Genomic DNA, 45,014 nt, shown 5'->3' on the forward strand with positions numbered 1-45,014 from the left:
ATCAAGGAGTCGCTCAATGGCGAGAAGAACAACTATCAGTTCTCTGCCCGAGCTGCCATCGACCGCTACGTGAGCCACGACATGCCTTTGGGATGGTTCCTGCCTAACGATGGATACGGAGCCGGTTATGGCCAGGAATCAACCCTCGACGGCAACATCGAGAACCTGAAGCAGTTTGGCGACTATGCCCGCAAGCACGGCGTGGAGATTGGTCTCTGGACCCAGTCAGACCTTCACCCTAAGGACAGCATCGAGGCACTGTTGCAGCGCGACATCGTGAAAGAGGTGGGCACCGCAGGAGTGAGAGTGCTCAAGACCGACGTGGCATGGGTGGGCGACGGCTACTCCTTCGGACTCAACGGCGTGAGCGACGTGGCGCAGATCTTGCCTTACTATGGTAACAACGCACGCCCATTCATCATCTCTCTCGATGGATGGGCAGGCACACAGCGATATGCATCCATCTGGTCGGGCGACCAGACGGGTGGCGACTGGGAATACATCCGTTTCCATATCCCTACCTTCATCGGCGCAGGTCTTTCCGGTCTCTCCAACATCACCTCCGACCTGGACGGTATCTTTGGCGGAAAGAACCCAATCATGAACATGCGTGAGTTTGAATGGAAGACCTTCACTGCGATGGGACTCAACATGGACGGCTGGGGCTCCAATGCCAAGTATCCGTTTATCCTCGGCGAACCATCAGCATCCGTCAACAGAACTTACCTCAAGCTGAAGTCAGAACTGATGCCATACATCTACACCGCAGCCCAGGAGGCTGTGACCGGCAAACCGTTGATGAGAGCGATGTTCCTCGACGACACGAACCCTTACACCCTGGGCAAGGCTACGGAATATCAGTTTATGTGCGGTCCTTACTTCCTCGTGGCTCCTATCTACAAGGAGACCAGGATGGACAAGCAGGGCAACGACATCCGTAACGGCATCTATCTGCCAGAGGGAGAATGGGTGGATTACTTCAACGGAAAGGTATACCAGGGCGGGAGAATCATCAACGAGTTTGATGCGCCTTACTGGAAAATGCCTGTGTTCGTGAAGAGAGGGGCTATCATTCCGATGGTGAACCCTAACAACAACGTTTCGCAGATAGACAACACCAACCGCATCTTCGAGCTTTATCCATACGGAGAGTCTGACTACAGTCTCTATGATGATGATGGCAAGACCGAGCTCTACCGCATCGGTGAGCACGCCACAACCCACATCCACTCCTCATTGGTTAAAGACCGCCTCACCGTCAATATCGACAAGACCGAGGGCAACTTTGCCGGACAGGAGAAGAACCAGTCTACAGAGATTCGCATCAACGTGAGCCAGGCTCCCAAGAAGCTGGTTGCCAAGATGGGTGGAAAGACTGTGAAACTGACAGAGGTGAGCACGATGGAGGCTCTCCGCTCCACAGAGAACACCTGGTTCTACGACAAGGCTCCACAGTTCAACCGCTTTGCCACCAAAGGCAGCGACTTCGAGAAAGTGGACATCACAAAGAACCCGATGGTATGCATCCATCTGGCAAAAACCGACGTGACTGCCAATGCCATCGAGCTTCGCATGGACGGCTACCAGTTCGACAACAGCGATGCCCTGCTCAAATCAGCCGGTGCACTGAACGCCCCTCAAGCTAGCCTGAAGGACGCAGAGGGCGCCAACAAGGCATTCACCATCACTGCAGCATGGGACAAGCAGGCAAACGCAGACTATTATGAAGTGAAGATTGACGGTATGCTCCACTCCACCATCCGCAGCACTGAATTCACCATCGAGAATCTGAAACCAGAAACCGAGTATGACATACAGGTGAGAGCGGTGAACAAGGACGGAGCATCAGAGTGGACCACCCTGAAGGGACGCACCATCAAGGACCCTCTCGATGAGGCTATCCGTGACATCACAGCCACCAACTCCACCCCAGACTGGGAAGGATTGGAGGTTGCCAAGATGTTCGACTTCAACGAGAAGAACTACTGGCACACCGACTACTACAAGAAGGAAGGCGTATTGCCATTCGACATGACGATGAACCTGCATGGCATCGCCAAGCTCGACAAGATTCAGTATCTGCCAAGCTCAGAGCGTGACAGTCACGGACAGATTTACAAGGGACGCATCGCAACAAGTTTCGATGGCAGCAACTGGACTGAGAACGGCACCTTCGAGTGGAGCAAGGATGGGGGTGTAAAGGAATACAAGTTCAAGGGTAAGCCAGAGGCACAGTATGTAAAGATGACCGTTGAGGAGACCAAAGGCGGACAGGCGTCAGGTACTGAGTTGTATGTATTCAAGACCCCAGGCAGCAAGATGAAGAAGCCGGGCGACATCAACAACGATAACCGCATCGATGAGAACGACTTCACTTCCTATCTCAACTATTGCGGTCTGCGCAAGGGCGACAAGGACTTCGAGGGCTATGTAAGCAATGGCGACATCAACCGCAACGGCTTGATTGATGCCTACGACATCTCGGTGGTTGCCACCCAGTTGAAGAGCGGTGTAAGCAGCAAGCAGGTAGCTCCTGTTGCAGGCTGCATTTCGCTCGTAGCCGACAAGAAGGCATACCAGGCAGGCGACGTCATCACCCTCACCGTGAAGGGCAAGGATCTCGTATCGCTCAATGCCCTGAGCTTTGCCTTGCCATACAATGCCACCGACTTCGAGTTCATCGGCATCGACGTCAAGGATATGGGCAAGATGGAGAACATCTCCAAGGACCGCCTCCACTCTGACGGCAGCAAGCTGATCTACCCTACCTTCGTCAACATCGGTGAACAGCCTGCGGTAGAAGGCACCCACGACCTCTTCACCATCAAGTTGAAGACCAGGAAGGCATGCAAGCCATCATTCAAGTTCAGCAACCTGATGATGGTAGATAAGTTCTTGCGAGTAAAGAGCGAGAAATAAAAAAGTATAGTATATCATAAAGAAAAACCGTCTGTGGACATCCGATTTGCCCACAGGCGGTTTTCTTTTTCAAAACAACCCCGATGACAACCCTTGTTGCAACCCTCTACCTATTGCAAAAACTGGAAAAATGTTGTATCTTTGCATCAGAAATAAAAAGAAAGAAAAACACAAAAGTATAAACAATTTTAATTGACATAGTTATGGAATACACAGAACAGGAAAACGAGAAGATGCAGAAGATGCTACTCTCACCCCACTTCGCCCTCGGGGAATTCACCAAATCGGGCACGGCCATCAAACATGGCGTTGATAACACACCACACGACATCATCGTGGTAGTGAGACTCACCACGCTCTGCGAGAAGATTCTGGAACCTCTTCGCCGACAGTTCGGAGCTATCCGCATCACCAGCGGTTACAGGTGCCACCTGCTCAATCTGCAGGTGGGAGGAGCTATAGGAAGTCAGCACGAACTGGGAGAGGCTGCAGACATCTTCGTCACCAACAGCGAGGTGCTGCTCAAGTACATGGAATTCATCCGGAAGAACTGCGACTTCGACCAGATGATTCTCGAACCGCGCGGACAACCACAGAAACGCTGGCTGCACGTAAGCTATACCATGCGACGGCCCAACCGGCATCAGACACTGAAATAACCAAACATTTCAAATCATCTAATACTATGAAAAAAGACACCATCAAGACCATCATCAAAATCGCCGCAGCTATCCTCACTGCCATCGCAACCTCACTGGGGTTGACCAACTGCATGAGCTAAGCCGACGACTGATATGGAAAACTGTAAAACAGCCCAGGGCTACCAAAAAGGACAAGTCCTGGGCTGAAAAAGAAAGAAAAACACATTTTTATTTTAACCTTTTAAATTTTTAATACTATGAGCGTAAAGTACAGAAAAGTAGTTAACAACCGCAAGAACTCCAAGACCAAAGGTAAGGTCTATGGACGAGCAGTAGTAGACGGTGTTATTGACACCAAGGAGATTGCTGGCAAGATCAGCAAGCGATGCACCCTGACCGAGCCAGACATCATCGCTGTAATCAATGCCCTGGAAACCGAGATCGGCTACGGTCTCGCCGACGGCAAGCGAGTAGTGCTCGACGGATTCGGCTCCTTCAAGGTAGGACTCACCACTACCCCAGCCGACAGCGCCAAGAAGTTCACCAGTGCCAACATCAAGGGCATGCACGTCATCTTCCTGCCTGCCACCGAGATGGAACAGGGCAAGCGCGTGAAGAACATGCTCCGCAACGTGAAGGCTGAGGAGATGACCGAGTACACGGGTCTCGACAACAGCAAGGGCACCGACCCAGGCAAGACTGACCCAGGCAGCACCGATCCGGGCAGCACTGACTCTGGCAACACTGACTCTGGCAAGACCGACTCTGGCAACACCGACTCAAGAGACGTAGGATTGTAAAAAGAATCCTACACCCAGAGAAGCTTGAAGGATTCCAGCGGGAATCATTCTAAAGCCCTGAAGAGGGAAAGCATTGATTACAAGATGCTTTTCCCGCCTTCAGGGCACTTCTTTTATCCAAAAAACGAACAGAAATATTCAAATTCTCTGTTAACTAGTTAAATAAAACGAAAAATATTTGGCATTTACACGTTTTCATCGTATCTTTGCCAACGGATTTATATATCAGTTATTGACAATAAAAGTTCTTACAGAATGAAAATAAAGGTTTTATCTCAATTTATAATTGCATCTTTTACGGCTGCCAGCATTCTCTCGCTGACATCATGCTTCAAGGATGAGCCTCTCAATGCCGAATGCGACATCGAACAGGCATATATCGCTACCAACGGAGAATGGGAAAACTTTTTCCTCAATGCCACAGATACACTCAAGAACGTGATGTCAACAGATCAGGAAATCAGCTTCCTCGTGAAACGTGGCACAGACCTCAGCCACTTCGCTCCGAAATTCAACCTTACCCCTGGCGCTACCCTATCGCCAGCCAACGGTTCGGAACAGGATTTCACCAACGGTCCGGTCATCTATACCGTTACATCGGAAGATGGCAACTGGAAACGCCAATATAAAGTGGGATTCACCTTCCCACCCGTCATCTACGAAGAGATGAAGTACGACTTCGAAAACTTCTTCCTCAACGAAAACAAGCCTATACACAGATATTATGTATGGAGCGACAAGAACGATGATGGTACGCTGGCCAACAACTGGGCCACCGGAAACCCGGGCTTCAACATGAGCAAGGGTTCGGCAAAACCGGATGAATACCCTACCGTGCCCGTGGAAGAAGGCTACGACGGCGCCTGCGTGAAACTCACCACCTGCGACACCGGAAGCTTCGGTTCGATGGCAAAGATGCCTATCGCTGCCGGCAACCTCTTTATCGGTAAGTTCGATGCCACACAGGCACTGAAGGATGCCATGAAGGCAACCCAGTTTGGCGTGCCGGTAAGTTTCAAGCCTACCAGATTCAGCGGCTACTACAAATACAAGCGTGGCGATGTGTTCACCAACCGCCAGAAGAAGGTGGTGGAAGGCAAGAAAGACTACGGTACCATCTATGCCGTGTTCTACGACAACCACGACGAGGAGGGCAACAGCGTCGTGCTCTATGGCGACAACGTGCAGACCAGTCCACAGGTAGTGGCAATCGCCATCTTGCCTGATATCGACGACACGCCAGAGTGGACCCACTTCGACATCGACTTCATCTACAAGAAGGAGGTGGATGTGCAGAAGCTGAAGAACATGGGCTACAGCATGGCCATCGTCAGTTCATCGAGCGTAGAAGGCGCCTCGTTCATGGGAGCCATCGGAAGCACCCTGTGGGTGGACAAGTTCCGCATCACCTGCGAAAAAGAATAAGAAGATTCTTACAAAGAAGATTCATTAAGAAGAGATTGAGAAGATTTAGAAAAAAGAAGACAAGACAATGAAAAAGCCATTCATCATATCAGCCGCAATCCTATGCCTCTGCTCTGCTGAGGCATGGGGACAGAATCTGGGAGAACTGCTCCACAAATTCACCTACCAGGCACGCATCGGCTACAACCTGGGTGGCACTGCCCCTATCGGCATGCCTGCCACCATCCGAACCCTCCACAGCTACACGCTGCAGCCTAACCTGCTGCTCGGCATCGACGCCCACTATCCCCTGGACAACAAGTGGGGACTGATGTTCGGCCTGCACTTCGAAGGCAAGGGCATGAAGATTGATGCGGGCGTAAAGAACTACCACATGACCATGGTGAAAGGTGGTGAGCAGCTGGATGGCGTGTTCACGGGCAACGTGATAACAAAGGTTGACCAGAGCCTCGCAACTATCCCAGTGCAAGCCACTTACGACATTACAGAGAAGATTCGCCTGAAGCTGGGTCCTTACTTCTCCTACGTCACCTCGCATAAGTTTGAGGGCAGCGCCTACGACGGTTATCTGCGCCAGGGCGACCCTACGGGACCCAAGGTAGAACTGGGACATGAGGACGGAGAGCGTGGCGAATACGACTTCTCGGACGATATGCGCAACTGGCAGTTTGGCATCGACGTAGGTGCCGACTGGAATTTCTCGAAGCGCTGGGGCGGCTACGTGGGCTTAACCTGGGGCTTATCAGAAGTATTCAAGAAGGACTTCCACGTGATAGAGCAGTCGATGTATCCCATCTACGGCACCATCGGACTGAGCTATCAGCTGAAATAGGAAATCTGCTCCAGAATATCTTATATATAATTATATATAATAATGTATAGGAGAGAAAAATCAATTATATCATAATAAAAGAAAGGAAAACTTATGAAGAAAATTTTTACTTTAGTAGCAGCAGCACTCTGCTCTATGTCGATGATGGCAAAGGACTACACCTGCCCTCTCGTGGTTAACATGGCGGGAATGGACATGCCTGTGGGCGACATCAAGGTGAACGTGGATGAGCAGAAAGACGGCAAATACACCATGAGCCTGCTCAACTTCAAGATGAACGATTTCATGCAGATTGGTAACATCGTTATCAAGGATGTAGAGGCTACCAAGTGTGGCAACGTCATCATGCTCAATGCAGCAAGGGATATCCAGATTACCAAGGGTGACGATGAGAACGTAGAATGGATGGGACCAGGTCTCGGCAACGTGAACATCCTCCTGAAGGGTGAACTGAAGGGCGACAATTTCAACGCCTACCTCAATATTCCATTGGCTGGCAACATGATTGTAAGCGTAAAACTCGGCAAGAATTGCAACGAAATGGGTCAGTTACCAAACGCCGGTTTCGAGAATTTCCACGAGGCATCCTATAGCAGTACCAAGAGCCAGGAGCCTAACGGATGGCACTCTTTCATGAGTTCCACGGGCAGCATGGCAGACGCGGTTTCAGCAGCTGTACATACCTATGCATCTTCTGAGGTGCGCGAGAACGCAGCAGAAGACAACAAGCAGTGTGTAAAGATTGTTTCTACTCCAGTGAAGGTGGGTCCAATTGTTGCAGCTTCTGCCAACGGTACCATCACCACCGGTCGTCTGAAGGCAGGCAACATGTCTCCATCAAGCAAGGACAACTGCTCATTCCTGGATTTCAGCTCTACAGATGTGGATGCCAACGGCGATCCATTCTATGCAGTGCTCAACAACAAGCCTGATGCCATGAAGGTTTGGGTGAAGTTCAAGGCTGGCGACGGCAACAAGAATCCTAAGGCTACCATCAGTGCCCTCTTGACCAACGGCAACATGGTTCAGGACCCAGAGGATGACAAGTATGCAGCCAACATCATCGGTCGTGCCAACAACTCTTCTATCGAGAGCAAAGACGAGTGGCAGGAGATTACCATCCCATTCACCTACGATAATAAGAATGAGATGCCTAAGGCAGCCCTGGTTACCATGTCAACCTGCGCTGTGCCAAGCGGCGGCAGCAAGAGCGAGACCAATCCAGACGTTTTGTATGTAGACGATGTAGAGATGGTTTACAATGCTGGCGTGAAGAAGGTTACCATGGATGGTGAGGACATCACTGGCAAGTTTAATGAAACAGGTGAGTTGGAGATTAAAGGCTACAATAAGGCATTGGATATCAACAACTTCCAGTTGGAGGCTATCGGTGCTGGTGCCTACGTTACCAAGAAGATTACAACCGATGGTTTTGATACCTACGTAACCTTCACCGTTACTTCTAACGACCTGAAGAATTGCGTAACCCGCACCATCACCCTCAAGAATTACACTACTGGCATCAAGAACGTTGAGACCCTCACCCTGCCAAACGGCGTGAAGGCTATCTACAACACGGCTGGTCAGCAGATTACAGACATGCAGAGTGGTCAGGTTTACATCGTGAAGTACACCAACGGTGAAACCAAGAAGATGATTAAGAAGTAAATGAAAAATCCCCAGCCATCAAATGAATGATAGCTGGGGATTTTTTTTGCTTTTTATAAGTTATTCTTCTTGTTTCCAAAAGCTGGATGGGTTCTTTCTCATATCCCAAATATCTACGAAATGAACTACATCCTTCTTTTCGAGATAATAATAAATCAACTTAAAATTATTCATGAAATTAGCACCTCGCAGCTGGTATGGAAAATCAGGAGCACTATTAAAAGGCGGCCTTCCTTCTGGAAAGAACTCCAAAAAGCTCTTGATCTTATCAATTTCCGTCATCCATCTACGAGCCGTTTTTCTACCATAAACCTCATAAGCTTCTTCAACATACTCATGAAGTTTCTGTTCGAAAAGAGGGTGAATGATTACTTTAGCCATGGGAAATCCTGATAAAGACGTTCTTTAAAATCATCGTATGGCTCCCACTTCGTTGGATCATCTGCAATGGTTTTACAATACTCAATGCTCTCTATCAAACTCTCCCAGGAGAAATGATTACCCAACTCCGGAATTTCATCTAAAACCTCTTTATGATTCTCGAAACCACTCATCGGCATAGGCACAGCATGCTCCATCACCGAAACACGATGAGTTGGCGCAGGCTCAGCTACCATATCCTCACCCTCATGCAAATCTATATGATATTTTTTTTCTTTCATAATAGTATGCTTTTAATTAACCCTGCAAATATACGAAGAAATATAATAATATGCAAGATTTTGAGGAATTATTTAATCATTCTTGAGGAATTTTCTATTTTCCAGGCACAAAAAAAAGATTGCATCAGCGGAAATACTTCCAACCAATGCAATCTTCAGTTTTCTCTAATCTAGAGGCTAAACACTCTCCCTACAGGGAAAACCCGGAAGAAAAGAGCCTAGCATCGGATTTACTTCACCTTTGCAACGATAGCCTTGAAAGCCTCTGGGTTGTTAACAGCGAGGTCAGCGAGAACCTTACGGTTGATCTCGATACCAGCCTTGTGAAGAGCACCCATCAACTGGCTGTAGCTCATACCATCGAGGCGAGCAGCAGCGTTGATACGCTGGATCCACAATGCGCGGAATGTGCGCTTCTTGTTACGACGATCGCGATAAGCGTAGGTAAGACCCTTCTCCCAAGTGTTCTTAGCTACTGTCCATACATTCTTGCGAGCTCCATAGTAACCCTTAGTGAGCTTCAAGATTTTTGTTCTTTTTGCTTTAGATGCAACGTGATTTACTGATCTTGGCATAATTTTTTTTCTTTAAAAGTTCGACTAAAAAGTTAATAATTAACGGAGGCAGAGCAAGTCGCGAACCTGCTTCAAGTTTGAACGGTCTACGAGAGTCTCACCAAGGAGATTTCTCTTCTGCTTCTTTGTCTTCTTAGTCAAGATGTGACTGTGAAAAGCGTGATGACGCTTAATCTTACCTGTACCGGTGAAACGGAATCTCTTCTTTGCGCCGGAATTAGTCTTTACTTTTGGCATTTTTACTTTTAATTTAAATTGTTATTTATTATAGCGATGGCAACGCATATACCAGGGCGTTACGCATCTTTTTTTTCTAATTACTCAGCCTCTTCTGCGAGCTTTTTGAGGGCTTCACCGCCCTTGGCATTGAGCAAGCCATTCTTCTCGGCATTGGCCTCGCGCTCTGCATCAGCAGCAGCCTTAGCTTCAGCCTCTCGCTTCTCACGGTCCATCTTCTGCTGGCTCTTCTTGGCAGTACCAGCCTTCTTAGGACTCATGTAGAGGAACATCTTCTTACCCTCGAGCTTAGGCATCTGCTCAACCTTTCCGTATTCCTCCAAATCATTGGCGAAACGGAGGAGGAGAACCTCACCCTGCTCCTTGAAGAGAATAGAACGACCACGGAAGAACACGTAGGCACGAACCTTGTTGCCCTCGCTGAGGAACTCGATAGCGTGCTTGAGCTTGAACTGATAGTCGTGCTCATCGGTCTGAGGTCCGAATCGGATTTCCTTGGTCTCCACCTTCACCTGCTTCTGCTTCATTTCCTTAGCATGCTTCTTCTGCTGGTAAAGGAACTTTGAATAGTCAACAATACGGCAAACTGGTGGCTGTGCATTAGGAGAGATTTCAACAAGATCAAGATCCTGCTGCTGTGCTAACTCTAACGCTTTACGTGTTGGCATCACTTCTGCTCCGCCCTCACTTACTATTCTCACTTCACGTACGCGTATCTGTTCGTTTACGCGGTACTGATTTTTCATTTTGTCATTTTTCATTAACTATTCGATATATTCTTTTTTGTCTTTTTGATTAAACGGCTGCAAAGTTACGATTTTTTCATGAAACCACCAAGGATTTCACGCAGATTTTTCAGTTTTAGCCTCATATTTTATTAAAAATCACGCAGTTTTCGTCTTTTGTCCCACAGATTTCACAGATTTACACAGATTTAATTCTTTGCTTCAATAATCTGTGTTAATCTGTGAAATCTGTGGGACTAAAAGAAAACAATCTGCGGGACTAAAGAAGATCAATCAACGGAAGTATATCCATTGACTTTACGGAAGATAGAACTTCGTATATCAGTGGTGGTAAAATTGACCAATATTCCAAGATGCTTCTTCGCCACACGCAAATACGTAAGCAATTGCTTATGAAAGACATCTTTCATTTCTGCCACAGACTTCAGTTCGATTATGACTTTATCTTCAACAAGAATATCCAGACGGAAATCAACAGGCAAAACCTTACCGTCATACATGACATCCAACTTAACCTGACTCTCAACCCTAAGTCCATCTTTACGCAACTGATAGCACAGAGCTGCTTCATAAACCGACTCTAGCAAACCTGGTCCCAATTCATTATAAACCTTATAAATGGCTCCAATGACCTTATAAGATATCTCATTTTCTGTCATAACCAAACGATTTTAAAATCCTCCATAAAAAAATCTCCCACAGACGTCACAATCGTTACAGATATTTGCAGAACAAAAAATCTGTGTAAATCTGTGAAATCTGTGGGACAGAACCCTCAACACAAAAAATCTGTGTAAATCTGTGAAATCTGTGGGAGATTCGAATATATCAATCTGTGGGATTACTCCTCAGCTGCCTTCAGCTGCTCTGCTACCTCAGCATTGATGCGCTGAGCAAACTCTTCCATGCTCATGGTAGCCTGCTCGCCACCACCCTGCTTACGCATAGAAACGAGGCCCTCGGCACTCTCCTTCTCACCAACGATGACCATGTAAGGCACACGCTTCAACTCGTTGTCGCGAATCTTGCGGCCAATCTTCTCGTTACGGTCATCAACCAAGGCACGAACACCCTGCTTGTCGAGGTACTGACGTACCTTCTGTGCATAGTCGTTGAACTTCTCTGAGATAGGGAGAATAGCAACCTGGTCTGGAGCCAACCACAATGGGAAGTGACCGGCTGTGTGCTCGATGAGAACGGCTGTGAAACGCTCCAATGAACCGAATGGTGCACGGTGGATCATCACAGGAGTCTTCTTTGAGTTATCCTCGGCTGTATATTCCAGCTTGAAGCGCTCAGGCAAGTTGTAATCCACCTGGATGGTACCCAACTGCCAGCGACGGCCGATGGCATCCTTTACCATGAAGTCGAGCTTAGGACCATAGAAGGCAGCCTCGCCAACCTCCTCACGTGTCTCAAGACCCTTCTCCTTGCAAGCCTCGCGGATAGCGTTCTCGCTCTCTGCCCAAATCTCCTCAGAACCGATATACTTCTCGGTATCCTTAGGATCATGGAGAGAAATCTGTGCCTCGTAGTTCTCGAAATCGAAAATCTTGAATACCTTCAGAATCACGTCGATTACATTCTCAAACTCAGACTTCACCTGATCTGAACGAACGAAGATGTGAGCATCATCCTGAGTAAAGGTACGAACACGAGTCAAACCATGGAGCTCACCGCTCTTCTCATAACGGAATACAGTACCGAACTCTGCAATACGCAAAGGAAGATCCTTGTAAGAACGAGGCTTACGAGCGTAGATCTCGCAGTGGTGAGGACAGTTCATTGGCTTGAGCATATACTCCTCATCCTCCTCAGGTGTCTGGATAGGCTGGAATGCATCCTTGCCATAGTGAGCATAGTGACCAGATGTTACATAGAGACTCTTGCCACCGATACCTGGACAGATAACCTCCTGATAGTTATAAGGCTTCAGGAGCGAACGGAGCAACTCCTGCAGGCGCAAACGAAGCTGTGTACCCTTTGGCAACCAGATAGGAAGACCCTTACCTACACGCTCAGAGAACATGAAGAGTTCCATCTCCTTACCAATCTTACGGTGGTCGCGCTTCTTAGCCTCTTCGAGAACAACGAGATACTCATCGAGCATCTTCTTCTTAGGGAAACTGATACCGTAGATACGGGTCATCTGCTCGCGCTTGGCATCACCGCGCCAGAATGCACCAGCCACACTTGTAATCTTCACTGCCTTGATAAGACCAGTGTTCATCAAGTGAGGACCACGGCAAAGGTCTGTGAAATTGCCCTGGGTATATGTGGTGATGGTACCATCCTCCAAGTCCTGCTCAATGTGCTCGCATTTGTAGGTCTGACCGTCAGCCTTAAACTCAGCGAGAGCATCAGCCTTAGCCACCTCCTTGCGAACCACAGGCTCGTTCTTCTTGGCAAGTTCCATCATCTTAGCCTCAATCTTGGCGAAATCATTCTCTGAGATCACCTGACCCTCGGCTGGCATCACATCGTAGAAGAAACCACTCTCTACGGCTGGACCGAAACCGAACTGAATGCCTGGATAAAGCTCCTGGAGAGCCTCAGCCAACAAGTGTGCAGATGTATGCCAGAATGTGTGCTTACCCTGCTCATCCTCAAACTTGTAGAGTTCTACATTAGCATCCTCATTGATAGGACGGTTCAACTCTACTGTCTCACCATTTACACCGCAAGATACAACGTTGCGAGCGAGAGCCGGTGAGATACTCTCGGCGATTTGTAAGCCAGTTACGCCCTGTTCATACTCACGAACAGATCCGTCTGGGAATGTGATTTTTACCATAACAACTTAGTATTTTTATTAAATCGCTTGCAAAAGTACTATTTCTTTTTGTAATGAGCGAATATTTTCGTATAAAAAATGTATTTTATTTCAAAAGATGCAGGATTATCGGCATTTTCCCCTTATACCTTATATTATATACAGGCATTTACATATCCTCCGCCAACAGTCTGGTTTCCTTACGAATCATAACATAATGTAAAAATGGTAGATATTTTCCGGGCATTTTCTTTGATATATCGAAAGTTTTCACTATATTTGCAACCGATTTAGTGACAAAATGTAAATATCAATCAAGAAAAATGGCAACACCAAAGATTCTCATTATCTATACAGGAGGTACCATCGGCATGGGAAAAGACCCTGTAACAGGCGTTCTGGAGCCACTCGACTTCAACCACCTCGTTTCATCCATGCCCGAATTCCAACTCATCCAGGCTGAAATCGACGTCAGGAAATTCGAACCGCCTATCGATTCCAGCGACATGGATCCGATGAGATGGGCGGAAATCGTAAGCATCATATCCAACAGCTATAACGACTACGACGGATTCGTCATCCTCCACGGTACCGATACCATGGCGTATACCTCTTCAGCGCTCAGTTTCATGCTCGAGAATCTTACCAAACCGGTGATTCTGACCGGTAGCCAGTTGCCCACCGGTGAACTGCGCACAGACGGCAAGGAGAACCTGATGACTGCCATCGAGATAGCATCGGCAAAGGACGAGAACGGCCATCCGATGGTGCCTGAGGTATGCATCTTCTTCAACGGAAAGCTGCTGCGCGGCAACCGTGCCATCAAGATCAATGCCGAAGGTTTCCACGCCTTCGAATCGTTCAACCACCCTCACCTCTGCGATGTGGGCATCAACTTCCAGTATCATCAGCACCACATTCTGACTCCAGACTACAGCAAGCCGATGGTTCCCCATCTGAAGCTAGACCCGAACGTAATCGTCTTCAGTCTCTTCCCAGGCATCCAGGACAATATCGTGCGCCACGTGATGGAATCGCCAGACCTCAGAGGTATCGTGATGCGTACCTTCGGTTCGGGCAATGCTCCTCATGCCCCTTGGATCATGCGACTGCTGGACGAGGCAGCCCACAGAGGCGTGAACATCGTGAACATCAGCCAGTGCCTGACGGGTAGCGTGGAGATGGAACGATACGGTGCCGGATTTCAGCTGAAGTCAGCCCACGTGATCAGCGGCCACGACTCAACCGTAGAGGCGATGGTTACGAAACTGATGTATCTGCAGGGCAGATACGAGGACAACCTGAAGGTAAGGGAGATGCTGCAGAAGTCGCTTGCCGGCGAAATCACGCTGCTATAAGACAGCTAAGATGCTGTTGTCTAGATATATGCAGAAAATATGCAGAATAGACTTAAAAAAGATTAAATTAGAGTAAATTAGTCGACACATCCTTGCTTTGCATTGATATTTTATATACCTTTGCAGTGTGAAAAGATGAAAGTCTAAGTGACCTATATTGAAAAAGTAGCGAAATGTTATACGCATTGAGCTAAATAGATAAAATAATTTAATCAACAAAACCTATTCATTATGCAGATCAACAAAGCGAAAAAGTATGGTGAGTTTGTAGAGATTACAGCTCCAGTAGAAAGAACAACTTCAGAAGAGTATCCAACTATCTTAGGTGGCGAGATTTGGTATAACTAGTATTCTTTCCCAAAGAAATGAAAAGAAAGCTCGAAGGTTTTATTAAAGTCTATCCCTTGCAGAACTCGTTCTCTCGCAGATAGATGAAAAACCGCTGAGATTTCTAGGCAATTTAAACTCAAAAAAGATGAAGGCTCAATCCCAGTCAATTCGGGGTTGAGCCTTTATTTTCCCACAGAGATATTATTCTAAAGGCCCACATATTGAATATTTTTAGTCCCACAGGTAAAATATAAAGTCCCACAGATTTCACAGATTTACACAGATTTTTTCTCGAACTGCAGAAATTAAATCTGTGTAAATCTGTGAAATCTGTGGGACTAAAAATATTCAATCCGTGGGTTAATGCTTGCCGCAGCAGCCACCCTCTTCGTGATGATGTTCGTGCTTGATGCCACCCTCTACAGCCTGATGCTGGTCGCGGAGCAGATCGTTGACGGTCTTCACTGGGTTGAATGTGTCCAGAGGAACCTCTACGAATACAGTATTCCAGTCGCTCATCGCACCATTCCAGAGACCAGGCAACTCCAAGGCCTTCAGGTCCTTACCATTCTTGCTCTTGCTGGAGATGAAACCGGTAGATGGATCTACGTACTTAGGAAGATCGAAGGCATTGCCCTGGTAATCCTTGGTAGCGCAGACGAGATCTACCGGGTTGAAATGAGTACCCTCGGTAAACATCTTCATATACTCCTCGTTGTTCTTGTCGATCTGTGAGCTCTCCAGAATCTGAAGACTTACAGTACCATCCTGGTTGTAGGTAAGGAATGGACCACCACCAGGCTCGCCTACGTTCTTAACGACACCGCAGACACGCATTGGGCGGTTCAACTTCTTGCGCAGATAGATAATCAGCTCAGCATCCTCCAACTCCTTGATATCAGACTTTCGGCAGCAGAGATCACGCTGAACGAAGCGGATGATCTCCTCCAGCTTCTCGTGATTGTACTGACCAGAATCCAATACCTTCAAGTAATCGAAAGTCTGCTTCTGCAGAGTAACCAATACACCAGCAATCACTTGCTTCCAGGTAACAGTCTCGCCCTTCAGACGATCAGGAACCACGTTGTCAATATTCTTGATGAATACTACATCAGCATCAATCTCATTGAGATTCTCGATGAGTGCGCCATGACCGCCCGGACGGAACAGCAATGATCCATCCTCGTTGCGGAATGGAGTATTATCAGGATTAGCAGCGATGGTATCGGTGCTAGGCTTCTGCTCAGAGAAAGAGATATTATACTTGATGCCGTAGCGCTGTGCATACTTGTCAGCCTTCTCAGCTACCATCTGCTTGAAGAGTTCAAGGTGGTCGTGAGAAACGGTGAAATGAACGTTTGCCTCGCCGTTGCTGCTAGCATAGAGTGCAGCCTCAACCAGGTGCTCCTCCATCGGAGTGCGAACCTCGTCCTCATACTCGTGGAACTGAAGCAATCCCTTAGGCAACTGTCCGTAGTTCAATCCCTCTGGCTTGAGGAGATTAGCTACGATAGCCTTATAATCACCCTTCTTGATAAGGCACATAATGCCCTTCTCGTTGTTGACGTGGCACTTGTCGCAGAGCGCCTTGCGGAAAGCAAACTTCTTGATATTCTCGAAGAATTGTTTTTCAAAGTCAGTAGTAGGAACATCGTATGGAGCATCAAGGAAAGCGAACATGTTCTTGAACATACGACTAGCAGCACCTGATGCAGGCACGAACTTCACAATCTTGTGCCCCTCAGCCTTATAGTCGTTCCAAGCCTTCTCGAAGTCTTCCACTTCCTGGGCTGTAGGAGCCATGATTCCCTTACCGATGGCAGCCGCACCCTCGAGCTTGAGGAATGGGAAGCCATTCTTGATTTGTTCCAACTGGTGTTCAATCTGCTGCTCGGAGATGCCGCGAGCAGCGATTTGGTTTAGATCTTGCTGATTCATAATACCATATTTATGTTAAATTTACACTATATGCGCTACAAAGATAATAGTTTTTTCTGATAATCAGAAATATTTCCACATTTTTTTGTACCTTTGCAATGAAAATTTAACGAAGTACGCGGTTTTTAACGCCGAAACGCCATTGTTTGTCAAATTTAAAATAGAATATTGCGACATGGTTAGTAAATTAGCAAAAGAGCACGACAGAAGTACGTTGCTATCAACGTATCTGTACGGAGTATCAAACTTATTCATTAGTGGAACCGGAATTGGAGGTTTTTCCCCCTTGGTTACCGGCGAAACTATTGGCATTTACAATATCCTCTTCTTAGTACTGGGCATTGCCTCAGCACTCTTCCTTGCCTATAGTGCTAACAGAGTGATGAAGTATAACGATAAAAAATAATAATTATGGAGTTAATAACAATATTTATGGGGCTGAGTGCCGTAATTAGCGCCAGCTTCGCCATCTGGCTTAACACAAAATCAGGTCAGAAGTGGATAGACAGTTTATAACATATAATATAAGTATTATGGAAGGATTTGCTTTAGTAATGTGTATAGGAGCTGTTATTGGTATGAGCTTAGCCATTTGGAGCTACACCAAATCTGGCAGAAAATGGATAGACAATTTATAATCCAAAACTATCGTAATGATGGATGGATTAATGTTTATTTTTTCGCTGGGGCTAATTATCAGCAGCAGTTTTGCCATCTGGCTCAACACAAAATCAGGTCAGAAATGGATAGATGAGCTATAGTTATATATTATGGAACTATATACTATATTTATGGGGCTAGGAGCCTTGATAGGAACCTGCTTCGCCATCTGGCTTAATACCAAGTCTGGTCAGAAATGGATAGACGAGTTATAAAACTCAATAATATATCATCAGCAGGAGGGAACGACAATGAATGAAACAACTTTTAAATTTACATCCGAAGAAAAAGAACAGACACTCCAGATACTGGAGCGCCTGAGAACCACTGTGGGCGACACGTTCAAACCGGGCGATGAGCAGCATCTGCGTGAAGACATACAGCATGCCTTCATCAACCACCAGATCAAGCGCAACGTCTTCGGAATGAATCCAATACTCGCTGCTCTGCAGACAGCAGAAATAGCAGTAAACGAGATAGGTCTGAAACGAGACGGCATCATCGCCATCCTGATGCAGACCAGCGTCATCGACGGCTATCAGACCATCGAAGACATCCAGAAGAAATACGGCGACAGCGTGGCGCATATCATCAGCGGCCTGCTCCGCATCCACGATCTCTACAAGCGCAACCCGATCATCGAGAGCGAGAACTTCCGCAACCTGCTCATCTCCTTCTCAGAAGACATGAGAGTGATCCTCATCATGATTGCCGACCGCGTGAACGTGATGCGACAGATTCGTGATACCGACCAGGAGGAGGCGAAGCACGAGGTGAGCGAGGAAGCCAGCTACCTCTATGCCCCACTCGCCCACAAGTTGGGTCTCTACAAGCTGAAGAGTGAGCTGGAAGACCTGAGTCTGAAGTATCTGGAGCACGATGCCTACTATATGATCAAGGAGAAACTGAACGCCACCAAGGCATCGCGCGATGCCTATATCGCCCGCTTCATCCAGCCTATCCAGGAGAAACTCGATGCTGCCGGATTGAAATATCACATGAAGGGAAGAACCAAGAGTATCCACTCCATCTGGCAGAAGATGAAGAAGCAGAAGTGCGCCTTCGAGGGTGTATACGACCTCTTCGCCATCCGAATCATCATCGACGCACCAAGAGAGAAGGAATATATGCAGTGCTGGCAGACATTCGCCCTGATTACAGATATGTATCAGCCGAACCCAAAGCGTATGCGCGACTGGCTCAGCGTGCCTAAGAGCAACGGATATGAGAGTCTGCACACCACCGTACTGGGGCCGGAGAAGAAATGGGTAGAAGTCCAGATAAGAACCGAAAGAATGGACGATATCGCCGAGCACGGACTGGCTGCACACTGGCGCTACAAGGGCATCAAGCAGGGAGAAGGCGGCATAGACGAATGGTTAGCCAACATCCGTGCCGCACTGGAAAGCAACGACGACCTGCAGCTGATGGACCAGTTTACCACCGACCTGAAGGAAGACGAGGTATACGTATTCACCCCTAAGGGCGACCTGCTGAACTTCCCTAAGGGTGCCACGGTACTCGACTTTGCCTACTACATCCACTCTCGCATCGGCAACACCTGTGTGGGCGGAAAGATCAACGGCAGGGCGGTAACCTTCCGACAGGAACTGCACTCGGGCGACCAGGTGGAAATCCTGACCCAGAGCAACCAGAAACCACGCAGGGAATGGCTCAACATCGTGCAGACTTCCAAGGCAAAAGCAAAGATCCGACTCGCCCTGAAGGAAACACAGAAGAAGGACGGACTCTATGCCAAGGAACTCCTGGAGAGAAGATTCAAGAACCGCAAGATGGAGATTGACGAGAGCACCATGGCACGCATCATCAAGAAGATGGGATACAAGGAGAACTCCGATTTCTACAAGGATGTAGCGGAAGAGAAACTCGACGTAAACACCGTCATCGACAAATATGTAGAGGAACGAGAACACGACCTCAACCCTACCAATGTCACCAAACCAGCCGAAAGTGCAGAGAACTTCGCCTTCGAGAATCCAACCGAGGAACTCCTGAAGCAGAGCGATGACGTGCTGGTTATCGACGAGCATCTGAAGGGTATCGACTTTGAGCTGGCTCACTGCTGCCATCCTATCTACGGAGACCCAATCTTCGGCTTCGTCACCATCAGCAAGGGTATCAAGGTTCACCGCATAGACTGCCCTAATGCCAAGGAACTCCGTCGCCGCTTCGGCTATCGCATCGTCAAGGCAAAATGGAGCGGCAAGGGAACATCAAAGTATGCCATCACCCTGAGAATCATCGGAAACGACGATATAGGCATCGTGAGCAACATCACGAACATCATCTCCAAAGAGGACAAACTCGTGATGAGAGGCATCAACATCTCATCCAAGGACGGCCTGTTCTCGGGCAACGTGACGGTAATGATAGATGATGCAACAAAGACAGATGCACTCATCAAGAAGCTGGCTGCCGTAAAAGGCGTAAAGCAGGTAATGAGAATATAATCCCGCAGATGGATATATTTTCAAGTCCCGCAGATTTCACAGATTTACACAGATATCAGGAATCAAGAGATATTTATCTATTAAAGAAAAGGTTCAATTCCATTGGTTTGGAATTGAACCTTTTCTTTATAATAGACAGACACAGAAAAAAATCTGTGTAAATCTGTGGGACTTGAAAATATCCCATCTGCGCGATTGTTATTTTGCCTTATTGATTCGCTTAATCACAGAATAAGCATCATACAAGCCCAGTTCTCCAGCCTTCGACAAGTCCTGGATACCAGCCTGCTTGTTTCCACTTTTGATACGAGCCAGGCCACGGTTGTAATATGCCTCAGCCAGACGCGAATCTATCCTGATGGCAATGCTGTAATCATCGATGGCCTTAGACAACTCGTTTCTGCCAGCATGCACATTACCCCTATTATAATAGATGTAGGCATTATTGCTGCTCAGACGGATAGCATCGCTGAAATCAGCCTCGGCAGAATGGATATTCGTAATACCCTTGCCCTCAGCACGGTTAAACTCATCCATCTCAGCCTGACAGACAGCACGTTGCCAGTAAGCCAACGAACTCTTTTCATCCAGAGAGATATAATAGGTGAAATCGCTGATGGCTGCCTCGAAATCACGGAGAACACTGTGAGCGATGGCCCTGCGCATCAGCAGACTCTTCTTCTGCTCGATATCCTTAGCCACACTCAGCTCAGCCGACAGCTTATCAATCAAAGAGAAGATCATCAACGAGCTGTTCTCATCCAGCTGCTCCTTGGTACATACGATATAAACCTTATTGGTAGAAGCCTTAGACTGAGCAGCATTCTGCTTGCCGGAAGCACCGCCACTCTGCTTAGCCTGAGCCAGGTGCATATTAAGCTGTTCCACTTCCTTGTCAAATGCCTGAACACCGTTCAGATTCTGCACATTAGGGAAGTAAGAGAGCTGATACATAGGCAGATAGGAAGTCTCCACCTGACGATTCTGGATGCGTCCACGATACTCGCTTTTGTAATTGTGCTCATACTTAGGTTCATCTTCAACCACGATAGAAGCAAACTTATCCGGATCTACCTCAGAACGCTTGCGCACCTCCTTCCTGGTCTTCGCGCTCCATCTAGGCTGAATGCCCAGGTGCTTGTTCATCTGCGCCTTGAAGATACGGAATTCATCCATCTCGGCCTTTGCAGTCATACCCAACCTTCGGTAACAGCTGGCACGATAGGAAAGACCCGTCCAGAAGTTAGGAAACTGGTCGATGACCGTAGAATAATCACGGATAGCCGCCTTCAGATTACCCGTCTTGTCATGCAGAAGCGCACGGTTGAAAATAGCCATGAAGTTTTTTGGTTCCATCTTGATGACGAAGTCGAAGTCGAGGATGGCACGGTTGTCATCACCCAACTGCACACGCATCAGACCTCGGTTGTAATGAGCCAGGAAGTTGTTAGGATCCAAATCGAGCGCATTATCGTAATCGCTCATAGCTCCACGTAAATTGTTGATGTTGATACGAGCCAGGGCACGGTTGATATAACTGTTCACATTGTTAGGCTTGAAATGCAGCGACTTGGTCAAAGCCTCATCCGCTACCTTCCACTCCTTTCTAGCAAGCGCCATATAGGCACGTGTGGTCCAGGCATCACCGTCATAAGGATTGATTTCCAGGCTCTTGTCTATCCATTTCTCTGCCTGTAGGGTATCCTTCTGCTTCAGATACACCTCAGCCTTGAGGGTATAGGCATTCGCAAAATCCTTCCATTTGGCAATCACCGAATCCAATTCCGACTGTGCCACATCATAATTCTTGCTCTCCATCTGGCAGAGCGCCCTGTTGAACCAGTAATTACGGTTACGAGGTTCTATGTGGATGGCAGAATTGTAATCACTGATGGCATCCAGGAAACGGTTCTGACGGATACGGCAGATGGCACGCAAGTCGTAGATATCGTTGATGTAAGGATTCAGATTCAACGCCTCAGAAGCATCACTCTCAGCACCTACATAATCATCGAGATTAAACTTGGCCACACTGCGGTAATACCAAGGCTCATAGAGATAAGGCTTGGCACCGATAGCAAGATTAAAATACTTAATGGAAAGAACGAAGTCCTCATAATAGAGAGCACTTCTGCCCGCCGTAATCAGGCGGTCAACTCTATATTGCGCTGATGCCGACAAAGCCGTTAGCACCAGCACAAAAGTGAAAATAAACTTTTTCATCGACGAATCTTAGTACGATAGCTGCAGCGGAACTTGCCCTTGATGATATTCTTGAGCTTGCCAGCTATCATGTTCTTACGAAGAGGAGAAACACGATCCACGAACATGGTGCCCTCCAGATGGTCGAACTCATGCTGCATCACGCGAGCCAGATATCCCTCAACCCACTCATCGTGCTCCTGGAAATTCTCATCCTGATACTTCACGTGGATGCGGGTAGGACGAACCACCTTCTCATTGATGCCAGGAATGGAAAGACATCCTTCATCAGAAGATTCCTTCTCAGCCTCCTCATCATACTCCAAGATATGAGGATTAATAAAAACATGACGGAATCCCTTATATTCAGGAAGATCTTCGCTCAATACATCGAGGTCGATGACCACCAGACGGATAGCCAGACCAATCTGAGGTGCAGCCAGTCCGATACCATTGCTGGAATCAAGCGTCTCATACATATTGTTAATCAGTTCCTTCAATTCAGGATAATCGGGAGTAATATCTTCAGCCACTTTTCTCAAAACGGGCTGACCATATATATAAATAGGTAAAATCATCTTCTTGACTCTAAATAATCTTGTAAAATAATGGTGGCGCTGATCTCGTCCACCAATCCTTTGTTTTCTCTTCTGGTTTTCTTCTTCACCCCACCCTCTATCATGGCACGATGAGCCAGTACCGATGTAAAACGCTCATCATAATATTCGATAGGAACCTCAGGATGAGCCTTGCGCCAGCGATTGAAGAAGTTCTCCACTCGCGCCAGGTTCTCGCTAGGCTGCCCGTTGGGCTGGGTTGGCTTTCCGATGATAATACGCTCCACCTGCTCCTTTTGGATATACTGTTCCACAAAGGCGAAGAGTTCGGGTGTAGCAACAGTGATCAACCCATTGGCAATAATCTGCAATGGGTCGGTCACAGCGATACCGGTACGTTTCTTACCGTAGTCTATAGATAAAATTCGCATGAATCTACGAAAAATCCTAGTCTTTATCTTTAATATCAGAAGCTGGGATTACTTCTTGAGAAGCAACCAAGCATCAGGATACTTGCCAGCACGGAGCTGATTACGGCTCTTTACAGCACCAGACTTATCTGCGAATGTAGAAGCTACAACACGATACATGTTACGTGCGCTGTTGAATACAATCTGAGCCTCATAACCTGCGCTCTTCAATGTATTAGCCAAACCCTCTGCGTTAGCCTTGAGAGAGAAAGAGCCTACTACTACGCTGTAGTTAGAGAGACCTGAACCCATAATGAGGTCAACATTCTCCTGACGAACAGTAGCGTTATCAACCTCTGTATTTGTTGACTCAGAAGGAGTAGTTGTCTCCAAAGGAGTAACAACTGGTTCCTGAGCAACTGGAACCTGCTCCTGCTGCTGAGCCTTCTCGAAAGCCTTCTTATAGGCACTTTCCTTAGAAGTACCACAACTAGCCAATGCTAAAACTGCGCACATACCTGCGCACAAAACTGATAATTTCTTCATAATTTTGAAAATGTTTTTATTGATAAATTCCTTATTAATTGCTTATTCTTATGACGCAATACGCCCCATCTTGTAATCGATTCCAACGCAATTGCACTGCGAAAATACAAAATATTTGGCAAATATGAGCATGAAAACCGCATAAAGTTTGTTAATACAGCATATTTAAATAAAAATTAAGACAAATTCACGCGGTTTTTGGAGAAAAATTAGTATATTTGCATTTGTAAAGCAGCAAAAGAGAATGGAAAGTTTACTTTCCTATCCATCATTTGCTTCGACTTTATAGGTATAAAATCGTATAACGTTTAAAACTTAAGAATTATGAAGGCATTAGGTTACATTGGTGCATTCCTCGGCGGTGCAATCGCCGGTACAGCACTCGGTTTGATTTTTGCTCCAGAAAAGGGAGAAGATACACGCAGCAAGATTGCTGGCGCAGTAGATGATTTTTGCAAGAAGCACGACATCAAGTTGAGCCGCAAAGACGTAGACGACCTGGTAGACGATATCAAGGAAGCTGCTCCTGAGGTATAATTAAAGAGGTATAAAATAAATATCTCAAGATGTTCTCTAACGATAAAAACGTAGAAACCATCGGGCAGCTCGTAGAGGTGCTCAAACATTACATCGGGCTTCAGTCAGAGTACATGAAGCTCGATGTTGTGGATAAAGTGGTAAGGCTGCTCACTGCCATCACCATGACAGTGGTGCTCCTGGGGCTCTTCCTCATCGCCATCATCTACCTTTCCTTTGCTGCGGCTTACGGATTGGCAGGCCTGACAGGAAGCACAGCCCTAGCCTTCTGCGTAGTGGCGGGTGTATACCTATTTATATTAATACTATTCATCATCTTCCGCCACCAATGGATAGAGAGACCGCTCGTCAAGTTTCTTGCCAGCATTCTGATGCAATAACTTTTTTCATTCACCTGAAAGAGCTCAGCCCTCAAGGCGAAATTTTTTCATTCATTCCAAATATTCAAAGAGATGATAGAACAAGATGAAATCATAGAATATAACTCGCTGAACGAAATTCGTCTACGCAAGGAATTACTACGCAAGGATATACAGGCTGACGATGCCAAGATCAAGGCTTTGTGGAAATCGCTTTTCACCAAGCCCGAAGCACTATCCAAGAATGCGAGCGCCAGCAAGCGTTTAAGCAGCATGATGAAAATCGGAGCTGGAGCCTTTGATGGTGCTCTACTTGCATGGAAACTTTATCACAAGTTCAAGAGAAAAAGATAAGGCATAATTGCTGAAAACAAAAGAAAGCACATCATTTTCTTCCTATAACAAGAGGAAAATGATGTGCTTTTTTATGCTGGAATTCAGACTTTCTTCCAGACTTTCGGACACAAAAAAGGGCCACCGCCGTGGCCCAACCTTGTTAACCTTAAATCTAATACTATGAAAAACACACGTGCAAATATAGAAAGAATCTATGAGTTTCACAAGCTTTTCCGTGAAAAAACTCAAATTCTAAACCATATTTAACTATTTGTGTCTTAATTTCTTATTTATTTAAATGTTGTTAAACCTATTCTATTTAGAACTTAGACAGTTATATTTAGAATAGAAATCTAAATTTCAAAGCTCATCTGATCATAACCAAAGACGAATCCCTGAGGCAGGCGCGCATTGGCATCATCATGAAAACCTATCTGATGAGTAACATGCGTGAGAATCGTCTTCCGGGCTCCTATCCGGCGCGCAACCCGTATGGCATCCTCTACCAGTTGATGACTATGATGCGGCTTATCGAAGCGGAGAGCATTGATAACCAGCGTTTCCACTCCTTCCAGATACTGATATTCCTCCTCGCCCATCGTCTTCATATCCGTAATATAGGCAAATTTGCCCAAACGATAGCCCAGGATAGGCATCTTATCATGGAGAATACGGATAGGCATGAACTCAATATCGCCAATCTGATAAGAGCGATGAGGCTCTATGGTATGGAGTTTGAGCTTCGGCGCTCCCGGATAAAGCTGCTCTACATCCTTAGGAAAACAGTAAGGCATGGTATGCGGCAAGGAACGGGTAACCAGCTCATCGCCATAAATATGAATATCACCAAACACGCAGAAGCCACGCAGGTCATCTATACCTCCAACATGGTCGTAATGAATATGCGTAATCAGCACACCATCCAACTTGCGGAACGGTTCCCTGAGCAACTGCATCCTTATATCCGGACCCGCATCTATCAGAATACGGGTTTTCTCCGTCTCAATCATCGCAGCACTTCTAAAGCGCTTATCCTTAGGATTATTGCTGCAGCAAACCTCACAATTGCATCCCAAAACAGGAACACCACTCGATGTTCCTGTTCCCAATAAAGTAATCTTCATTAATAATCAAATATTTCCTGAAAAACAAACGAATTCTTCACTCTTCGTTCTTCTCTCTTCACTTAACATTCACCTCCGGATGGATATCAATGCCAAACTTCTGCTTCACATCCTTACGGATTGTTTCACAGAGATTTACGATTTCCTGCCCCGTAGCTCCACCACGGTTCACCAGTACCAGCGCCTGCTTGTCATGCACGCCTGCACGTCCCAGACTCTTGCCCTTCCATCCACACTGTTCAATCATCCAGCCTGCAGGAATCTTCTCGTGTCCAGCATCAATCGTATAATGAGGCATCCCCGGATACTGTGCAGCCAGCTCCTCATATTTTGCCTTCTCCACGATAGGATTCATGAAGAAACTGCCCGCATTGCCCTGCACCTTCGGGTCAGGCAATTTGGCATTGCGGATCTCGATGATGACATCACGGAGCTGCTGGGCTGTAGGATTTTCTATTCCCTTTGCAGTCAGGGAAGTACGGATGTTACCATAATCCAGGTCTGGCACAAAGTGCTTGCTCAGGCGATAGATGACATGAGTAACAAGATACTTATCCTTCCACTCATGCTTGAACCTGCTCTGACGATAGCTGTACTGGCAGTCCTGGTTGTCGAAAACCACCACTTTTCCGGTAGCAATCTCCACAGTTTCCACCTTATATATAATATCCTTCGCTTCCACGCCGTAGGCTCCGATGTTCTGGACCGCGCTCGCTCCCACTTCTCCCGGAATGATACTGAGGTTCTCTGCACCATGATAGCCATGCTCTACAGCGTATGCCACCACGTCATCAAACACTTCACCACTGCCGCAGTTCAAGAAAACAAAGTCGGGATTTTTCAGATTCTCACCACCAGCAGCCAGGGTTTCATTATCAAGCACCTCGATGCCCTTGATGGCAGAATGGATCACCGTACCCTCGTAATCGCCTGTAAGCAAGAGGTTACTGCCACCACCCAGAATGAGCAGAGGCTGATCGGCAGCAGTAAGCCCAGCCACAATCTGCTGCGCCTCTTCTACCGATGAGTATTCCAGGAATCGCTTGCACTTGGCATCAGTTCCAAACGTATTGTGAGCCAAAAGGCTATAGTCTCGAATATCCTTCATATCCAGCTATTTCTAAAAAACAATTAATCACTAAACAGTAATCACTAATCACTATATTTACATCTCCAGCTTGGTCAGCATCCACTTCCCTCCTATCTTCTTGAAGGTAAGCAGCGTTTCCAACCCATTGGCGATGCCACGAATCACGAATATCTTCTGGCTGCTCTCAGTATATTTCTGACCGTAAATGATGTTGTAAATCATGCCAGAAGGCAACTGAGGCGCAAAGGCAGGCCATGTCTCCGGTTCGATATCGCCCGTCATCGTACTGAAATCATCATCAGGATCAGGACCGATAAACTTCACCGGATTATGCAGATGCTCTGCCTGAAAGGCTGAATCGGTAGCAAACGAACCGTAAAACTTCAGGAAGCTGGCATTCATGTTGGCATACATCGGCTTATAGTTGATGCTGGTCATCAACCACTGACCGTTGATACGGTTGAAGAGGAACTGCTGAACGGTATTGGTCTTATAGAACACCTTTTCTACCACCACATGGTCGATGGTAGTATCCTTCACCAAATTCATCTGCTTCCGGTTGTCAAAGATCAGCGTATAATAATCTTGACGCATAAAGAAATGTTCCATCTTCCACCGGCGTTTTTCTATCTGCTTGATCACTTTTCCGTTACGATAGACAGGCAACGGGAAGTGTACACGCTGCCTCTGAAGCTTACGACTGGCAGCAAAATTGAACAGGAAGTCGTCAAACAACTCGTCTGCAGCCTTAGGCATAGGAGTCTCCTCTATGAGCTTTTCGGTAGAGTCCATAGCCTGCGTGTCAGCGACTATCGTATCGGGAGCCACTGAATCAACAAGAGTAGCAGGCTTCTTATCCTTGCACCCCACAGAGGTGAAACAAACGATGGTAAGGACCGCTAACATTACTGTTATAAAAGATAGTTTCTTCATAAACTTATTAAATTTCTCAAATTTTCATTGCAAAAGTACAACTTTCTTTTGAGATATTTCATATTTTAAGCAAAAAATATTATCTTTGCACTCAAAATAGACAATTTAATAAGATATGTTATTAGAAAAAATAGAAGAACTCTTGAAAGAAGTGGATTCTTTGACTGCTCAGAACGCAGAAGAAGTAGAACAGCTTCGCATCAAGTATCTCAGCAAAAAGGGTGAAATCAATGCCCTCATGGCCGACTTCCGCAATGTGCCAGGCGACCAGAAAAAAGAGGTTGGTATCAAAATCAACGAATTGAAGCAAGCTACCCTTGCCAAGATCAACGGACTCAAGGATCAGATGGAAGAGGCTGACGCAAGCAGCGATGACATCGACCTGACCCGTACAGCTTATCCTGTGGCTTTGGGTACACGTCATCCATTGACTGTCGTAAAGAACCAGATTATCGACATCTTCGGCCGTATGGGATTCACCCTCTATCAGGGTCCTGAGGTTGACGACGACAAGCACGTGTTCACTATGCTCAACTTTGCAGCCGATCATCCAGCCCGTGACATGCAGGATACCTTCTTCATCGAGAAGACCAACTCCGACGATGTTACCAAGAATGTGATTCTCCGCAGCCATACTTCTGGCGACGAAGCTCACTATATGGAGACACACGAGCCACCTATCCGTATGCTCTGCCCAGGACGAGTATACCGCAACGAGGCTATCAGCGCCCGTGCCCACTGCTTCTTCCACCAGGTAGAAGGTCTCTATGTGGACAAGAACGTAAGCTTCACTGACCTCAAGCAAGTGCTCCTCACCTTTGCTCGCGAGATGTTCGGTGCAGATACAAAGATTCGTCTGCGCCCAAGCTACTTCCCATTTACAGAGCCTAGCGCTGAGATGGATATCTCATGCAACATCTGCGGCGGAAAGGGATGTAACTTCTGCAAGCATACAGGATGGGTAGAGATTCTGGGTTGCGGTATGGTAGACCCTCACGACCTCGAGGCTTGCGGCATCGACAGCAATGTCTATACCGGTTATGCCTTCGGTATGGGTGTAGAGCGCATCACCAACTTGAAGTATCGTGTCAGCGACCTGCGTCTCTTCTCTGAGAATGATACTCGCTTCCTGCGCGAATTCGAATCAGCTAAGTAACAACACATATTTAATATAGTATATAGGTTTATATGCTAACTCATCATTAGCGTATAGACCTATTTATTTTTAAACCTCAAAACATAAAGTTATGAAGAAATTTATGGTTAATGCAGTCATTGCAGTCTCTTTAGGCGCCATGACTCTCAGCTCTTGTATCGGCTCATTCTGCCTTACCAACAACGTTTTGGATTGGAACAAGCGTGCTACTGACAACAAGTTCGTCAACGAACTGATTTTCATCGTCATCAGTCCAGCCTACGCAGTATGTTCTGTTGCAGACTTGTTCGTGCTCAACTCTATCGAGTTCTGGACAGGCGAAAAGGTGATTGCCAATGTCGGCAAGACCAAGGACGTAATGGGTAAGGATGGTCGTATGTACGCCATCAAGACATTGAAGAACGGTTATGAGATTACCGACCCAGAGGGTGAGAAATCATACTTCGTATTCAACAAGAAGAAAAAGAGCTGGTCATACAGCAAGGACGGCGATATCCGTGAACTCTTCAGCTTTAATGAGGATGGCAGCATCCAGGCTTGTTTGCCAAACGGCGAGAAGATGAACGTTCCTGCCGACGGGAATGGCCTTTTCCAGGTTCGTATGGCAATGAACGATGGCTTCTATTACGCATTTAATAAGTAAACTATAGAAAATCGATAAAGGGGTGTGCAGATATTCAAATCTACACACCCCTTCATTATTTTATATATCCTTATTTTATATATCCTTAAACTTTAAAGAGTTAACCTAATCCCCTCACAGCTTCTTCCAGCTGCAGAAGCGCCTGCTCCAGCACGCTTCTAGGCACTGCCACATTCAGTCGCATGAAGCCTTCGCCACCGGGACCAAACATCTCACCGTCGTTCAAGGCAAGATGAGCCTTGTCGATGAACAGATCCAGAAGCTGGTCATGAGAGAGATTCAAATCCCGGCAATTCAGCCATATCAGGAACGAAGCCTGCGGACGGAGCGGACGGATGGCCGGAATATTCGCCTTGCAGAAGTCCTCTACGAAGCGGATATTATCTTCGATATACGCCAGCATCTGCCTGCGCCACTCCTCCCCTTTCCGGAAGGCAGCAACTGTAGCAATAGGAGGATAGCAGCCATACCCGAATTGAAGGCTGTAACATGCTGTGCCCCGGTCAGTGCCTCGATGCGGCGTTCCAGGTTGGTAACCGTAGGATTCTCCACACGCGAATAGTCCGGAGCCTTGATCTTGTCAGTAAAGGCATCCGACATGATGGCTGCGTTGTCAAATTCGTAAGCCAGCGTATTATATACCGGAACGCTCAGCGAATCATAAGCGTCTCTGCGTTCGTGTGCCACATGAATGGCCTGAGTCTGTTTCTTCATTTTCTATTAATCTCTCTTTTAATTTTGTATTTGCTATATTTTGGCTGCAAAAGTTCTAAAAAAATGCGATATAGAAATACCAAAGATTAGGTATTTTATAATAAAAATCAACTTTCTTCGTTAAATACTACATGAAACAGAAATTTTTTATCATTATAATATGCCTGATTGCCACCCTGAAGATGATGGCACAGGAATTCACGCTGCAGGGTAGAGTCACCGATGATGACAACAACCCCGTAGAACTTGCCACGGTTTCCGTCGTAAGTCAGGGAAAGGTGGCTTTCACTTCGCTCAAGGGTGAATTCAGCATGCATCTGCATTCTGCCGACAGCGTAGCCGTCAAATTCTCGATGATCGGCTACAAGACCAAGGTGCGCATCCTGAGAAAGCCTAGAGGAAAGCAGACCCTCCAGGTGGTGCTACATACCGATGCCACGATGCTGGGCGACGTGAACGTGACAGGCGAGAAGATACAGTCTGACCAGACGCAGGAAATCAAGATCAAGGACATCAAGATGGCTCCTTCTGCCAACGGCAACGGCGTGGAAGGCATCATCCAGCAGCAGGCTGGCGTCAGCACCCACAGCGAACTTTCCTCGCAGTACAACGTGCGTGGCGGTGCCTTCGACGAGAACTCCGTATATATAAATAATGTGGAAGTATACCGTCCGTTCCTCGTCCGAAGCGGTCAGCAGGAAGGCCTTTCCGTCATCAATCCTTACATGGTAGACAAGATTGGCTTCTCTACCGGAGGCTACGGAGCGAAATACGGCGACAAGATGAGTTCTGCACTCGACATCACCTACAAGACGCTGAAAGCCAAGGGCAAGAAGCCTGTGGTGGAAGGAAGCTTAGCAGCCAGCCTGCTGGGTACCGATGCCTATATCGGAATAGGAACCCGGAAGCTGTCATGGCTCAACAGCTTGAGATACAAGACCACCTCCTACCTCCTCGGTTCGCTGGAGACAAAGGGAGAATACAAGCCGAATTATCTTGACTATCAGACCTATCTGAGCTATCAGCCCAACAAGCGATGGAAGATAGACTTCATAGGATATATCTCTGACAATCATTACAACTTCGAACCGTCCGACCGCGAGACATCGTTCGGAACGATGGAGAACGTGAAGAGTTTCAGAGTATATTTCGACGGACATGAGAAAGACCGCTTCCTCACCTATTTCGGAACCCTCGGCATTACCCGGAACATCACCCGGAACACCAGTCTCTCGCTCCTGGGAAGTGCCTTCTACACCAAGGAACAGGAGAAATACGACATTCAGGGACAGTACTGGCTCGACCAGACAGAGACATCAGAGAACCTGGGCGTGGGAACCTATTTCGAGCATGCCCGCAACTACCTCTCTGCCCGCGTGATGAGCGCCAAGCTGATGCTGCGCCACAAGGTACAGAAGCACAACGTGGAGGCGGCTGTTACCCTGAAAAGGGAACATATCGAAGAGAATTCCATCGAATACGAGATGCGCGATTCTGCCGGATACAGCGTTCCCCATACCGGAAAGGATCTCTATATGATTTATTCCATGAAAGCCCGTAACGAGCTGAATGCCAACCGTATGGAGACCTACATACAAGACACCTACCGATTCTCAAGCGGTATTGCCGACAGCACCGGAAACGGACAGACGCATTACACGCTGAACTATGGTGTGCGCATGAGTCACTGGAACTTCAACCGCGAGACGATCCTCAGTCCACGTATCTCTCTCGCCATCATTCCGGCAAACCACGAGAACACCACACTCCGCCTGGCAGCCGGACTATACTATCAGGCACCTTTCTTCAAGGAGCTGAGAGATACGACAACCGTCAACGGAGTGACCGTAGCATCGCTCAACGAGAAGATCAAGAGCCAGCGAAGCATCCATTTCATCGCCGGTTACGACTACCGTTTCCGCATGAACGACCAGCGGTTCAAGTTCTCAGCCGAGGCTTACTACAAGGCATTGAGCAACATCGTACCTTATTCAGTCAGTAACGTGAAGGTGGTATATTACGGTCAGAACGAGTGCAGCGGTCATGCAGCCGGACTTGATTTCAAGCTCTATGGCGAGTTTGTACCAGGTACGGATTCCTGGCTCAGCCTCTCGCTGATGGATACGAAGATGAAGCTCAACGGCAAGAGCATCCCTCTGCCTACCGACCAGCGCTATGCGGTGAACCTCTTCTTCACCGACTACTTCCCTGGCAGCAGGAAATGGCGCATGTCGCTGAAGCTTGCCTTTGCCGACGGTTTGCCTTTCGCAGCCCCTCACAAGGAGTTGGAGACCAACAGTTTTCGTGCCACCGCCTATCGCCGTGCCGACATCGGCATGAGCTATCAGCTGCTCGACAACAGCCGTCACGAGAAGAAGACCTTCCTGAAGAACGTAACGCTGGGCGTAGACTGCCTCAACCTCTTCGGCATCGACAACGTGAACAGCTACTACTGGGTAACGGATGTAACCAACCAGCAGTATGCTGTGCCTAATTATCTGACAGGCCGCCAGCTCAATGCCCGTGTTCTCTTGGAATTTTAGAACCCAAAAGTGGAGATTTTTCACAATATTCTAAATATTTAACCGTAGATAGTTCGCTATCTGCGGTTTTTTTCGTATCTTTGCGCCCGAATTATGTGGTGACGGCCCGTTCCCCACCCCATCTATTCAGAAATACATTCTATAAAGAATAAAGAAATAATACATAATAATCAATTATGAGCAAACAAGTAGAAAAGATTAAGGAGCTGATCGCTAAGCGCGAACAGGCTCGTCTTGGCGGTGGCGAGAAGGCCATCGAGAAGCAGCATGCACGTGGCAAATATACCGCTCGCGAGCGTATCGAAATGTTGGTAGATGCCGGCAGTTTCGAGGAGTACGATATGTTCAAGTTGCATCGTTGCACTAACTTCGGCATGGAGAAGAAGCAGTACCTCGGTGATGGTGTGGTAGCCGGTAGCGCTACTATAGCCGGCCGTCTGGTTTACGTATATGCTCAGGACTTCACCGTAAATGGTGGTTCACTCTCTGAGACTATGGCACAGAAAATCTGCAAGGTAATGGATATGGCTATGACTATGGGAGCACCTGTTATCTGCATGAACGACTCAGGTGGTGCTCGTATTCAGGAAGGTATCTGCGCCCTCGCTGGTTACGGTGAGATCTTCGAGCGCAACATCCTCGCTTCTGGTGTCATCCCACAGATTTCTGCTATCATGGGCCCTTGCGCCGGTGGTGCCGTTTACTCTCCAGGTTTGACCGACTTCATCATCATGAAGGAGCAGACTTCTTACATGTTCCTGACTGGTCCTAAGGTTGTCAAGACCGTAACTGGTGAGGACATCGATGCAGAGCACCTCGGTGGTGCATCTGTACATGCAACCAAGAGTGGTGTAACCCACTTCGCTGCAAAGACTGAGGAAGAGGCTATCGAGATGATCAAGAGCCTGCTCTCTTTCATCCCTAGCAACAATACAGAAGAGGCTCCACGCGTTGAGTGCACAGACCCAATCGACCGTATGGACGATACTCTGAACGAGATTATCCCAGACGATCCAAACCAGGCATACGATATGTATAAGGTGATTGGTGCAGTAACCGATAACGGAGAGTTCTTCGAGGTTCAGCCTAAGTTCGCCAAGAACATCATTACAGGTTTCGCCCGCTTCAATGGTCAGAGCGTTGGTATCGTAGCCAACCAGCCTGCAGCTTACGCAGGTGTACTCGATGTAAACGCTAGCCGCAAGGCAGCCCGCTTCGTCCGTTTCTGCGATGCCTTCAATATTCCTATCGTATCTCTCGTAGACGTACCAGGATTCTTGCCAGGTACAGGTCAGGAGTACAACGCAGTCATCCTCCACGGTGCACAGTTGCTCTACGCTTACGGCGAGGCTACCGTGCCAAAGATTACTATCACATTGCGTAAGAGCTATGGTGGTAGCCATATCGTGATGGGTTGCAAGCAGTTGCGTGCCGACCTGAACTTCGCTTGGCCATCTTCAGAGATTGCCGTAATGGGTGCCAGCGGTGCCGTTGCCGTTCTCTGTGGTAAGGAAGCTAAGGCTAAGAAGGAAGCTGGCGAGGATGTAAAGGCATTCCTGGCTGAGAAGGAGCAGGAGTATACCGACAAGTTCGCTAATCCATATCAGGCAGCTCAGTATGGTTACATCGATGACGTCATCGAGCCACGCAACACCCGTTTCCGCATCTGCCGTGGTTTGGCTCAGCTCGCAACCAAGCGTCAGAGCTTGCCAGCTAAGAAGCATGGCTGTATGCCAATGTAATTTTCAATTAAGAATTTATAATTTATAATTAATAATTGGAGATTCAGAAAATGGATAAGAATATTTATGCTGCGATTGCCATGGCTCTCTATGAGTACCAGGGCAATAACGTACACGACAAGGAGCCTGGCATCATCACAATCAAGCCACGTCAGACGATGTGGAACGCCAAGTTCTTGAGTTTAACAGCTAAACCATAAAGATATAGAAATGAAAGAGTTTAAATATACAATTGACGGAAAAGAATACAAGGTTCAGATTGACGCTGTTGAGGGCAACATCGCAAGCGTGAACGTGAATGGCGAAGCTTACAAGGTTGAGATGGAACAGGAGGCTGAGCCAGAGAAGAAGAAGGTAGTGCTCGGTCAGCCAGCAGCTGCATCTGATGATGCTGAGGCTACTCCAGCTGCCAACGTTAATACAGCCAACGCTGTGAAGGCTCCTCTCCCAGGTACTATCACCAGCATCGAGGTAGCAGTTGGTCAGGAGGTGAAGGCAGGTGACACTGTTGTCGTTCTCGAGGCTATGAAGATGCAGAACAACATCGAGGCTGAGAAGGATGGTAAGGTTACTGCTATCTGCGTTAAGCCTGGTCAGGCTGTGCTCGAAGAGGATGCACTCGTGGTTATCGAGTAATTTGAGAATTCGAGAATTATACTTCCTGATTCGGGAATTTATAATTCGGGAATTTATAAAGAATATCAAAGGTCGCAAGCTGTTAATTGTTTGCGACCTTTTTCTATACTGCTGTATGAGCATAAACTGCTATACAAAGTAATTTTTTACAAAAAAAAAGACATAAAGTACAATAAAATGATAGATTTAACAGAAGAACAGATAGAAAGATACAGCCGCCACATCCTCCTTCAGGATGTAGGCCTCGAGGGGCAGGAAAAGCTCCTCAATGCCAAGGTGCTCATCATTGGTGCCGGAGGATTGGGTTCCCCAGTTGCCCTCTACCTCGCTGCGGCTGGCGTGGGACATATCGGTATCGTGGATGCCGATGTGGTTGACCTCAGCAACCTGCAACGACAGGTCATCCACCAGACCAAGGACTTGAACACCCCTAAGGTGGAAAGCGCCAAGGAGAAGATGATTGCCATCAATCCTGATGTGGAGGTAACAACCTACCATACCTTCCTCGCCTCAGACAATGCCGAGGAAATCATCAAGCCATGGGATTTCGTCATTGATTGCACCGACAACTTCCCGGTGAAGTTCCTTATCAATGATGCCTGCGTACGTCTGGGCAAAGCATTCTCGCATGGCGGCATCCTGAGATTCCAGGGGCAGACCTTCACCCATCTTCCAGGCACGGCTTGTTACCGTTGTTTCTTCAAGGAGCCACCTCCAGCAGGCGCTGTTCCTACCAGTAGCCAGGCAGGAGTCCTTGGTGCCATCGCCGGTATGCTCGGAACCATCCAGGCTGCCGAAGCGTTGAAGTACTTCCTCGGTGTGGGCGAACTGCTCACCGACCGATTGCTCACCTTCGATGCCAAGACGATGAACTTCCGCACCATCAAGGTAAAGAAGCGTGCATCCTGCGAAATCTGCGGCGACCACCCTACCATCGATCATCTCATCGATTACGAGCAGGCAGCGTGTGATTTGAAACACTACTAAGATTCACCTCAATTCCTTCAAGGTATTGAAAGTGCAAGGCGGGCGAGATTCAGGCAGGTCAGTTGAAGTCAAACCGCGTGCCTATGGGCAATTTCATCTCCCTCTGCCACACCGATGAGATTCTCGACTACGTATTGAAATCGATAGAAGAGAGTATCGAATAAACACATATAACAAAAAGCAAAGTCACAATACCCAGCTCTATCCGCTAGGTATTGTGACTTTTTTTTCTGAACCGTCCCCAAGCCCTACAAAGAACAAAAACCTTGATTATAAGATACTTTATAAAACATTTCTCCCATTTTTTTTGCATGATTCAGATAATAATCGTAAATTTGCAGCAGATAAAATACGCAAGCTTATGAAAGAGAAAAGATATACATTGCCAGAAGAGCAGAAAGATGCAGCTTTCGCAGCAGAGCCTGCACCAGCCTATCACGGAAATGCCGCCATAGCACTTCCCGAGGATGAATGTGCAGAAGAAGATATTGACTGGAATAAGATTCCTGTTGGCTGGCATCCGGCTAATGAAGAAGAAGCCATAGCTAGGATTGAAGCAATTGAGGCGGAGTATGAAAGGACAGGCATTAGCTATAGTGTAGAAGAGTTTTTCAATAAACTAAACGAAGAACGAACATGGCTAAAGTAACACTACGCAATAGCTTTCTTCAAATTTATAAAGAAACAACCGACTATAGTTATCAAAACTTTGGTCGACTTTGCGTTCAAAGATTTGACGAAAGCTTGCAAGCAATAATAAACAGACTTAGCAAACATCCTCTTTCTTCACCCAGAGAGCCATTGCTTAAGCGATTCCACCGCCCTTACCATAGTGCAATTATCAAGGAGAATTGGAAGATTATCTATCGTTACGACGAAGCCAACGACCTCGTCATTTTCGTAGATTTATGGGATATGAGAAGAAGCCCTAGATATCTGATCAGACAATTCAAAAGAAAACTATAAAGGAAAGAGCTTATGAAGGAGAAAAGATATACATTACAAGAAGAGCAGCCGATTCCAGTTGGCTGGCATCCGGCCAATGAAGAAGAAGCCGTGGCTAGAATTGAAGCTATTGAGGAAGAGTATGAGAATGGGCAATATATTGATGCTGAAGAATTTGAAAAAGAACTAACGGCACAAGACCCGTGGCTAGAAGATTGGAAGCGTTCTATCAGTATAGAAGATTTTAGAAAGAACTGCAAGAATAAACTGAATAAGCTTTTTCCGTAACTTTTCTCCCGTATTCCTTGCACTATTTTTGCAGCGACATAAATAACAATATAATTAATAGGAGGATAAAATTATGGCAAGACCAATTAGAGAAACGCCAATATTATATGGCAAAGACGCCGAACGCTTTGTTGAAGAAATGAAGCGTGTAGAGAGTTTAACTCCTGAACAGCGCAAAGCTAATAGAGAAAAGCTACAAGCTGAAATCGCTGTTCTTGACAAAGAATGGAATTTAACTTATAATGCACTTCGAGGATGAAAATAGAACATCTTTCCTTGGAACATCAAATAAATACATTCGACTGTGGGGACTCTGACTTAAATGATTTCTTACAGAATGATGCAATTCTATTTTTTGAAAAAAGAATTGCATCAACTTATATTCTAGAAGACATGCGCCCTGCAAGGGCAAAAGCTTCGTATAATATTTTTACTCCTAGCAAGCATTCATAAATACTTCGGGATTAGTTTATACGAGTTTCCGAAGCTTACACTCCAGTATTACAGCAGACTCTCTATTAACCATTAAATCATATAATTCCTGGTCTATTTCTGCATAAGCAAAACCATCGCGCAAAGACTTTAAGCTAGAATAAAACTTCCTTTCTTTGCCGTTCTCATTTTTTACCAATCGCCAAAAGGATTCATGCTGCAAATGATAATAGGGATTCTCTATGCTACATTTAAAAGGATAACTATGAGGAATATCCATAGCCAATCCCTCTGCAACAAAAATACTACCACCTGTATTCTGTTCACCAATATACAATCTCCATAACCTTTTAAACTCCCCAACCAACTCACTTGAAAGAACGATATGATTATCTTTTATGGTACCTCGCTGGCAAAGATTTAAAATAGCCAAGAGCAAAAGGGGCTTATGCGGAGCTTTTACGCCCCGCATAAGCGCTCTTTTCATCTTTTCAAAAACACCCAGATAATAGTCTATATCTTTATCCATTATCAAATAAGATGAGTAACCTTAATTTTCTTCCAATGTTTGCCGATACCAAGGGTCATAGCCTGGGTATCCTTGGTTATCAGTTCACCCTTCTGCAAGCCAGCAATAGTTTGCTTCAGCTCCTGGAGAGCCATGCCACTCACACCAAACAAATCCTTCAACACTCCATCATTCTGTTGCTGTTGATTCATAATGAGAGGATATTGGGCATTGGCATAGAAATCAAAAGAGGCTTTCTTAAACGAATCCATATTCTGTGTAGCAAGGATGATGCTCATGCCCTTGTTTCTACCCACAGCTATCAAGTTCTGCAAAGGCTTGTTCTCGAAACCAAGCATATAGTGAGCCTCATCGATTATGGTGAAATGGCGCAGCTCCACCCTATCCTCATTCTTTGCCTGTGGAGGCAATTGCTCATAGATATTGTTCAACTTCGATGTCACGAAATATACGATAGCCTTTGCCATGATACCTTCCTTGTCAAACTTTCCTAAGTTGATAATATAACAACCTTTCACCAAATCTACCTTGTCTTCCTCTGCAAAAATATTATTCAGAATCAACTGGTTTAAGACTGATTTTACACTATCCATATCACCCTGTTTCTTCTCGGGCATCAACATCGTATAATGATCAAAAACTTCCTGAAAGGTGATTGGTTTCTGGTTCTTCGCCTTGTAGGCTTTGATGATAGCTTCGCTCAGTCTGTTATCCATCAAAGCACCAATCTTAGCGGAAGATATAGCACAGATGGCATTTGCCAAGGTCGTGGAATACAGGTGGATTTCATTGACAGGTCTGCCAGTAAAGTCCTTGAACGGAGTAAACGGCAAAGGTTTCTCCATCGGATTCAAGATGGCAGAGGAATCGGTCTCAAACTTCGACAGCCAATCGGCATGGGCAGGATCAGAGAACTCCCCCTTGTAATCGAACAAGAGAAAGTTGACAGGATAGTAGGTATCAGCCGATGCCATTCTGATTTGATTGATGAGGACAGCTAATAAGTTTGACTTACCCGAACCAGTAGTTCCTGCTATCAATATCTGTGTATTTGAAATAGCAGTACTGTTGATGTCTAAAGCCGCATCCATTCCATCCTCATACTGACCGATATAAAGATTCAACTCAGGAATATCCATCAACGACTTTCCACCTCTCAACGGAGAGAAGTGCAGCCATTCATCAATACCACCTTCTTCCATCAAGATACTCTTACCCCTCATCATTTCGCTAAAAAGCACCTTACTCAGAAAAGTAGAATTCTGCCAGTCGGCATCAATATCACTATAACGCATCTTGATAAGAGCCACGAAGACCTCCTTTATATTTGACTTGGTAAAGAAAGAACCACCCAATGGCTGCATACCTGCAGAGGTTTGCAATTTCTCTACCTTTGACTTACTTCTTGGTGTCTTATCGCTCAATCCAACAAGAAGACAGATTCGCATAACCGTAGTAAAGTTCAATACTACAGGGCGAACCATATCTGAGTAATCCGAAAGGTTCAGTTTCTGCTCGATAGCATATTTCACTTCTTCAAGCAAATCATGAGTTTCTTCCAGAATTCTCATTCCCTCAAGTTTTATATCTTGTACATTCATTTCTACTAGAATTCGTAAGTTTGTAATCCAAAGTAATCATCGCTGACAGTAGTACACTGCCTTTCCTGGTCTCTATGCAAAGTATAGGTTCTTGCCACATAAGCCACTATCTTCTTGAAATCAGTCTCTGTCGTTATTTCCGTATCAGTACTTAACAGGATGGTTTGATGAGCCAAATCCGGGAAATAACGGTTGATGATAACTTCACGACTCTCCTTGTCAAGAACACCCATTACAGTATCTATCATTACAGGAGGGTCGTAATCACCCAGTTCATACAGGACTTTCAGTAACACCTGCATCACAGTTTGCTTGGCACCAGCATTCAGCTGACTCAGATAAATTTCATTACCATTCTTGTGGAATATCTTGAACGAGATTTCCTCCGAATCATCTGCCGAAAGCTCTACCCTACCAATGTAACCAGCATAAATCACCAAGTTGATGTTCAACTGCTCCTTCATCATACGCTCGATACTTGCCTTCTTCGACTTGAGTAACTTACAGGAAAGCGACTTGAAGAAGCCAGGCAGTTTGCATAACATATCATACTGAGGATCTGGAACTTGTGGCATATCATAATCGTAAGTAGAAATCTTCCTCTCCATTTCCTTGATAGCATTCTTCTGTTCCACGATTTTTGCCTTCAATTCCTCTATCTTCCTGTCATTTTTTTCATAGAGTTCGATGATGCTGTAATCGTGACCTGTCAAGGCGCGTTTATATTCTTCCAATTGTTCCTGTTTCTTTGGAATATCCGCCAACTCTAAGTTTAAGCTTTCACGTCTCTCATCCAGCGAAAGATAAGGATTGGAATATGATTGCTGAACCAGGTTTCTCAACACATTGACATCAGCATCACTCAGAAAACCATATTTGTCATTATAATCATCGCTGTTGTCTTGCTCACATTTGATTTCTTTAATAATCTCGGCAATAGAAACCTCGCCTACCTGCGGGTATTTCTCCTTAAGCAATCGTATTACATCCTGGGTAACCTTTTCTATCTGTTTGTCATTGAGGATATTACCCCTTGCAGAAGCCACCACCTCCTTCTCGTTCAGAATAAGTTCCACCTCGGTACTGATGCTATTGGCAACCTTTGGCATGATTACTTTCCACTCTAAATCTTTGGAGATAGCCTCAGCATCCTGTCTATAGTCCTTTTCCTTCTGATAGAAGCTGTTGATGTTCTCCTCAATCTGATGCATTTTGTCACGAATCACATCATCCGAGTTCCGTCCCTCCTTCAGTTGCTCATACTGCTGCTTATGTTCATTGGCATAGTTCAATGCCTGATTATAGGCATCGATCAGACTTGCCACATCCCTTTCCATCTCCACCTTCTGTTTGGTCAGTTTCAAGTATTCGGCACGCAGGTTTTCGTTCTCCAAGCGTTCTGCCTTCTTCTCATCAAGATAAGCCGAGGCTGCATTTTGCAACTGAGTGTATTTATTGAAACCCATCACCGAATTGATGTTCTTCATGATGAGCTTGTTGATTTGTTCTTCCTTCACGAGGTCGGAAGTCTTCATAGCATCAAAGAGGAAATAGTTGCTCAATTCAGCAGGCAGATTGGCAGAGATAATCTTGTTGACTATCGCTTCATTGGTGCTGCGTTTGATAGCCGTTGAACCAGAACCGTAAGGATAACTGTTACCATTCATATTGAGCACGTTGCTCTCCTGTATCCTGCCATCCACAAACCGATAGGCACGACGCAACCGATAAGGCGTTTCTTGCCCCAAAACCATCCCAGAGAAAGTAATCTCCAGCATGATGGTCTTGCCTTCTATACCGCTCTCGTTCTTTACCCCCGAATTGAAGATTTCCTCAAACTGTCGTTTGTTGGATATCTTCAATCCATAGAGTGCAGAATAGATGGCATCGAAGAGCGTAGTTTTTCCACAACCATTGGCACCACCTATCAAGATGATGGGACGGTCGCTCGTTACCTCTAAGTTTAAGTCCAACTTTCTGTAGGTCTTATAATTCTCTATGTAGATACGCTTCAGTTTCATTACTTCTTAATTTCTTTGAGAGCCTTCTTGAGTATTTTCGTCACCTTCTTTTCCTCAAGACTTGACTCATTTTGGTTATTACGCTCTTCATGGAAAGGCTTGAGGATATAATCCTTGAGCCATTCCGCATCTATACCCTCCGATTGGCATGCACTCTCTATGAGTTGCATGTCTTCCTGCCTGATTCCATAGTTCAGGAATGTTCTGTCCAAGCTTTTCTTCATACCTTATTATATATGATTACCTTATTATAATAGGGTTTCAAGATGCAATGCCGACCACCCATCTATATTGTCTGTGTTCTCGATAACGCCTCCAGGATAATACCAGTTGCTCGTACCCTCGTCTTTGATGAGCACGCCACCCACAATCTTCTTGCCTGTAGCTTGATAACTGGAGATGTAATCCAAGAGGGCATTGTTCTTTTCTGGCGCATCCGCATCGCTGCCCTTGGTTTTGGTGTCGAAGAGGCAGATGGTACCCGACTTCAATCTGACGATGAAATCCACATAGAAACAACGTTTTCTACTCCCCGAATCCGTATAAGGCACGGCGAAATGCTGCTTTCCCTCGTCTCCATTCTTGTACCACCACTCCACATATTCCATCTTGTCATCCAACCAACGTGCAAACTCTTGCTCAGGTCTCGATGCCGTAATCTGCTCAAAATAAGGATACAAGGCATGGTTGAAGATTTCGCCTTCCGTAGTTCTCACCATTGCCGCATTATAGAGACGAGTCTCCGGCACTTGCCATACAGACTGCTGATATTCCATCGACACCTCCTTGGCATTTTTCTTCAGCGTAGCCTCGTAGGTTACCAACGCCTTGCGTATCAGTTCCTCGAAGCGCGGACGGTTCTGATGATAGAGCACCACCTTAGGCACATCCATCGAAAAGACTTGCAGGTATTCCTCCAAGGCACTCTCGATGGCTCCTTGCAAGACTGGCGTACTGTCAAATTTGGAGAACCCACCCACATTCTTACGACAGAACAGCGTAAAGAGATTCTGCAATTCTGATGCGTTCAGAGCCAACCTTGCCTTGTCTGTTATTTCCACGATGCCCGAATCACCCGTCAATGGGGTGTCCTTCGGGATAGCCACCAAGATTCTTGACACATCGGTCTGCACACCATGTCGCTTGGCATTGTAGCGATTCAACTTGATTTTGGCATCCATGTCTGCCTCCTTTTTTTTCGCCTCGTCCGCATTCTCAGCCTCACCATCATCCTCAAAGAAATCTTCTGCAGAGAAAAGCAACAACGGGTTTTGTTCCCATTCCCGTTCCATGGTCTTATAGAAGATGCTGCGGAACTGGGAGCCCAAGCGGTTTCTTGTTGCCCCATGCTTATCCGTATAATAGGAACGGAGCGTGATGTTCGGCAAGTCTTTCTTGCGATTGGCGTAGAGGGTGCTGATATAGTTCATGTCATCTCCCACAATGCTAATCATGTCAGCCGAAAGGTCGGTATAAACATAACCGTAGTTCAGAATGTCGTTCTTATAAAAATGCTGCTCTGGCATTCGGAGTATTCGTCCCACGGTCTGAGTGGTAAAAGTCATACTCTGCAATTCTCTGAATATCAGAAGGACAGAGGCACGAGGACAATCCCATCCCAAGGCTATGGCCTGCTTGAACAGCAAGACCTCGGTAATATCATCAGGATGAGTGATATTCTGTAGATTGGGCGATTTATCTTTTGATAGCCATACTGCCAACCTGCCATTTGCCACGCTGATGTCGCAAACCTGTTCTAAGTAGGCTTGCATCTCCTCGGCGATAGTCTTGTCCTTCGACGACATAGATTCGCTGCTATCATTAGGCAACTGAATGAGCAATAACGGATTGATGCCATATTCCTTGTAAGCCTCAGCCAGTTCCTTTCGCTTTTCGAGAGCCTTCTTCAAGAGACGCTGGTTCACCGTAAGCTCCGACTGTTCCTTACTGCTCTTTACATTCGGATTCAGTTCTATGCCCTTCTTAATCATTTCTTCATTGATTACATCTTGGCGTTTCACAAGAACCGCATGATAGCTTTGGGTGACTGGCGTTGCAGATACTCGAAGTTCTATGTGTGGCTGGATAGCTTGCAATACCATCTCGCTTTTCTTGGCATTACGTCCGGCAAACATGTGTTCCTCGTCTATGATAACCACCACTGGCAGATGCTGCTCTATCTTGGTCTTCCGTATCAGTTCGTAGAGCGTGCGGTTCTGCTCATTGTCACGAATCATGACGGCATTATCCTTATTGATGCTCTCCCAGTTCAAAAAGAGCACATCGCCAGGATGCAGACCATCTACATGATTACACTCATCAAACATAACAGGACGCAACGATCTTCGTTCACTAAAGAAATTGCGCATGGAGCGATAACTCTGCTGATGCAACTTGTTAGGAGCAATCCAAACCCATGCTACACGAGAATATCGGCACTGCCCATTCATAGGTAGGTCACGAGTCAGCTCATCCAGCAAGGTACTCACCATCACCGTCTTTCCGGCTCCAGTAGGAGCCTTGAATATCAACTTTTGGGAGAGTGTAAACTAAACTGTGTCAAGCTACAATAAAAGTAGTTTAACACAGTTTTTATATTATGGACAACTTAGAAATTGATTACAAGAAAGCTGCTCAGCAGTTGCGTA

Annotated in this window: 43 protein-coding genes and 2 pseudogenes (1 of these 45 only partly in view); 23 read left to right on the forward strand and 22 right to left on the reverse strand. The window is 46.3% G+C overall.

Annotated features, from left to right (window positions below; all coding sequences use genetic code 11):
- The 7 genes from ACTQ53_RS05880 to ACTQ53_RS05910 all read left to right on the forward strand — a co-directional run.
- Positions 1-2,919, forward strand: partial view of a TIM-barrel domain-containing protein gene (locus tag ACTQ53_RS05880; RefSeq protein WP_441932410.1) — the 3' portion only. 960 nt of this gene lie to the left of the window's left edge; only the last 2,919 of its 3,879 coding nucleotides appear in the window; its start codon lies beyond the left edge, outside the window; it ends in the stop codon at positions 2,917-2,919.
- Between the two features lie 203 nt (positions 2,920-3,122).
- Positions 3,123-3,578: a D-Ala-D-Ala carboxypeptidase family metallohydrolase gene (locus tag ACTQ53_RS05885; protein WP_293631171.1), complete on the forward strand. Its 456-nt coding sequence runs from the start codon at positions 3,123-3,125 to the stop codon at positions 3,576-3,578.
- A gap of 26 nt (positions 3,579-3,604) precedes the next feature.
- Positions 3,605-3,700, forward strand: a complete 96-nt coding sequence (locus tag ACTQ53_RS05890) for a smalltalk protein (protein ID WP_153123456.1) — start codon at positions 3,605-3,607, stop codon at positions 3,698-3,700.
- Between the two features lie 117 nt (positions 3,701-3,817).
- Positions 3,818-4,360, forward strand: a complete 543-nt coding sequence (locus tag ACTQ53_RS05895; protein WP_441932411.1) for an HU family DNA-binding protein — start codon at positions 3,818-3,820, stop codon at positions 4,358-4,360.
- Positions 4,361-5,026: 666 nt separating this feature from the next.
- Entirely contained in the window at positions 5,027-5,785 is a 759-nt protein-coding gene (locus ACTQ53_RS05900; RefSeq protein WP_441932412.1) for a PCMD domain-containing protein, read from the forward strand.
- A gap of 67 nt (positions 5,786-5,852) precedes the next feature.
- Positions 5,853-6,617, forward strand: a complete 765-nt coding sequence (locus ACTQ53_RS05905) for a porin family protein (protein ID WP_441932413.1) — start codon at positions 5,853-5,855, stop codon at positions 6,615-6,617.
- Positions 6,618-6,710: 93 nt separating this feature from the next.
- Positions 6,711-8,285 (forward strand): calycin-like domain-containing protein, encoded by a 1,575-nt coding sequence (locus ACTQ53_RS05910; RefSeq protein ID WP_441932414.1) that lies wholly within the window; start codon positions 6,711-6,713, stop codon positions 8,283-8,285.
- 60 nt (positions 8,286-8,345) lie between these two features.
- Here ACTQ53_RS05910 and ACTQ53_RS05915 read toward each other — a convergent pair whose 3' ends face one another.
- The 7 genes from ACTQ53_RS05915 to thrS form a co-directional block, all read right to left on the reverse strand.
- Complete coding sequence (locus ACTQ53_RS05915) at positions 8,346-8,666, reverse strand: hypothetical protein (protein WP_441932415.1); 321 nt, start codon at positions 8,664-8,666, stop codon at positions 8,346-8,348.
- The gene (locus ACTQ53_RS05920; protein WP_441932416.1) at positions 8,654-8,947 is read right to left on the reverse strand and encodes a hypothetical protein; all 294 of its coding nucleotides are present in this window, start codon (positions 8,945-8,947) and stop codon (positions 8,654-8,656) included. The genes ACTQ53_RS05915 and ACTQ53_RS05920 overlap by 13 nt, the downstream gene beginning before the upstream one ends.
- Positions 8,948-9,177: 230 nt before the next feature.
- Positions 9,178-9,522, reverse strand: coding sequence for a 50S ribosomal protein L20 (rplT, locus tag ACTQ53_RS05925; RefSeq protein ID WP_089544559.1), 345 nt, complete (start codon positions 9,520-9,522; stop codon positions 9,178-9,180).
- Positions 9,523-9,561: 39 nt separating this feature from the next.
- Positions 9,562-9,759: a 50S ribosomal protein L35 gene (gene rpmI / locus ACTQ53_RS05930; RefSeq protein ID WP_006846865.1), complete on the reverse strand. Its 198-nt coding sequence runs from the start codon at positions 9,757-9,759 to the stop codon at positions 9,562-9,564.
- A gap of 80 nt (positions 9,760-9,839) precedes the next feature.
- Entirely contained in the window at positions 9,840-10,520 is a 681-nt protein-coding gene (gene infC / locus ACTQ53_RS05935; protein WP_217760201.1) for a translation initiation factor IF-3, read from the reverse strand.
- A gap of 254 nt (positions 10,521-10,774) precedes the next feature.
- A complete protein-coding gene (locus ACTQ53_RS05940; protein ID WP_153123445.1) occupies positions 10,775-11,164 on the reverse strand; it encodes a GxxExxY protein in 390 nt (129 codons plus the stop codon).
- A gap of 182 nt (positions 11,165-11,346) precedes the next feature.
- The gene (gene thrS, locus ACTQ53_RS05945; RefSeq protein ID WP_441932417.1) at positions 11,347-13,299 is read right to left on the reverse strand and encodes a threonine--tRNA ligase; all 1,953 of its coding nucleotides are present in this window, start codon (positions 13,297-13,299) and stop codon (positions 11,347-11,349) included.
- A 302-nt stretch (positions 13,300-13,601) separates the two neighbouring features.
- On the opposite strand from thrS, the gene ACTQ53_RS05950 reads away from it, so the two are divergent.
- A complete protein-coding gene (locus tag ACTQ53_RS05950) occupies positions 13,602-14,636 on the forward strand; it encodes a type I asparaginase (RefSeq protein ID WP_294972246.1) in 1,035 nt (344 codons plus the stop codon).
- 690 nt (positions 14,637-15,326) lie between these two features.
- On the opposite strand, the gene ACTQ53_RS05955 is transcribed toward ACTQ53_RS05950, so the two are convergent.
- Positions 15,327-16,904 carry a DUF4301 family protein gene (locus tag ACTQ53_RS05955; protein WP_295348473.1) on the reverse strand — a complete coding sequence of 526 codons (1,578 nt, stop codon included), beginning with the start codon at positions 16,902-16,904 and terminating at the stop codon, positions 15,327-15,329.
- Positions 16,905-17,815: 911 nt separating this feature from the next.
- Between ACTQ53_RS05955 and ACTQ53_RS05960 the strand changes: the two genes are divergently transcribed.
- The gene (locus ACTQ53_RS05960) at positions 17,816-20,035 is read left to right on the forward strand and encodes a RelA/SpoT family protein (protein ID WP_441932418.1); all 2,220 of its coding nucleotides are present in this window, start codon (positions 17,816-17,818) and stop codon (positions 20,033-20,035) included.
- A 198-nt stretch (positions 20,036-20,233) separates the two neighbouring features.
- Here the strand turns inward: ACTQ53_RS05960 and ACTQ53_RS05965 are convergent, their stop codons facing one another.
- The 4 genes from ACTQ53_RS05965 to ACTQ53_RS05980 are packed head-to-tail and all read right to left on the reverse strand — an operon-like array spanning position 20,234 to position 23,750.
- Positions 20,234-22,258 carry a tetratricopeptide repeat protein gene (locus ACTQ53_RS05965; protein ID WP_441932419.1) on the reverse strand — a complete coding sequence of 675 codons (2,025 nt, stop codon included), beginning with the start codon at positions 22,256-22,258 and terminating at the stop codon, positions 20,234-20,236.
- A complete protein-coding gene (def, locus tag ACTQ53_RS05970; protein ID WP_294970430.1) occupies positions 22,255-22,815 on the reverse strand; it encodes a peptide deformylase in 561 nt (186 codons plus the stop codon). The genes ACTQ53_RS05965 and def overlap by 4 nt, the downstream gene beginning before the upstream one ends.
- Complete coding sequence (ruvX, locus tag ACTQ53_RS05975; RefSeq protein ID WP_294970428.1) at positions 22,812-23,225, reverse strand: Holliday junction resolvase RuvX; 414 nt, start codon at positions 23,223-23,225, stop codon at positions 22,812-22,814. Before ruvX ends, def begins: the two co-directional genes overlap by 4 nt.
- A gap of 48 nt (positions 23,226-23,273) precedes the next feature.
- Positions 23,274-23,750: an SPOR domain-containing protein gene (locus tag ACTQ53_RS05980; protein WP_294970426.1), complete on the reverse strand. Its 477-nt coding sequence runs from the start codon at positions 23,748-23,750 to the stop codon at positions 23,274-23,276.
- Positions 23,751-24,074: 324 nt separating this feature from the next.
- Between ACTQ53_RS05980 and ACTQ53_RS05985 the strand changes: the two genes are divergently transcribed.
- The 3 genes from ACTQ53_RS05985 to ACTQ53_RS05995 all read left to right on the forward strand — a co-directional run bounded on the left by ACTQ53_RS05985 (position 24,075) and on the right by ACTQ53_RS05995 (position 25,000).
- Complete coding sequence (locus tag ACTQ53_RS05985) at positions 24,075-24,287, forward strand: YtxH domain-containing protein (protein WP_153123427.1); 213 nt, start codon at positions 24,075-24,077, stop codon at positions 24,285-24,287.
- A 29-nt stretch (positions 24,288-24,316) separates the two neighbouring features.
- Entirely contained in the window at positions 24,317-24,667 is a 351-nt protein-coding gene (locus ACTQ53_RS05990) for a phage holin family protein (protein ID WP_294970424.1), read from the forward strand.
- A gap of 72 nt (positions 24,668-24,739) precedes the next feature.
- Positions 24,740-25,000, forward strand: coding sequence for a hypothetical protein (locus ACTQ53_RS05995; RefSeq protein WP_295348463.1), 261 nt, complete (start codon positions 24,740-24,742; stop codon positions 24,998-25,000).
- A 335-nt stretch (positions 25,001-25,335) separates the two neighbouring features.
- Here the strand turns inward: ACTQ53_RS05995 and ACTQ53_RS06000 are convergent, their stop codons facing one another.
- From ACTQ53_RS06000 to ACTQ53_RS06010, 3 genes are read right to left on the reverse strand one after another with little or no spacing between them, the layout of a single operon-like run.
- Positions 25,336-26,106 (reverse strand): MBL fold metallo-hydrolase, encoded by a 771-nt coding sequence (locus ACTQ53_RS06000; protein WP_264950307.1) that lies wholly within the window; start codon positions 26,104-26,106, stop codon positions 25,336-25,338.
- A gap of 58 nt (positions 26,107-26,164) precedes the next feature.
- Positions 26,165-27,214, reverse strand: coding sequence for a UDP-N-acetylmuramate dehydrogenase (gene murB, locus ACTQ53_RS06005; protein ID WP_441932420.1), 1,050 nt, complete (start codon positions 27,212-27,214; stop codon positions 26,165-26,167).
- Between the two features lie 57 nt (positions 27,215-27,271).
- The gene (locus ACTQ53_RS06010) at positions 27,272-28,129 is read right to left on the reverse strand and encodes a DUF4348 domain-containing protein (protein WP_295348455.1); all 858 of its coding nucleotides are present in this window, start codon (positions 28,127-28,129) and stop codon (positions 27,272-27,274) included.
- Positions 28,130-28,244: 115 nt separating this feature from the next.
- Between ACTQ53_RS06010 and pheS the strand changes: the two genes are divergently transcribed.
- Positions 28,245-29,285, forward strand: coding sequence for a phenylalanine--tRNA ligase subunit alpha (gene pheS / locus ACTQ53_RS06015; protein ID WP_294970414.1), 1,041 nt, complete (start codon positions 28,245-28,247; stop codon positions 29,283-29,285).
- Positions 29,286-29,376: 91 nt separating this feature from the next.
- Entirely contained in the window at positions 29,377-29,928 is a 552-nt protein-coding gene (locus ACTQ53_RS06020) for a DUF3332 domain-containing protein (RefSeq protein WP_441932421.1), read from the forward strand.
- A 100-nt stretch (positions 29,929-30,028) separates the two neighbouring features.
- On the opposite strand, the pseudogene ACTQ53_RS06025 reads toward ACTQ53_RS06020, so the two are convergent.
- Positions 30,029-30,388 (reverse strand): annotated as a pseudogene (locus ACTQ53_RS06025) (cystathionine beta-lyase); the annotation flags it as partial.
- Positions 30,352-30,642: pseudogene (locus ACTQ53_RS06030) on the reverse strand (PLP-dependent transferase); the annotation flags it as partial. The pseudogenes ACTQ53_RS06030 and ACTQ53_RS06025, both read right to left, overlap by 37 nt.
- Positions 30,643-30,773: 131 nt before the next feature.
- Here ACTQ53_RS06030 and ACTQ53_RS06035 point away from each other — a divergent pair.
- The 9 genes from ACTQ53_RS06035 (at position 30,774) to ACTQ53_RS06075 (ending at position 38,042) form a co-directional block, all read left to right on the forward strand.
- Positions 30,774-33,185 (forward strand): carboxypeptidase-like regulatory domain-containing protein, encoded by a 2,412-nt coding sequence (locus ACTQ53_RS06035; protein ID WP_294970410.1) that lies wholly within the window; start codon positions 30,774-30,776, stop codon positions 33,183-33,185.
- 176 nt (positions 33,186-33,361) lie between these two features.
- Positions 33,362-34,927, forward strand: coding sequence for an acyl-CoA carboxylase subunit beta (locus ACTQ53_RS06040; RefSeq protein WP_217760185.1), 1,566 nt, complete (start codon positions 33,362-33,364; stop codon positions 34,925-34,927).
- A 50-nt stretch (positions 34,928-34,977) separates the two neighbouring features.
- Positions 34,978-35,127 (forward strand): hypothetical protein, encoded by a 150-nt coding sequence (locus ACTQ53_RS06045; protein ID WP_176425588.1) that lies wholly within the window; start codon positions 34,978-34,980, stop codon positions 35,125-35,127.
- 10 nt (positions 35,128-35,137) lie between these two features.
- Positions 35,138-35,563, forward strand: a complete 426-nt coding sequence (locus ACTQ53_RS06050) for a biotin/lipoyl-containing protein (protein ID WP_022120280.1) — start codon at positions 35,138-35,140, stop codon at positions 35,561-35,563.
- A 177-nt stretch (positions 35,564-35,740) separates the two neighbouring features.
- Positions 35,741-36,550, forward strand: coding sequence for a HesA/MoeB/ThiF family protein (locus ACTQ53_RS06055; protein ID WP_294970406.1), 810 nt, complete (start codon positions 35,741-35,743; stop codon positions 36,548-36,550).
- Between the two features lie 361 nt (positions 36,551-36,911).
- Positions 36,912-37,199, forward strand: a complete 288-nt coding sequence (locus ACTQ53_RS06060; RefSeq protein ID WP_441932422.1) for a hypothetical protein — start codon at positions 36,912-36,914, stop codon at positions 37,197-37,199.
- On the forward strand, positions 37,187-37,516 hold the full coding sequence (locus tag ACTQ53_RS06065; RefSeq protein ID WP_441932423.1) for a type II toxin-antitoxin system RelE/ParE family toxin: 330 nt from the start codon (positions 37,187-37,189) through the stop codon (positions 37,514-37,516). The genes ACTQ53_RS06060 and ACTQ53_RS06065 overlap by 13 nt, the downstream gene beginning before the upstream one ends.
- A 12-nt stretch (positions 37,517-37,528) precedes the next feature.
- The gene (locus ACTQ53_RS06070; RefSeq protein WP_441932424.1) at positions 37,529-37,783 is read left to right on the forward strand and encodes a hypothetical protein; all 255 of its coding nucleotides are present in this window, start codon (positions 37,529-37,531) and stop codon (positions 37,781-37,783) included.
- 73 nt (positions 37,784-37,856) lie between these two features.
- Positions 37,857-38,042, forward strand: coding sequence for a hypothetical protein (locus ACTQ53_RS06075; RefSeq protein ID WP_235390153.1), 186 nt, complete (start codon positions 37,857-37,859; stop codon positions 38,040-38,042).
- Positions 38,043-38,252: 210 nt separating this feature from the next.
- Here ACTQ53_RS06075 and ACTQ53_RS06080 read toward each other — a convergent pair whose 3' ends face one another.
- Genes ACTQ53_RS06080 through ACTQ53_RS06100 form a run of 5 tightly spaced genes read right to left on the reverse strand, consistent with a single transcriptional unit; the run spans position 38,253 to position 44,897 of the window.
- Positions 38,253-38,744, reverse strand: coding sequence for a hypothetical protein (locus ACTQ53_RS06080; protein WP_441932425.1), 492 nt, complete (start codon positions 38,742-38,744; stop codon positions 38,253-38,255).
- Between the two features lie 2 nt (positions 38,745-38,746).
- Positions 38,747-40,345 (reverse strand): ATP-binding protein, encoded by a 1,599-nt coding sequence (locus ACTQ53_RS06085; protein ID WP_441932426.1) that lies wholly within the window; start codon positions 40,343-40,345, stop codon positions 38,747-38,749.
- A gap of 5 nt (positions 40,346-40,350) precedes the next feature.
- Entirely contained in the window at positions 40,351-42,366 is a 2,016-nt protein-coding gene (locus ACTQ53_RS06090) for an AAA family ATPase (RefSeq protein WP_441932427.1), read from the reverse strand.
- A complete protein-coding gene (locus ACTQ53_RS06095) occupies positions 42,366-42,590 on the reverse strand; it encodes a hypothetical protein (RefSeq protein ID WP_119249270.1) in 225 nt (74 codons plus the stop codon). The genes ACTQ53_RS06090 and ACTQ53_RS06095 overlap by 1 nt, the downstream gene beginning before the upstream one ends.
- A gap of 24 nt (positions 42,591-42,614) precedes the next feature.
- Complete coding sequence (locus ACTQ53_RS06100) at positions 42,615-44,897, reverse strand: DEAD/DEAH box helicase (RefSeq protein ID WP_441932428.1); 2,283 nt, start codon at positions 44,895-44,897, stop codon at positions 42,615-42,617.
- Between the last annotated feature and the right edge of the window lie 117 nt (positions 44,898-45,014).

The sequence above is a fragment of the Prevotella sp. Sow4_E9_plate genome, from assembly GCF_052116205.1.
GTDB lineage: Bacteria > Bacteroidota > Bacteroidia > Bacteroidales > Bacteroidaceae > Prevotella.

What these genes read in the sequence shown, in the direction of transcription:
- ACTQ53_RS05885 (WP_293631171.1), top strand. Translation starts at nt 3,123, where the DNA reads ATGGAATACACAGAACAGGAAAACGAGAAGATGCAGAAGATGCTACTC.
- ACTQ53_RS05890 (WP_153123456.1), top strand. Translation starts at nt 3,605, where the DNA reads ATGAAAAAAGACACCATCAAGACCATCATCAAAATCGCCGCAGCTATC.
- ACTQ53_RS05895 (WP_441932411.1), top strand. Translation starts at nt 3,818, where the DNA reads ATGAGCGTAAAGTACAGAAAAGTAGTTAACAACCGCAAGAACTCCAAG.
- ACTQ53_RS05900 (WP_441932412.1), top strand. Translation starts at nt 5,027, where the DNA reads ATGAAGTACGACTTCGAAAACTTCTTCCTCAACGAAAACAAGCCTATA.
- ACTQ53_RS05905 (WP_441932413.1), top strand. Translation starts at nt 5,853, where the DNA reads ATGAAAAAGCCATTCATCATATCAGCCGCAATCCTATGCCTCTGCTCT.
- ACTQ53_RS05910 (WP_441932414.1), top strand. Translation starts at nt 6,711, where the DNA reads ATGAAGAAAATTTTTACTTTAGTAGCAGCAGCACTCTGCTCTATGTCG.
- ACTQ53_RS05915 (WP_441932415.1), bottom strand. Translation starts at nt 8,666, where the DNA reads ATGGCTAAAGTAATCATTCACCCTCTTTTCGAACAGAAACTTCATGAG.
- ACTQ53_RS05920 (WP_441932416.1), bottom strand. Translation starts at nt 8,947, where the DNA reads ATGAAAGAAAAAAAATATCATATAGATTTGCATGAGGGTGAGGATATG.
- rplT (WP_089544559.1), bottom strand. Translation starts at nt 9,522, where the DNA reads ATGCCAAGATCAGTAAATCACGTTGCATCTAAAGCAAAAAGAACAAAA.
- rpmI (WP_006846865.1), bottom strand. Translation starts at nt 9,759, where the DNA reads ATGCCAAAAGTAAAGACTAATTCCGGCGCAAAGAAGAGATTCCGTTTC.
- infC (WP_217760201.1), bottom strand. Translation starts at nt 10,520, where the DNA reads ATGAAAAATGACAAAATGAAAAATCAGTACCGCGTAAACGAACAGATA.
- ACTQ53_RS05940 (WP_153123445.1), bottom strand. Translation starts at nt 11,164, where the DNA reads ATGACAGAAAATGAGATATCTTATAAGGTCATTGGAGCCATTTATAAG.
- thrS (WP_441932417.1), bottom strand. Translation starts at nt 13,299, where the DNA reads ATGGTAAAAATCACATTCCCAGACGGATCTGTTCGTGAGTATGAACAG.
- ACTQ53_RS05950 (WP_294972246.1), top strand. Translation starts at nt 13,602, where the DNA reads ATGGCAACACCAAAGATTCTCATTATCTATACAGGAGGTACCATCGGC.
- ACTQ53_RS05955 (WP_295348473.1), bottom strand. Translation starts at nt 16,904, where the DNA reads ATGAATCAGCAAGATCTAAACCAAATCGCTGCTCGCGGCATCTCCGAG.
- ACTQ53_RS05960 (WP_441932418.1), top strand. Translation starts at nt 17,816, where the DNA reads ATGAATGAAACAACTTTTAAATTTACATCCGAAGAAAAAGAACAGACA.
- ACTQ53_RS05965 (WP_441932419.1), bottom strand. Translation starts at nt 22,258, where the DNA reads ATGAAAAAGTTTATTTTCACTTTTGTGCTGGTGCTAACGGCTTTGTCG.
- def (WP_294970430.1), bottom strand. Translation starts at nt 22,815, where the DNA reads ATGATTTTACCTATTTATATATATGGTCAGCCCGTTTTGAGAAAAGTG.
- ruvX (WP_294970428.1), bottom strand. Translation starts at nt 23,225, where the DNA reads ATGCGAATTTTATCTATAGACTACGGTAAGAAACGTACCGGTATCGCT.
- ACTQ53_RS05980 (WP_294970426.1), bottom strand. Translation starts at nt 23,750, where the DNA reads ATGAAGAAATTATCAGTTTTGTGCGCAGGTATGTGCGCAGTTTTAGCA.
- ACTQ53_RS05985 (WP_153123427.1), top strand. Translation starts at nt 24,075, where the DNA reads ATGAAGGCATTAGGTTACATTGGTGCATTCCTCGGCGGTGCAATCGCC.
- ACTQ53_RS05990 (WP_294970424.1), top strand. Translation starts at nt 24,317, where the DNA reads ATGTTCTCTAACGATAAAAACGTAGAAACCATCGGGCAGCTCGTAGAG.
- ACTQ53_RS05995 (WP_295348463.1), top strand. Translation starts at nt 24,740, where the DNA reads ATGATAGAACAAGATGAAATCATAGAATATAACTCGCTGAACGAAATT.
- ACTQ53_RS06000 (WP_264950307.1), bottom strand. Translation starts at nt 26,106, where the DNA reads ATGAAGATTACTTTATTGGGAACAGGAACATCGAGTGGTGTTCCTGTT.
- murB (WP_441932420.1), bottom strand. Translation starts at nt 27,214, where the DNA reads ATGAAGGATATTCGAGACTATAGCCTTTTGGCTCACAATACGTTTGGA.
- ACTQ53_RS06010 (WP_295348455.1), bottom strand. Translation starts at nt 28,129, where the DNA reads ATGAAGAAACTATCTTTTATAACAGTAATGTTAGCGGTCCTTACCATC.
- pheS (WP_294970414.1), top strand. Translation starts at nt 28,245, where the DNA reads ATGTTATTAGAAAAAATAGAAGAACTCTTGAAAGAAGTGGATTCTTTG.
- ACTQ53_RS06020 (WP_441932421.1), top strand. Translation starts at nt 29,377, where the DNA reads ATGAAGAAATTTATGGTTAATGCAGTCATTGCAGTCTCTTTAGGCGCC.
- ACTQ53_RS06035 (WP_294970410.1), top strand. Translation starts at nt 30,774, where the DNA reads ATGAAACAGAAATTTTTTATCATTATAATATGCCTGATTGCCACCCTG.
- ACTQ53_RS06040 (WP_217760185.1), top strand. Translation starts at nt 33,362, where the DNA reads ATGAGCAAACAAGTAGAAAAGATTAAGGAGCTGATCGCTAAGCGCGAA.
- ACTQ53_RS06045 (WP_176425588.1), top strand. Translation starts at nt 34,978, where the DNA reads ATGGATAAGAATATTTATGCTGCGATTGCCATGGCTCTCTATGAGTAC.
- ACTQ53_RS06050 (WP_022120280.1), top strand. Translation starts at nt 35,138, where the DNA reads ATGAAAGAGTTTAAATATACAATTGACGGAAAAGAATACAAGGTTCAG.
- ACTQ53_RS06055 (WP_294970406.1), top strand. Translation starts at nt 35,741, where the DNA reads ATGATAGATTTAACAGAAGAACAGATAGAAAGATACAGCCGCCACATC.
- ACTQ53_RS06060 (WP_441932422.1), top strand. Translation starts at nt 36,912, where the DNA reads ATGAAAGAGAAAAGATATACATTGCCAGAAGAGCAGAAAGATGCAGCT.
- ACTQ53_RS06065 (WP_441932423.1), top strand. Translation starts at nt 37,187, where the DNA reads ATGGCTAAAGTAACACTACGCAATAGCTTTCTTCAAATTTATAAAGAA.
- ACTQ53_RS06070 (WP_441932424.1), top strand. Translation starts at nt 37,529, where the DNA reads ATGAAGGAGAAAAGATATACATTACAAGAAGAGCAGCCGATTCCAGTT.
- ACTQ53_RS06075 (WP_235390153.1), top strand. Translation starts at nt 37,857, where the DNA reads ATGGCAAGACCAATTAGAGAAACGCCAATATTATATGGCAAAGACGCC.
- ACTQ53_RS06080 (WP_441932425.1), bottom strand. Translation starts at nt 38,744, where the DNA reads ATGGATAAAGATATAGACTATTATCTGGGTGTTTTTGAAAAGATGAAA.
- ACTQ53_RS06085 (WP_441932426.1), bottom strand. Translation starts at nt 40,345, where the DNA reads ATGAATGTACAAGATATAAAACTTGAGGGAATGAGAATTCTGGAAGAA.
- ACTQ53_RS06090 (WP_441932427.1), bottom strand. Translation starts at nt 42,366, where the DNA reads ATGAAACTGAAGCGTATCTACATAGAGAATTATAAGACCTACAGAAAG.
- ACTQ53_RS06095 (WP_119249270.1), bottom strand. Translation starts at nt 42,590, where the DNA reads ATGAAGAAAAGCTTGGACAGAACATTCCTGAACTATGGAATCAGGCAG.